38 protein-coding genes, 4 tRNA genes and 1 other RNA gene are annotated in these 43508 nt (G+C 70.0%); 28 read left to right on the top strand and 15 right to left on the bottom strand.

Going from position 1 to position 43508, the window contains the following annotated elements:
• Positions 1 to 562 precede the first annotated feature (562 nt).
• The 4 genes from ACFXC1_RS45045 to ACFXC1_RS45030 form a co-directional block, all read right to left on the bottom strand.
• Complete coding sequence (locus ACFXC1_RS45045) at positions 563 to 2344, bottom strand: tetratricopeptide repeat protein (RefSeq protein ID WP_381254605.1); 1782 nt, start codon at positions 2342 to 2344, stop codon at positions 563 to 565.
• Between the two features lie 35 nt (positions 2345 to 2379).
• Positions 2380 to 2856 (bottom strand): hypothetical protein, encoded by a 477-nt coding sequence (locus ACFXC1_RS45040; RefSeq protein WP_381254602.1) that lies wholly within the window; start codon positions 2854 to 2856, stop codon positions 2380 to 2382.
• Between the two features lie 320 nt (positions 2857 to 3176).
• Positions 3177 to 3854, bottom strand: coding sequence for an AAA family ATPase (locus tag ACFXC1_RS45035; RefSeq protein WP_381254600.1), 678 nt, complete (start codon positions 3852 to 3854; stop codon positions 3177 to 3179).
• On the bottom strand, positions 3851 to 4609 hold the full coding sequence (locus tag ACFXC1_RS45030) for a GntR family transcriptional regulator (protein ID WP_381254598.1): 759 nt from the start codon (positions 4607 to 4609) through the stop codon (positions 3851 to 3853). The genes ACFXC1_RS45035 and ACFXC1_RS45030 overlap by 4 nt, the downstream gene beginning before the upstream one ends.
• A gap of 596 nt (positions 4610 to 5205) precedes the next feature.
• Between ACFXC1_RS45030 and ACFXC1_RS45025 the strand changes: the two genes are divergently transcribed.
• The 8 genes from ACFXC1_RS45025 to ACFXC1_RS44990 all read left to right on the top strand — a co-directional run bounded on the left by ACFXC1_RS45025 (position 5206) and on the right by ACFXC1_RS44990 (position 11672).
• On the top strand, positions 5206 to 5379 hold the full coding sequence (locus ACFXC1_RS45025; RefSeq protein ID WP_381254595.1) for a hypothetical protein: 174 nt from the start codon (positions 5206 to 5208) through the stop codon (positions 5377 to 5379).
• A gap of 117 nt (positions 5380 to 5496) precedes the next feature.
• Positions 5497 to 5766, top strand: a complete 270-nt coding sequence (locus tag ACFXC1_RS45020) for a DUF6284 family protein (RefSeq protein WP_381254592.1) — start codon at positions 5497 to 5499, stop codon at positions 5764 to 5766.
• The gene (locus ACFXC1_RS45015; protein WP_381254590.1) at positions 5763 to 6362 is read left to right on the top strand and encodes a hypothetical protein; all 600 of its coding nucleotides are present in this window, start codon (positions 5763 to 5765) and stop codon (positions 6360 to 6362) included. Before ACFXC1_RS45020 ends, ACFXC1_RS45015 begins: the two co-directional genes overlap by 4 nt.
• Positions 6359 to 7300 (top strand): DUF2637 domain-containing protein, encoded by a 942-nt coding sequence (locus ACFXC1_RS45010; RefSeq protein WP_463294422.1) that lies wholly within the window; start codon positions 6359 to 6361, stop codon positions 7298 to 7300. Before ACFXC1_RS45015 ends, ACFXC1_RS45010 begins: the two co-directional genes overlap by 4 nt.
• 188 nt (positions 7301 to 7488) lie before the next feature.
• Positions 7489 to 7839 carry an RRQRL motif-containing zinc-binding protein gene (locus ACFXC1_RS45005; RefSeq protein ID WP_381254587.1) on the top strand — a complete coding sequence of 117 codons (351 nt, stop codon included), beginning with the start codon at positions 7489 to 7491 and terminating at the stop codon, positions 7837 to 7839.
• 133 nt (positions 7840 to 7972) lie between these two features.
• Entirely contained in the window at positions 7973 to 9100 is a 1128-nt protein-coding gene (locus ACFXC1_RS45000) for a tyrosine-type recombinase/integrase (protein WP_381254584.1), read from the top strand.
• The gene (locus ACFXC1_RS44995; RefSeq protein ID WP_381254581.1) at positions 9097 to 9420 is read left to right on the top strand and encodes a helix-turn-helix domain-containing protein; all 324 of its coding nucleotides are present in this window, start codon (positions 9097 to 9099) and stop codon (positions 9418 to 9420) included. Before ACFXC1_RS45000 ends, ACFXC1_RS44995 begins: the two co-directional genes overlap by 4 nt.
• A gap of 1181 nt (positions 9421 to 10601) precedes the next feature.
• Positions 10602 to 11672: a hypothetical protein gene (locus ACFXC1_RS44990; protein WP_381254579.1), complete on the top strand. Its 1071-nt coding sequence runs from the start codon at positions 10602 to 10604 to the stop codon at positions 11670 to 11672.
• A gap of 227 nt (positions 11673 to 11899) precedes the next feature.
• Here the strand turns inward: ACFXC1_RS44990 and ACFXC1_RS44985 are convergent, their stop codons facing one another.
• Positions 11900 to 12676 carry a hypothetical protein gene (locus ACFXC1_RS44985; RefSeq protein WP_381254576.1) on the bottom strand — a complete coding sequence of 259 codons (777 nt, stop codon included), beginning with the start codon at positions 12674 to 12676 and terminating at the stop codon, positions 11900 to 11902.
• Positions 12677 to 12931: 255 nt separating this feature from the next.
• Here ACFXC1_RS44985 and ACFXC1_RS44980 point away from each other — a divergent pair, with 255 nt between their 5' ends.
• From ACFXC1_RS44980 to ACFXC1_RS44940, 9 genes are all read left to right on the top strand, one after another.
• On the top strand, positions 12932 to 13249 hold the full coding sequence (locus tag ACFXC1_RS44980) for a hypothetical protein (protein WP_381254574.1): 318 nt from the start codon (positions 12932 to 12934) through the stop codon (positions 13247 to 13249).
• 68 nt (positions 13250 to 13317) lie between these two features.
• Positions 13318 to 13554, top strand: coding sequence for a hypothetical protein (locus tag ACFXC1_RS44975; RefSeq protein ID WP_381254572.1), 237 nt, complete (start codon positions 13318 to 13320; stop codon positions 13552 to 13554).
• 58 nt (positions 13555 to 13612) lie between these two features.
• Positions 13613 to 15751, top strand: coding sequence for an FtsK/SpoIIIE domain-containing protein (locus ACFXC1_RS44970; RefSeq protein WP_381254569.1), 2139 nt, complete (start codon positions 13613 to 13615; stop codon positions 15749 to 15751).
• Positions 15752 to 15954: 203 nt separating this feature from the next.
• Positions 15955 to 16419, top strand: a complete 465-nt coding sequence (locus tag ACFXC1_RS44965; protein ID WP_381254566.1) for a hypothetical protein — start codon at positions 15955 to 15957, stop codon at positions 16417 to 16419.
• Between the two features lie 584 nt (positions 16420 to 17003).
• The gene (locus ACFXC1_RS44960; protein ID WP_381254563.1) at positions 17004 to 17693 is read left to right on the top strand and encodes a methyltransferase domain-containing protein; all 690 of its coding nucleotides are present in this window, start codon (positions 17004 to 17006) and stop codon (positions 17691 to 17693) included.
• Positions 17690 to 18538 (top strand): bifunctional DNA primase/polymerase, encoded by an 849-nt coding sequence (locus tag ACFXC1_RS44955; RefSeq protein ID WP_381254560.1) that lies wholly within the window; start codon positions 17690 to 17692, stop codon positions 18536 to 18538. The genes ACFXC1_RS44960 and ACFXC1_RS44955 overlap by 4 nt, the downstream gene beginning before the upstream one ends.
• Position 18539: 1 nt before the next feature.
• Positions 18540 to 20015: an ATP-binding protein gene (locus ACFXC1_RS44950; protein ID WP_381254557.1), complete on the top strand. Its 1476-nt coding sequence runs from the start codon at positions 18540 to 18542 to the stop codon at positions 20013 to 20015.
• Between the two features lie 482 nt (positions 20016 to 20497).
• Positions 20498 to 20713 carry an excisionase family DNA-binding protein gene (locus ACFXC1_RS44945; RefSeq protein WP_381254554.1) on the top strand — a complete coding sequence of 72 codons (216 nt, stop codon included), beginning with the start codon at positions 20498 to 20500 and terminating at the stop codon, positions 20711 to 20713.
• 84 nt (positions 20714 to 20797) lie between these two features.
• A complete protein-coding gene (locus tag ACFXC1_RS44940) occupies positions 20798 to 22084 on the top strand; it encodes a tyrosine-type recombinase/integrase (RefSeq protein ID WP_381254553.1) in 1287 nt (428 codons plus the stop codon).
• 63 nt (positions 22085 to 22147) lie between these two features.
• On the opposite strand, the gene ACFXC1_RS44935 is transcribed toward ACFXC1_RS44940, so the two are convergent.
• A tRNA-Ser gene (locus ACFXC1_RS44935) sits at positions 22148 to 22235 on the bottom strand.
• A 72-nt stretch (positions 22236 to 22307) separates the two neighbouring features.
• Here ACFXC1_RS44935 and ffs point away from each other — a divergent pair.
• The 6 genes from ffs (at position 22308) to ACFXC1_RS44905 (ending at position 31096) form a co-directional block, all read left to right on the top strand.
• Positions 22308 to 22402: signal recognition particle sRNA small type (gene ffs / locus ACFXC1_RS44930), an RNA gene on the top strand.
• A gap of 76 nt (positions 22403 to 22478) precedes the next feature.
• Complete coding sequence (locus ACFXC1_RS44925) at positions 22479 to 24785, top strand: DNA polymerase III subunit gamma and tau (protein ID WP_381254551.1); 2307 nt, start codon at positions 22479 to 22481, stop codon at positions 24783 to 24785.
• Between the two features lie 226 nt (positions 24786 to 25011).
• Positions 25012 to 26265 carry a phosphoribosylamine--glycine ligase gene (purD, locus tag ACFXC1_RS44920; protein WP_381254549.1) on the top strand — a complete coding sequence of 418 codons (1254 nt, stop codon included), beginning with the start codon at positions 25012 to 25014 and terminating at the stop codon, positions 26263 to 26265.
• 292 nt (positions 26266 to 26557) lie between these two features.
• A complete protein-coding gene (locus tag ACFXC1_RS44915; protein ID WP_381254644.1) occupies positions 26558 to 28420 on the top strand; it encodes a M48 family metalloprotease in 1863 nt (620 codons plus the stop codon).
• A 189-nt stretch (positions 28421 to 28609) separates the two neighbouring features.
• Entirely contained in the window at positions 28610 to 30127 is a 1518-nt protein-coding gene (locus ACFXC1_RS44910; protein WP_381254546.1) for a N,N-dimethylformamidase beta subunit family domain-containing protein, read from the top strand.
• 69 nt (positions 30128 to 30196) lie between these two features.
• A complete protein-coding gene (locus tag ACFXC1_RS44905; RefSeq protein WP_381254543.1) occupies positions 30197 to 31096 on the top strand; it encodes a phosphoribosylaminoimidazolesuccinocarboxamide synthase in 900 nt (299 codons plus the stop codon).
• A 53-nt stretch (positions 31097 to 31149) separates the two neighbouring features.
• On the opposite strand, the gene ACFXC1_RS44900 is transcribed toward ACFXC1_RS44905, so the two are convergent.
• The 8 genes from ACFXC1_RS44900 to ACFXC1_RS44865 form a co-directional block, all read right to left on the bottom strand.
• Positions 31150 to 31225, bottom strand: a tRNA-Gly gene (locus ACFXC1_RS44900).
• Between the two features lie 23 nt (positions 31226 to 31248).
• A complete protein-coding gene (locus ACFXC1_RS44895) occupies positions 31249 to 31866 on the bottom strand; it encodes a response regulator (RefSeq protein WP_381254542.1) in 618 nt (205 codons plus the stop codon).
• The gene (locus ACFXC1_RS44890) at positions 31863 to 33194 is read right to left on the bottom strand and encodes a sensor histidine kinase (RefSeq protein WP_381254539.1); all 1332 of its coding nucleotides are present in this window, start codon (positions 33192 to 33194) and stop codon (positions 31863 to 31865) included. The genes ACFXC1_RS44895 and ACFXC1_RS44890 overlap by 4 nt, the downstream gene beginning before the upstream one ends.
• 20 nt (positions 33195 to 33214) lie before the next feature.
• The gene (locus ACFXC1_RS44885) at positions 33215 to 33991 is read right to left on the bottom strand and encodes an ABC transporter permease (RefSeq protein ID WP_381254536.1); all 777 of its coding nucleotides are present in this window, start codon (positions 33989 to 33991) and stop codon (positions 33215 to 33217) included.
• Positions 33988 to 34926, bottom strand: coding sequence for an ABC transporter ATP-binding protein (locus tag ACFXC1_RS44880; RefSeq protein WP_381254533.1), 939 nt, complete (start codon positions 34924 to 34926; stop codon positions 33988 to 33990). The genes ACFXC1_RS44885 and ACFXC1_RS44880 overlap by 4 nt, the downstream gene beginning before the upstream one ends.
• A 146-nt stretch (positions 34927 to 35072) precedes the next feature.
• Positions 35073 to 35145 (bottom strand) — tRNA-Gly (locus ACFXC1_RS44875).
• Between the two features lie 80 nt (positions 35146 to 35225).
• Positions 35226 to 35297: transfer RNA gene (locus ACFXC1_RS44870), tRNA-Gly, on the bottom strand.
• A 135-nt stretch (positions 35298 to 35432) separates the two neighbouring features.
• Positions 35433 to 35750 (bottom strand): histone-like nucleoid-structuring protein Lsr2, encoded by a 318-nt coding sequence (locus tag ACFXC1_RS44865; RefSeq protein ID WP_019073805.1) that lies wholly within the window; start codon positions 35748 to 35750, stop codon positions 35433 to 35435.
• 382 nt (positions 35751 to 36132) lie between these two features.
• On the opposite strand from ACFXC1_RS44865, the gene purS reads away from it, so the two are divergent.
• From purS to purL, 3 genes are read left to right on the top strand one after another with little or no spacing between them, the layout of a single operon-like run.
• Positions 36133 to 36396 carry a phosphoribosylformylglycinamidine synthase subunit PurS gene (purS, locus tag ACFXC1_RS44860; RefSeq protein ID WP_015659417.1) on the top strand — a complete coding sequence of 88 codons (264 nt, stop codon included), beginning with the start codon at positions 36133 to 36135 and terminating at the stop codon, positions 36394 to 36396.
• Positions 36393 to 37073, top strand: coding sequence for a phosphoribosylformylglycinamidine synthase subunit PurQ (gene purQ / locus ACFXC1_RS44855; protein ID WP_381254529.1), 681 nt, complete (start codon positions 36393 to 36395; stop codon positions 37071 to 37073). Before purS ends, purQ begins: the two co-directional genes overlap by 4 nt.
• Positions 37070 to 39328: a phosphoribosylformylglycinamidine synthase subunit PurL gene (gene purL, locus ACFXC1_RS44850; RefSeq protein WP_381254526.1), complete on the top strand. Its 2259-nt coding sequence runs from the start codon at positions 37070 to 37072 to the stop codon at positions 39326 to 39328. Before purQ ends, purL begins: the two co-directional genes overlap by 4 nt.
• 64 nt (positions 39329 to 39392) lie before the next feature.
• Here purL and ACFXC1_RS44845 read toward each other — a convergent pair whose 3' ends face one another.
• On the bottom strand, positions 39393 to 40520 hold the full coding sequence (locus ACFXC1_RS44845; protein WP_381254523.1) for an FAD-dependent oxidoreductase: 1128 nt from the start codon (positions 40518 to 40520) through the stop codon (positions 39393 to 39395).
• Positions 40521 to 40918: 398 nt separating this feature from the next.
• On the opposite strand from ACFXC1_RS44845, the gene ACFXC1_RS44840 reads away from it, so the two are divergent.
• Both ACFXC1_RS44840 and purF read left to right on the top strand, forming a co-directional pair.
• Positions 40919 to 41716, top strand: coding sequence for a maleylpyruvate isomerase family mycothiol-dependent enzyme (locus ACFXC1_RS44840; RefSeq protein ID WP_381254521.1), 798 nt, complete (start codon positions 40919 to 40921; stop codon positions 41714 to 41716).
• A 188-nt stretch (positions 41717 to 41904) separates the two neighbouring features.
• On the top strand, positions 41905 to 43473 hold the full coding sequence (gene purF, locus ACFXC1_RS44835) for an amidophosphoribosyltransferase (RefSeq protein WP_381254519.1): 1569 nt from the start codon (positions 41905 to 41907) through the stop codon (positions 43471 to 43473).
• Positions 43474 to 43508: the final 35 nt, after the last annotated feature.

Genomic DNA, 43508 nt, shown 5'->3' with positions numbered 1-43508 from the left:
CCGGGGCAACCGTGGGGGGGGGGGGGCGGGGGGGGGGCGGCGGGGGCCCTCGCACGGCGCCCCGCCCCCCCCCCCGCGCCGCGCGCCGGCCCGCAGTGCGGGCCGGGGGTGTGTGATCAACGCAGCGACGGTCGAAAGCCAGCAGGGACAGCGCGACCGGATGGCCGAAGGGCCAAGAGCCCCCGCCGTTGCTCCGTGCCGCTACGGGCCTGCGACCCGAGGGGGTTGAGGCTGGAGCCCTGAGGGGCTGTGAAGCATGGGGAAGCTGAGGAACCTCACGGTTGCTGTCGAGTCCTGTTATCCCAAGTGCGCGACGGCTGGAGGCTCCGTCGATGCCGGCGGACCGTGGTGACCGGAACACCCCGTCCCCGCCCAACGGGCGGGGCTTGACGAGGTGGGAAAATTTGTACTGCCCTGGGAGGGCGGCGGTTTTCAAGAGCGTCGCGTCACCACGACTGGCGCCCCATCTGACCTGCGTCTATGGCCCGATGTGGCAGATTCAGGAGAGTGCTGGCCCACATATGGCCCAGAGAGCAGCCTCTGAGTCGTCTTACTGGTCCTGTCAGTCGACAGCACGGGGCTGTTGAAGGTCACCGAGTTCTCGCTGTGTGGTGAGGGTGTTTGGGTGGGTGTCGCCGAGTCTTGTGCGTCGGTGGGCGAGGACGGCCTCGAACTCGCTGCGGGCCTGGTCCAACTCACCCTGATCCCGCAGAACCCCGGCAAGGTTGTGCCGGGTGTGGAGGGTGTCTGGGTGGGTGTCGCCGAGGCTGACACGCTCGTGGGCGAGGACGGCCTCGAACTCGCTGCGGGCCTGGTCCAACTCACCCTGATCCCGCAGAACCCCGGCAAGGTTGTTCCGGGTGGCGAGGGTGTTTGGGTGGGTGTCGCCGAGGCTGACGCGTCGGTGGGCGAGGACGGCCTCGAACTCGCTGCGGGCTTGGTCGTACAGGCCCCTGACCAGCAAATATCGGGCAGCGAAATTGGCCGTGCGCCCGGCACTATGGATTGTCTTATCGGGTAATTCGGTGGCCGTGGCTCGATGGAAGAGGTCTAAGGCATGGGGCTGGAGGAGCCGCCAGTGATCCCAGTAGTCCGGCTCCTCAGGTATCCCTGTCTCACCCGCGAACGCCGCGCTGTGCAGTGCGGTGACGGCTGCACCGAGTGCGGTTTGATCGAGACTTGCGTCGCGGACCAGCGGATGTACACGCAGCGTGGGCAGCACATCGGAGCCCGTAGCGGGTGAGAGGTCGACCAGGCCGAGGCCGGCCAGGGCCGTGAGCAGCCTCCACACGCCAGGCCCGTCGAGATGGGCCAGCTCCCCGGCGGAGGCCAGCGTTTCCGGGGTCAGAAGCAGGGTGTATGGCAGTGGGGCATCAGCGAATGTGGCGATCAGTCGCAGCAGGGGGCGGGCCAAGGGCAGGCCGCGTTGGTCCAGCAGCTTCACGGACATGTCCCAGGCCTGCGCGATGACGTTGCCCCGGTCCACGAGTTTGAGGCCATGGTCCAGCGCGGCCTGGTAGGAACCAAAATCCACGGGCGTGCCCAGCTCACGGTAGGCGGCCGGCACCGTGTTGGCGTCGGCGAGGTAGGTGCCGGCGAGGCGCAGGGCCAGGGGGAGCCCTCCCAGGCGTTGGGCCAGGCGTCGGGCATCATCCGGGGGGCCTGCCATGGTGCCCGCGTGGTCGCGCAGAATCTGTGCAGCGTCCGTAAGGTCGCCGCCGATCAGGGGGCGCACCTCATGCAGCGTGCAGGCGCTGCCCCAGGTGTGTGAGGTGCTGTCGCGGGTGGTGACCAGGACGCTGCCGGCACTATTGGCGGGGAGCCGGATCCAGCCGGTTCCCTCGCTCAGCCTTCCGGCACCGTCCAGCAGTGCCGGCTCGTCCGCGTTGTCCACCACCAGCAGCCAGGGACGCTCGTACCGTGCCAGATAAGACCACAGCACGTCCGCCGCGTCTCCAGCCCGCACCTGCTCGTCGGGCGCGCCGGCCTGCCGGGCCACTGCCCGCAGACCGGCCTCAAGCGTGGTGTCCTGGCGTGCGTCGACCCACCACACCTGCTGTGCGAGGCCCAGCCGCCGGTGAACCAGCTCCAGGGCGATCGATGTCTTCCCGGCACCGCCCATCCCGCACAGCACCTGCATCCGCGGGCTTCCCGGAACGGACAGCGCCGACTCCACCTGCCCGATCAGCGCATCGCGGCCCCGCAGGGGGCGCCGTGGATCGCGCAGGCCCAGCGGCGGCGCCACCGTGACCGCAGCGGGTTCAGAGGCGGACCGGGAATCACCGAAGTAGACGTCGCGGGCTCGGAACTCGCGCGCGGCGAGTGAACCGTTGCTGGCCTGCACGCCCCGTGGTGGGGTGTCTTGCTTGCCGGGTTCGGTCAGGACCGGTCCGTACCCGGCTGCTGAGGGTTTCCCAGCCGCACCCCATCCCGGATGTTGGCCACACCCGCCGCGAAGGAACCTCCCTCCGCCTTCACCGACAGATCACCGCCCACCGCCAACCCGTAGGCGCCGGCCACCACACCGCCCGCCGCCCGCGCGGCCTCTTGGACCGCGGCCACCGCCCCATCCAGCTCCCGCGCGAAACCGGCGTCCCGCTCCGCAGCCCGGGAGACAACGGCCTCGACACGTTGCCGGGTCAGAGCACTCGGCTCGTCCTGGCCGGCCGCTGCCTCCGCCTCCAACCTCTCCAGCTCCGAGTCAGCGCCCAGCCGCCGGGCCACAACGCCGTGCACGCGATCCATCGCCCCGTCGAGAGCCAGATCCACTTCGGCATCGGCCCGCCCCGCCACCCGGCGTGCCTTGCGTACCGCCCACGCGAACACGTAGCCGACCGCGATCTCAACACCCGTCATACCGCCCCCTGTTGCTCATACCGAGCGTAGCGGGACAGCCACAACCGCGGGCGCCGAATCCATCAACCGCTTGCAGCGTGACCAGCGCCTAGTCTCGCGCCACACTTCGCCAACGATCCACGCCCAGCCCCAGAAGCCTTCGGATCCGTAGGTGTGTGCGCACGCAGACCCGCACCATCTGAGGCGCTGGACCGGTTTTCAAGAGCATCGAGGCATCAGGAGCGAAACCGTTCCGACCTGCAGCGGGCTCCATTGGTCGCCTGTGACCTGGCGTTTCTCTGGAAAACGCAACTGCTGGGGGACACCTGGGGGAAACGACCTTACTCGTCGGCCTCTTCCAGCACTGCAATCAGGGTCGCAGGGTCACCATCGAAGGTGATGTGCGGTTCGTCCGACTCGGGTGGCACGAATCGGGTGCGGTAGCGCTGGAGATCGCTCTCTGAGAAGTAGACCGAGTTGGGATCGTGCTCATGGTCCGCGTTGCGCTTGTTGATCCTTGACCAGAGTTCATCGTGGCTTGCTTCGAGGTAGACAAGTACCGGAGTTGCGCCGGCGTCGGTTGCGATGGTTCGCCAACGGGTGCGGTCGTCCGGGGTCCAGAAGCCATGGTCAACTACCACATCGCGCCCCGCCATGAGGTGTTCGCGAAGTTCAACCGCAATGTCCTCAAGCACCGGCCGCTCAAGAGTGGGGAAAGTGCCTCGCGGGAAGTCCACCCCGTACACACCATGGCGTCGGTACATCTCCTCATCCGGGCACAGGCGCACGAACCCGCGATCAGTGAGAACGCGGGCAAGGGTCGTCTTGCCAGAGCCAGGGAGTCCAGCCATCAGGACACAGAACGGTGGGCGCAGGAACATCGGTCTCGTCAGAGTCTGGGAGATGGCGGTCATCTCCGCTTCGGCTTCAGGGGTGAGCCGGCCGTCACGGCGAGCGGCGATCAGGTTCCCCATGCGGTCTTCGAGCACGCTCATGAGCGTGTCGTCCATGGACCTCACTGGGAAACCTCCGATTCCGTCCGCCATGTGCGGCCAGGGCCTCCAAGGTCGACACCGTACTCGACGACGTTCCCCTCGCTGTCGATGAACTTCGCAGTCATGACGACCACGGGTTCCGTCGGCGGGTTTTCAGAGTCCAGCTCCAAGAGCTGAGCGTCCTCCGCGGTCAGCAACCGCGCTGAGGCGCTGTCGATCCGATGACTGATCGGGAGGCCCGTCGCCTCTGCGATGAGCTGGAGAGATGTTCCCCCGGTCAGTCGCTCGCTGTTCGCCAGTTGCGGGATCAGCCTCCCGTACTGAGCGGGAATCCAAGACGTGCTGTGCGCCACGATGCCGTGCCGGTCTCGGTATACCCGGCGCCGGCGGATCACGTCGGATTGAGGGGCGATGCCCAGGGCTTGGGCTACCTCTAGGGGCGCAGGCACCACGGCGGCTTGGTGCGAGTCGGACCTTTCGCCTGACCCCCAACTCGATCCGGTACGGCGACCTCGATCCTGACGCTGAGATCCCGAGGACATCGAAGAGGGCCGGTCAAGGACTTCCGTCCCGATGCCGTGGATACCCCTCACTAGACCCTCGTTCCGCAGCTTGCGCAGCGCCTTCTCAGCCGTTGCGGTGCTCACGCTCCACTCTTCCGCGAGGTTCTTGATGCTCGGCAGGAGCGACCCCGGCGGCAGTTGGCCGGACTCGATCAACTCCGTGTAGTGGGCGGCAATCTTCGCGTACGGCGCTCGATTGTCGGCCTGACCTGCCATGTCGTCAGCTCCCTCATCGCTAGTTCCCTGCGGTTCCCTACCCTACCGCTTGACACCACAGGGAACCCTAGGGAACCTTAGGGATGTGTCCGTCGGCCGGAACGTCGACCGAGGGTCATCGTGCCCGGATATGCCCGCATTCGAGGTAGGTGTACCGGCTCGGAGCATCACGAGCGCGGAGGAAAGCCCCGCAAGGGGCGAGTACGAAGACAGCGTCAGTTGGTTGAGAATTCAATAGGGATTCAAGTTCGACGGGGTTCGAGTCCCCGTCCCCGCGACGGCCCGGGTGATGGCCGTTGGCGGCCACTTCGTGGCGGGTGTACCTGTCCCGCCCTGCGTGTCAGTTCTGGGAAAACGCCTCGGGGATCGGTGGGAACCGACCTCTGGGTGCGCCACCTGGTATGCGCCGCCCTGCTGGCGTCAGAGCAGTGACGATGACGCGCCCGATTCGCCGGCTCGGGACCTGCGCTCCGTGGCAACGGCGCGCAGGTGAAAGCCGTGTCCCTCAACCCCCGCCAGGCCGACATCGGGCCTACGCCTCGAACGCGGGCGGGGGCACGCACCCGATCACCCGACACGGACTTGAAAGGCAGACCATGCGCCGGATCACGAACCCCAAGCACCCCAACGTCGACCAGGTCGGCACGACCGTGGAGTACGAGGGCGAGCCGCACCAGATCACGGACGTGGGCGGCAGCTACTTCGCGGTCGTCCGCATCCGCGACGGATACGGCAAGAACGTCAAGATCCGCGAGATCAACGGCGACTGACCTACCTCCTCCCGCCCACACGCGGGACGGATCTCCACCTCAACGGCGCGCACCCCCGGAGTTGGCCCTCCGGGGGTGCTGTTCGGGCCGTTCCACCTGCTAGGGAGACCACGACCCATGAGCACCATCGTCACTGTTCAAGAGGCTGTTACCGCGTTCGCCGACTGGCGTGAGCCCACCGACGCGGAACTGGACGCGATCGAGCAGGAGATGCCCGTCATCACGGCGGACGTCGACCTCCTCGACGCGCAGATCATCACCCTCGACCGCACCCCGTCCGAGCTGGACTCCCAGCGCATCCGCCGGGCCACGCGTCGCCTGCTCACCGCCCGCCGCGAGCACGCCAACCGCACCCCGGCCGGAACGCTGCCGGAGGTGGGCGCATGAGGACCACCGCTCCCGCCCCCGAGTTCCTGACCGACCACAAGGGCCGACCCCGCGCCGGCTTTCCCGTGCCGCTCTCCTACGAACAGGCCCGGCTGGGCATGGCCTTCCACGAGGCCGGCCACGCGGTCCTGGCCCTGGCCTACGGCATGCGCGTGAACACCAGCGAGGTCATCGTCTGGGAGCGGGAGGAAGGCGGCTGGGGACTGACAGGCAGCACGAACTTCGCGTCGCACGGCACCCCGCCGTGGCACTTCGCCGCGCAGTGCGCGGCCGGCGAGATCGCGCACGTGCAGTACCTGCTCATCCGCGGCCTGTGGACCCCGGACACCGCCGCCGCGTGTGCGGCCGAACACGACCGTGAGTACGCGATCGACATCCTCGCGCAGTTCGGCTACCGGCTGGGCCGCGACCACACCCCGCACGGCGGCAAGTCCTGGTCGACCGTGCAGGGCGTGGCCCGGCGCAAGGTCGGCCACCTGTGGCGCGAGATCCGCACCGTCGCGCACGCCATGGACGAGCACACGATGCTCACCGGGGACAACATCGCCTTCCTGACCGGTCTGGCCAACCCTTCCTTCGAGGGAGGCGACCGGTGAGCCGCTTCGGAAAGGGCCTGCTCGTCACCGCGTTGGTCGTGGTGGTCGGGATGGCGTTCCGTGTCTCGTGGAACGCGCTGAGGGACATCGCCAACGCGATCGGCGCGGACCACACCGCCGCCACCCTCTACCCGTTCGTGGTCGACGGCCTGATGGCCCTCGCCCTGGTCGCCACCCTCGTACTCGCCGGCGACGACCGCAGGTTCGCGCTGCGTGTGCTGGGCACCTACACGGGCGCCTCCCTGGTCCTCAACTACGTCCACGGGCTCGTTCCCGCCCTGCACGGCGCCACGGTCGACTGGGGGCGCCTCGCCGACTGGGACCCCGCCAACTACGCGTTGGTGCTGCTGGCCACGTCGCTTCCGGTCGGGTCGATCTACTTCGGATCCGATCTGGTCGCGAAGGTGCTGCACCACCAGCCCGCCCCGATTCCCACCCCAGCCGCGAATGCGGAGGAATCTACCGAGACCACAATGAAACGGTCTACGGCTGACCTGCCGGAATCGACCCCGGCGCCGATCATCACCCCCACCGTGGTGAACCCGGTACGGACGCCCGATCCGGTCCCGCTCGGCTTCCTGAAGTCGACTCTCCCGCTCAAGCCCCTACCCGCCATCGGATCGACCCCCCTCAACCCGACCCGATCGACCCCGACCGGATCGACTCCCCAGCGCACGGTGGCGGCCACGTCGCCCCGCCCGCGTGCCGCGACCGGTCGGATTCCCAACGCGGCCCGATCGCCCCAACCCAGGCGCACCGCAGCGCAGTTGCTCGATGAGGCCCGTACCGCGACCGCCAACCTGCCGGACGCGAAGGTGACCGCAGAGGGCATCCGCCGGGAGATCCGCACTTCTCCGGCCAACGCCCGGATGCTGCGGGACACGATCCTTGCCGAGCGCGCCGCGACCATCCCCGCCCCGGGAACGGGGTCCATCTGATGGGCCTGTGGCGGGACAAGACCCCGCGCACGGGCGACGAGATCACCCGCCCGGCCCCCGGCCCGGCCAACCCCGCTGGCAAGGCGCCGGGCAGGTTGGGGCACGCGGGGTCCCGGCCTGGTAGTTCCCCGACCGGTCCGTTGGCCACCCCCAGCCGCCGCCGCACGCCGAAAGCGAACTGACCTGTGATGTCGGCTGCCTACGGCAAGTGCTTCGACCCGTCCGGCGCCCGCTACGGCATCCCCACCTTCCCCTGGAAGTACGCCCCCGGTGACGAGCAGTACGCCACCCGCCGGCAGTTACGGGCCCGTGGTCTGCGTCCGGGGGGTCAGCCGATAGCGGCGCAGGTCATGCGCGTCAACCGCCGTACCGGCACAGTCCGGGTCGCCTACCTGTACCGGATCGACCTCGCCAAGCCGGTACGGCCGATGACCTCGCGGAAGTGGGGCGCCCTCGCGCTGGCGATGCTCGCCCGCCAGACCTGCCCTGTCTGCCAGGTCATCTACAGCTACTGCATGCAGGCTGCCGTATTGCATTGAATGCAACACACGTCGCGCCGGGCCAACTCGCTGAGCTGCAGGTGCTGCCCACATTAACGCCGGATCGGTGGCTGGTTGGGACGCGCTGACCAGGCACCCGTTACCGACTCAACGATGATGCGTTAGATGCATCGTGAGTGCTTTCGTTGATATGCCAGGAGCCGCGCACCTGGTCCTCGCCGACGGAGTCGTGCACCTGGACCCCGAACCCGCCGTCCTGGAAGCGATGTTGGAAGGCTGGGCACTGCAGCAGCGCACGCGCTTCTTGAGGGAGTCGACTATCTACCCCCGGATCGCGCTGGTCCGTCGGCTGGCCCGATTTACCAATGAGTACCCGTGGCAATGGGAGCCCGCCGAGGTGGAAGCATTCTTCGACGACCTTCGTATCCGGCGCCCTGGCAGGCCGCTGGCGGTGTCGACCGCACGGAACTACCAGAACGACCTACGGCTGTTCTTCGACTACATCACTGACACCCGCTACGGCTGGCCGTCCACGTGCAACGAGCAATTCGGGCGGGCTCCGGTCCAGCTTCTGCACGAGTGGAACACGATCACCCACACCAGCGAGTACGAAGGAGCTGCCGAACGCCGTCCGCTCACCTACGACGAGGTCCAGACCCTTTTCGACGCCGCCGACGGGCGTGTCGGGGAGATCCGCGCACGACGACGCAAGGGCTCGCTCGCGGCTCTTCGCGACGCCATCGTCTTGAAGACGGTCTACGCTTTCGGCTTGCGGCGCCAGGAAGCGTGCGGCCTGGATCTGTGCGACCTGCGCCGGAATCCCAGGGTCGCCGACTACGGCCGTTTCGGAGCGATCTTTGTCCGTTACGGCAAGGCCTCCAAGGGTGGACCTCCCAAGCGCCGCAGCGTTTTGACCGTCCCGGAGATGGACTGGATCGTCGGCGTTCTCGACCAGTACGTCAGCGAGGTCCGCCCCGCCTTCGTGCCGGGCAAGCACCCGGCGTTCTGGATCACCGAGCGGCGCGACCGGATGTCCCTGCGACGGTTGAACGAGGCATTCGAGACGGCTCGTCGGGCCGCCGACCTGCCGGCGGAGTTGGACCTGCACTCGCTGCGGCACAGCTACGTGACCCATCTGATCGAGTTCGGTTATCCAGAGAAGTTCGTCCAGGACCAGGTCGGCCACGCCTACGCGAGCACCACGGCCATCTACAGCCACGTCTCGGACGAGTACCGAAACCGGCTGCTGCGACGCTCACTGCAAGCCCGGCACGGCGATCTATGGGGGCAGGAAACGTGATCAGGAAGATGGGCATCGACTGGCAGCTACGGATCCGGATGGCGGAGAAGGGCATGTTCCAGACGACGGAACTGGTTCCGCTGCTGGCCGAACGCGGCGTGCATCTGTCACGTGAGCAGGTCTTTCGTCTCGTGACCCAGACACCGCAAAGGCTGTCCATGGACACGCTCGCCGCGCTGTGCGACATCCTCGCGTGTGAGCCCAACGACCTGATCCGGGTGGAAGTCACCGACGCTGAGGTGCGCAAGACTGCTGGCGAGCAGCCTGTGTCCCGGCCGCAGGCGCGTCGCACGACGATCCGGCGCCCTGGCGCGCCATGACCGCTCCCCTCCGCCTCGACGAGGCACATCGACAGGTCGTCGCGTACCTCACCTCCCAGCTCACAGGGATGACCGGCGAGCAGGCCGCGGAGGCACTCAAACGCGGGAAGATCACAGCACGTTCCTGCGTCGGCCTTGCCCGCCACTTCCAGCAGCACCAAGATGCCCTGACGAATCCGGGCCCGACGACTCCGCAGAATCTGGTGAGGCTCGCGCATGCCCTGGCGGCTGCCGGGCACGGCCCGGTCACCCTGCCGACATGCGCCGGCTGCGGAAAGATCTCGCGCGAGCTCACGCATCGACTCCCGGCCGGACACTGCTGTTCGAGCTGCGCCTACCGGGTGCGGCCCCCGAAGACCTGCTCAGGCTGCGGCCGCCAGATGAGGATCAACGGTAGCGGCCCGAACGGCCCGCTCTGCGGCACCTGCTACGGCAAGCAGGTTGCCACCGCATGTGGGCAGTGCGGGCGAGTACGCCGCGCGACCTACCGCATGCCCGACGGCAGTGTCCGCTGTCAGGGGTGCCACCCGCGCCCCGAGCGGACCTGCGTCGGGTGCGGAGTTCAAGCCCCAGTCCAAGCGATCGCGGCGGACGGTCCGGTCTGCCGACGCTGCTATCGACAACCTGAGCGCCGCTGCGGCAGTTGCGGGGAAGTACGCACGGTCGACCGGCGCGGTGGTGACGGCAGGCCCGATCTGTGCTCCCGCTGCTATTACGCTCCGCCGGTCGCCTGCGCCTCCTGCGGCCGGCTCCGGCCCTGCGCGCGCAGGGTGGCGGGCAAGCCGTTTTGTCAGAGCTGCTGTCCCCGCCCCACGGGGCCATGCGCGCGTTGTCTCCACGACCGTCCTGTCCATGCCTACTGGCCGATGGGCCCGGTCTGCAAGCACTGCTACGCAGCAGTGCGCGCACGCCCCGGCGCCTGCGCTCAGTGCGAAGAGCGACGTCCACTCATCGGTTCCACCGAAGCAGGGGCCGGCATCTGCGGACCCTGCGCGGGAGTCGATCTCACCTACGCGTGCCAGCGCTGCGGCACGAGCGACAGGATCCTCCACGAGCAGTTGTGCACCCGTTGCTTCGCCACGAAAGAACTGGCCGAAGCTCTCGGTGGACAAGACGCAACGGTCCCCGCACAGCGGCAGAAATTCCACTCGGCTCTCGCCGCCGCAGGACACCCCCGCCGAGTGGCGCACTGGCTGACCCGCGCCGGAGTACCTGCCCTCCTGTCCCAGCTAGCCACTTCGGATGAGGAGATAACCCACCAACAGCTCGACGACCTCCCCAACACGCCGACCACCCGCTACATCCGCGACGTCCTCGTCGTCGCCGCAGTGCTGCCGCCGCGGGACGAACGATTGGAGGCCCTGCCCCGCTGGGCGGACGCCCTCTTGGCCCAGGCACCCCTCCCCCAGCGGCAGCTCGTCACCCCCTTCACCCATTGGTATCTGCTCCACCGCATCCGCCGGGCCCACCGGCACCGCCCGCTACGCGCCAGCACACAGCACCAGATGCGATCGCGACTGCGCCGGGCCCTGGAACTGCTTGACTGGCTCGACGAGCACGGCAGCGCTCTCGGTGAACTCACACAGCCAGAACTCGAGATGTGGCTGGAGGAAGGGGCGGTAGAACGTCGTGAGGTGCGTGCCTTCGTCACCTGGGCGCGAGGTCGGGGCCTTGTCGGCGAGCTCGTAGTTCCCCGGGCACGCATCGCTGCACCCAGCGTCTTCATGACGGACGAGGAGCAGGCCGAGCAGCTGCACCGGTGTCTCGGCGACGATTCTCTGCCTCTCGATGTTCGTACGGCTGGCGCCCTGACGCTCCTCTTCGGGCTGCAGCACACCAAACTGCTCGAACTCACCGTGCGCGACGTCATCGACGACAACGCGATGGTGGCGCTCAATCTCGCAGGCCACCGTCTTCCGCTGCCGCCCGAAGTCGCCCGGTTGGTCCGTGCGCTACGCGCCCGGTGCCAGGCACGCTGGCAGCTCGATCAGACAGCCAGCACAACACCGTGGCTGTTCCCCGGGCAGGAGCCCGCCCGCCCCCTTGGAGCCACCTACCTCAACTTGAAGCTCCGCCGACACGGCATCGCGCCCCTCGCCGGCCGCAACAATGCCCGTCTCGCACTGGCCACCGACCTGCCGGCGTCCGTCCTCGCCGACTTCACCGGCACCAGCATCAGCAACGCCACCCGCTGGACCGGATACGCCAGACGCGACTGGCTCGACTACATCGCGTCCCGCACACAGACCTGACCGCTTTTGAGAGCAGCGGGCCATTGTCCAGCGGTCTGCCCCGGCCGCATCCTCCACCTCATGGGACGCGATGCTCGGACGTGACCACCGAAGCTTAGGCTGACTGAGATACGGCCGACTCACCGCTGTCCACCGCTGGTGCTCGAACCCTGACGGGAAGGCGGCAACGGCAGCCGCTCGCTCCCTGTCGATCCGGAAGATGCCGCACGAGTCACAGCTCCGGCGGATCATTTTCGGCGGGGCACGGTGAAGTAGTTGTATGCGGAGGAGTCCCAGCGGCCGAGGCTGAGGGTTAGAACGGTGTCATAGCGGGCTCGTGCGGCTGCCACGGTCATCGGGTCCTCTGGAGCGATCGAGCAGCGCCAATAGATCACGGCGGACCCGGTCTCGGGGCATGGAGCGGGCTCCTCAATCCGATTCGGGAGTGGCGGGTCCGGCCGGTCCCAGTCGAGCCGGAGCCCAGGGGCTTCGAGTGTCGGCGCGGGCATCAGGGTGCCGTCCTGGAACTTGCCTCGAGCGCGGTGGTAGTCGAGCGCATAGGTCACGGTGCCAGCCGCGTACGGCATATCCCGCCCCTCGCCGTCCTGCGGTCCCCAGGTCGCGATGCCGGCCGCGCGGATCCGGGACAACACGTCGGTGATCTCTCCCCGGACGCCGAAGTAGGCGTCGGCCCGCATGCTGCACGTGAGGGCGTACGGAGACCGGTTGTTCTCGAATATCGAGCCGTCTTGGGGCCCGTGACAGGAGTCGATAGAGCGGGTGAGCAAGTGCTCCAGGCCTTCGACAGCGGTCAAGCGCGCGATCAGGGCGCGCATCTTCTGCTCTTCCCTTGCCCGGCGAGATTCCGCTTCGGAGGACGTGGCCTGCGTACGCAGTTCCTTGTCCGCAGGCTCGCGGGAGCACGCCGCAGTCAGTCCCACCAGGGCAAATGCCACCAGCAGTCCGCCCGCTTGCGTGCACCGCCTGTAGCCCCGGCGCCACCGGGCCGCCTTGGTCTTCTTCATCTTCGCACCCCTGCCCCACCTTCCGGTGAGGCAGGGCCAGGTGCATGAGTACGCGTACTCAGATCCCAGCCCCAAGGTCTCAGGGCCCCAATTCACTCCCCCATACACAGCAGTTCGGCGAACCATCGCCGGGACCGTGCCCACAGGAATACGACAGCAACGGAACAAGTGCTCTGCGCCAGTACCGCGCTCGCTCGGCTGCTGCGTGCTGTGCGCCTACCCCACCAACACCCCTGCTCCGAAAAGGAGTTGAGCATGTCGAAAGCCGAGATCCGCCGCCTGGACCGCGAGATCCAGCGGACGCAGAACAAGCTGGAAGCGGTACAGCGGGGCGAGTGGTGGCCACTGACCGCCCGCGAACGCCTGGCGATGACACGTGCGCTGGCCAGTGGCGCCCGCAGCGTCCACAAGGGGCGCAGCACGAGCGGTGCCGAGAGCCGGATGGAGTCGATCGACTCCTCGGTCACGGCCCGTCTGAACGCGGAGCTGACCGCCCTGAACGGCGAGAAGCTGCGCCTGCTCAACGAAGCCGCCCGCGCCAAGGCCGCGAAGAAGGCGTCGGGGTGGTGGTGAGCGTGGAGCAGCAGCGTTGCCCCGCCGCTCACCCGCAAGACCCCACCCCCTGTGACGGACCGCCCGCCGTGACCGTACTGGACACGGCGGGCGCCGGCGCGGACGGATGCGAGCACCACGGCGCCCGCATCCTCGCCTCCCTGGACAGGGGCCGCGTCTACCCGCTGCCCGACGCCCCCGCAGGTGCGGCGATCCGGGTGTTCAAGGCCGCCGACACGATCCGCCCGTTCTGCTGGTTCGACGGCCCCCGCAGCGAGCCGTCCCAGCTCAGCCGTGCCGAGAACCGCGCCCGGCACCAGCGCTGACCCCCCGCGCTCTTCCCCGAACTCCCGCCCCGCAAGGGCAGTCAGGAGCAGTTCCCGCATGTCCGAGAACGTCGTACGACTCGTCAAAACCCCGCCCACTAACGCCGAACCGGAGGTCGCTCCCACGGTGCTGACCGTGGTCCCCGACGCCCCGCCCGCGCCCCTGGTCCCCCTGTGGGTGCGCTCCGGACGCGCGGTGAAGCACGCGGTCACCCACGAGAACACCAAGGCGGCTGCCCGTGCGGTCGCCCGGCACAGCCTCTACACGTTCAACGGCGGGCGGATCGTGGCCCGCCGCACCTGGGACGGCAAGACCGGCGCCCGCTACGAACGCATGATCCGCACCGCCGAAGCCGCCGGGAACCTGGAAGCGGCAGAGGAGTGGGAGGACCGGCTCACGCGTTTCCGTGCCGCCCGCCACCACCGACGCATGGACCTCCTGCACTCCCCGGTCGAGGCCGCCAAGGGTGTCGGGGTCGGCGTCGGCATGAGCGTCGGGGCGCTGGTCGCGCTCGGGGTCGTCATGGCGATCAACAACCACGACATCCGCGACGTCATCACCCCGTTGAAGGCCACGGTCGAGTTCATCGCGACCCTGATCCGGATCGTGCAACTCGTCTGGCCCACCGCCATGATCCTCGGTCCGCTGTTCGCCCTGCTCGCCCTCTGGTCAGTCGGGAGCAAGCGGCAGGCCGCCCCGCAGTGGGCCCTTCCCGCCAACGCCCGCAACGGCGAGGGCGAGCCGATCACCCCCTCAATCGTCGTCAAGGCCCTGCGCGACCTGGGGGTACCCGCGCTGCGCAACGCCATCAAGGACATGGGCGACGCCGGCGCCTCGATGCTCGGTCCGATCCGGATCGCCGGGTGCGGCGTCGAGGTCGACGTCACCCTGCCCTCCGGGGTCTCCACGATCGAGGTGCAACAGCGCCGCCGCAAGCTCGCGGAGAACCTCACCAGGCACGAGCACGAGGTGTTCATCACCATCCCGGAAGCGGCCCGCACGGTCCGGCTGTGGGTGGCCGACTCCGGGGCGCTGGACCAGCCGATCGGCCCGTCGCCCCTGGTCACGGACGAGACGATGACCGCCGACTACAGGAAGGGCAAGGCCCCGTGGGGTCAGGACCTGCGCGGGGACGCGGCAGCGCTGTCGCTGTATCAGCGCCACCTCCTGATCACGGGGTTGTCGAACCAGGGCAAGACCGCCTCACTGCGCGCGCTCGCCCTGTGGGCGGCGCTGGACAAGACCGTTGAGTTCCGCCTCGCCGACCTCAAGGGCGGTGACTGGGTCATGATGGACGGCCTGGCCACGGTGCTGATCCAGGGTCCGACCGACGACCACGTCATCCAGACGACCGAGATGGTCGAAGGCGTCGTGGACGAGATGAACCGGCGGATCCAGACGCGTCTGACCGACCCGGCCATGGAGTTCCCGCCGCTGATCTGCATCGTGGACGAAGCGCAGGTGGCGTTCATGTGCCCGGCCGTCGATGACCAGAAGCGCCCCTACGGCGGCTCCAAAGCCACCTCCCGGTACTTCATGGCCGTCCGCACGATCCACAACCAGGGCCGTGCCGTGAACGTGCTGATGTGGCAGGGAACCCAGGACCCCACCGACCAGAACCTCCCCAAGCTCGTACGCGAGGGCGCCCACACCCGCGCCTCCCTCGCGCTGGGCACGGAATCGCAGGCCCGGATGGCTCTCGGGGACAAAGCCGTCGACGGGGGTGCCGCCCCGAACCTGCTGCGCCCCGGCCTCGATCAGGGAACCCTGGTCGTCGCGTCCAGCGGTATCGACATCCCGAAGGGCCAGGCGTCCATCACGGTGCGCACGCACTTCATCGGCCACGACGACGCAACGGCCATCGCCGAGCGGGCCAAGGCCCTGCGGAGCGGGGTCACCACCCTGCGGGTCATCGAGCGGGGCGAGGAGCGCGACCCGCTCGCCGACATCCTGAGCGTGCTCGGCAGCGATGCCCGGGTGCGCACCCAGGAAGTCATCACCCGCCTGTCGGCGCTCGATGTGGACGCCTACGGCAAGTGGACCTTCGCCGACCTCAAGCGCGTCCTGGACTCCGCGTCCGGCGACGGACCGGACATCGCCTACAAGTCCGACGGGGTCATGGTCGTGGGCCGCGACCGCGTCGCCCGCGCGCTCGCCGACCGCGACGACGAGGGTTCCGCTTCCGCTTCCGCGTAGAGGGAGGCAACGCCTCGCGACTCAGGGAGGCAGGGAGAACTCCCTGAACCCCTCCCTGACCCGCCTCCCTGACCCTGACCTGCACGAATGATCGTTCAGGGAGGTAGGGAGGCACCCCAGGTCAGCCCCCTGAAACCCCCTCCGCAACGCCCCCGCACAGGGGTGTCCCTGCCTCCCTGACCCAAGCCCGGAAGGGATTCCGCATGTACCCCGAACCCGCCCGCCACGCGCCCGCCGAACGGGCCCTGGAAGTCCACTACCCGGCCCCCATCGCCCCCGCCGCCACGGCGCCGACACCCCTCGCTCCCGTCCAGCCGGGCAGCATCCCGTCCGTGGCGAGCATCGTCCTGCCGGACGGACGCGTCGTCACCGGCTACGCCATCAACCCCGCCCAGCCCGAACCCCTCGCCGCCAAGCCGCCCGTCTCCCGCGCGGCCGTGAACATCGCCCTCGGAGGTGTCGGGTTCCTCGCCGTGTGCGGCGGACTGATCCTGCTCACCTCGTTCATCGCCGCACTGACCGCGCTCATCACCCAGCTCATCACCCTCGCCGCCGTGATCTTCGGCGGGTGGATCGCCGTGCAGGTCTTCAGCACACGCAGCCACCAGAGCGGGACCACGGTCAACATCCGCAAAGCGATCTTCAAGCGCAACCACTTCCACCACTAGGGCTCAGTGCCGAGGTCAGACCTCATGGCGCTCCGAAGAGACGAATGGACCTCTTTGTAGGCCTGACGCAGGTGCGCGTACTCCTCGCTGTCGTTCGTTACGCCCCCTGCGACCGCAACACACAGATCGCGAAAAGCGTGATGGGCGCTCTCCGCAGCAGCCACAACCACCGACGGCGCCATGATCTCAACTTCATAGCGACGGCTGAGGCAGCTCTCGTAGGCATCCCAGACAGCCTTTGCACGCTCCGTCGCCGACATGTCCCTTGCCCGTGCCAGCACACCGCATTGGTGCCGCGCACTGGACAAAACTGCCAGATACGAGCCGTAGAGAACCCGCCTGTTCTCAGCTCTCTGCTCGACTCTGTGCCGCTTCCAACGCCAGAACTCCAGCGCTCCCGCAGAAAGCGTGGCGATACCGCCGCCCGCAACCGTGCTGACCAGCGCAGTCCATTCCATCCGCCCCGCCCCCGCAAGCCCGCGTTCGTCAAACGAGCCGACCACGCAGGGGCGGCCCCTCTCGCCAAAGACCGGGCCGCCCCCTGTCCAACCTGCCCTCAACAGACCTGTTGGAGGTCACCCAGCATGACCCAACCCACCGACATCCGGCGAGTACGCGGTCACCGGCCGCGCCTGCTGGACCTGTACTGCTGCCAGGGCGGCGCCGCCAAGGGCTACGACGACGCCGGCTTCGACGTGACCGGCGTCGACAAGGACCCCCAGCCCCGCTACCCGTTCCGGTTCGTGCAGGCGGACGCGATCGCGTTCGTCCTCGAACACGGCGCAGAGTTCGACTTCATCCACGCCTCGCCTCCGTGCCAGTTGGACAGCGACTGCCAGCGCCTGCGGGGCAACACCCACCCCGACCTGATCGCACCCACCCGCGCTGCCCTGGAAACGACCGGGCGCCCGTGGGTGATCGAGAACGTCGGCGGCGCCGTGCCCAAGCTCCGCGATCCCGTGCTGCTGTGCGGGCCCATGTTCCACCTGGCCACCTACCGGCACCGGTTCCTGGAAGCCGGCGGAGGCTTCACCCTCCCCCAGCCCTGGCATCCCGAACACACCGTTCCTCAGGCCAAGATGGGCCGCCCGATCCCGCCCGGCCACTACGGGCAGTTCGTCGGCAACTTCTCCGGCGTCGACCACGCCCGCCGCGTGATGGGTGTCCCGTGGATGAACCGCGACGGCATCCGCGAGTGCATCCCGCCCGCCTACACCCGCTGGACCGGCACCCACGCCCGCTACAGCCTGCAAGCCGGGGCGGTGGCCGCATGACCGGCAACGCCCCACTGCTCGACACCGCGCTGACGCTCGCCGCGCGCGGAATTCCGCCGCTGCCGCTGCGGGCAGGGAAGGTCCCGTTCGGCAACTGCCGCACCTGCGCGAAGAACGCGTGCGGCGGCCGGCCGAACATGAAGACCCCCGGCCCCTGCACCTGCCCGCACCCGTGCCACGCGTGGGCCGCCGCCACCACCGACCCGCACGTCCTCAACTCCCCCCAGTGGGCCACCGCGTGGCGCCAGGCGGCGGCGGTCGCCTACCACCCCGGCGGCGCCGGACTGACCGTGGTCGACCTCGACAACGCGGCGGCCATCGCGTGGGCCCGCGAGACGCTGCCCGCGACCCGGACCGTGCTCACCACCCGAGGCGAGCACTGGATCTACGAAGGCACCATGCCCTCCGCCAACGCCGTACGGCCCGGCATCGACATCAAGTCCCTTATGGCGTACGCCCGTTGGCTCGGATGGGGCAGCGGCGCCATGGCCTCTCTCCCGGGCGCTGTGCGTGCTCTGGCACTAGCGGGCCCTCCCGTGGCCCGCAGGGCGCCAAAGGCAGTCTCAGCGCCCTTGGGGGGCCAGAACGGGGTGTGCCGCCACCGCACGCCCGTGTTCCTGGACCGTGGGATCGCCATGGCGGAGCAGCGGATCACCGGCGCCCGTGAGGCGGTGCACGCGACCGTGTACCGGACGTTCCTCGCGGTGCTGTCCACGCACGGGCGGTGCGGCTGCCTCACGGACACGCACGTCGCCCGGCTGTTCACCGCCGCGCAGGCCAAGGGCGAAACGCCCCGGCACTGCACCGACGCGTGGACCAACGCCCTCACCACGTTGGGACTGTGACATGTCCGAGGACGAGAAGAACCCCGCCCGCGAGATCATCGCGGACTACGCGCAATCCCACTTCCGCTACTTCCGCACCGCTGACGGGACCGTGTACGCGCAGCGCAACGGCCACCCCGTGGCCCGCCCGATGCGCTCCCAGGGCACCACCGGCAGCCACCGCCAGGAACTCATCGTCGGCATGTACCGCGACGGGGTCGGCGTGTTCAACGGGACCGCGCTGAAAGAGGCGTTGGACCTGATCGAAGCCCTCGCCCTGTATGAGGACACGCACGCCGTGCACATCCGCGTCGCCCCCGGATTTGACGGGGCGACCTGGCTGGACCTGGGACGCGACGACGGGCAGTCCGTGCGCATCCACCCCACCGGCTGGGAGATCACCGTCCCCGACCCGCAGGAAGTGTGCTGGCGGCGCACCCAGCTCACCGGGGAACTCCCCCTGCCCGCCCGGGACACCAACGGCAAAGGCATCGACCTGCTGATGGGGCTGTGCAACTTCGCCGGCGCGGAGACCGAGTGCCTGGCCATCGCGTGGCTGATCGGCTGCCTCGGACCGTCCGTCCCCGTCCCCGCCCCCTTCCTCACCGGCCCCCAGGGCGCCGGGAAGTCCACCGGCGGACGCATGCTCGTGCGGATCATCGAGGGCATGAGCGGGGACCTGCGCCGGGCCCCCAAAGACGAAGAGAACCTGATCGCGGCAGTCTCGGCGGGATGGATCACCGCGCTGGACAACCTCTCGCACATGTCGCCGGACCTGTCCGACGCGATGTGCTGCATCGTCACCGGAGCCGAGAACGTCAAGCGCGCCCTGTTCACGGACGGGGACGTCTTCCGCGTCGGCTACCGCCGGCCACTACTCCTGACCGGTATCGACGTCGGCGTCATCCGGCCCGACCTCGCCGAACGCCTGCTTCCGCTCCGGTTGGAGCGGCCCCGCGTGCGGCGGACCGAGGCGGAACTGTGGGCGGAATACGCGGAAGTGCTGCCCGTCGTCCTCGGGTCCCTGCTCGACCTCACGGTCAGGGTCCGCGCGGCGCAGGCGGAGACCCCCACCGACCTGCGCATGGCCGACTTCGCCCACCTGTGCGCGCAGTTCGACGCGGCCACCGGGCTCGGAGCACTGCCCGCGTACCGGGCCCGGCTGGACGACCTCAACGACGACGTCATCGAAGGCGACCTCTTGGCACAGACCGTCCTGAGGCACGCCGACACCATCGAGCCGGGCACGGCGCAGCGCATGACGTCCACGGAGTGGCTGTCCTGCCTCAGCCGCCTCTACAGCGGCGACGAACTCCGTGCCGTGCCCAAGGGGTGGCCGACCACCGGCAAGGTGCTCTCCGACCGTCTCAAGCGCCTACAGCCCACCCTCGCCGCACGAGGTGTCCTCATCGACTCTGGCCGCACCAGCCAGGGTCGCTACCTCGAAATGACCCGCCCCGCCCCGACACCCCCGCACGAGCAACAGCGGATGCTCTGACCGCGATCCACACGCTCACGCGGACAAGCAAGAAGAGCACCACCTCCCGAGCCGCGGCGTGCTCCTCTTGCTGTTCGGGGCGCAGCCCCGCCCCAAGGACGCGCCGCGCAGCGGCTCCTTCTTCACGCTCTGAGCGCCACCGCACTACGACAGACACCCCCTCTCTTTGTCTTAAGAGGGAAGACCCTGCGTCATCTGCGTCACGCGAGCCAGAAAGCGGCCCCTGAGCTGCGACTACAGGCATGACGCAGACGGCCGCACCTGCGTCATCCCGCGTCATCTGCGTCATGGACCACGTCACCGATGACGTAGCCCGTGACGCACCCATGACACAGGCCTCGCCACCCGCGTCACCTAAAGCCGCAGGTCAGGAACCTGAATGACGCTGGCGACGCAATGACGCAGAAATCCACACCTAGGACAGGCACGCCACCCTCCGCAAGGCCTCCAAGCCCGCCCCTTGTCGCTAGGGAGATCTCTGAATGGACGTAACCCCCGTCGACGCATTCGACACCACCCTCGTGCTGCTCACCGTCGAAGAGGCGGCTCGTCGCCTCCGTATCGGTCGCACCACGTGCTTCGCACTCATCCGTACCGGCGAACTGGAGTCCATCGACATCGGTCGCCTCCGTCGCGTCCCCGCGGACGCACCCGCTGAATACCTCGCCCGCCGGCGCGCAGCCAAACGAGCTGCGTGACGCCACCCGGGGCGGCGGCCCTTCTGGACACGAAGGGTCCGCCGCCCCGGTCTCCATTTCGACATGACGAACAGGGGTCTGCCGGTGGCAGAGAAAGAGAAGAAGGGCACCCGCCGTGCCAACGGCGAAACGGCCATCTACTTCGGGGCGGACGGTCGGTGGCACGCCCGTGTGCCGATGGGCTACAAGGACAACGGGGAGCCCTACCGCCGACACCTGACCCGCAAGACGCGCGAGGACCTGGTCGCGGAAGTCAAAAAGCTAGAGAAGCAGCGCGACGCGGGCTCAGCGAGCCAACCGGGCAAGCCATGGACGGTTGAGAAGTGGCTTCAGCACTGGGTTGAGAACATCGCCAAGCCAACCGTCAGCGAGAACACCTACGACGGCTACGAGGTGGCCGTTCGCGTTCACCTCGTGCCTGGCATCGGCAAGCACCGCCTTGACCGCTTGCAGCCCGAACACCTGGAGAGCCTGTACCGCCGTATGCAGGCGAACGGGGCGCGCAAGGCGGGTACGGCTCACCAGGCCCACCGCACCGCCCGCACCGCGCTGGGGGAGGCGGTACGGCGCGGCTACACGGCGAAGAATGCCGCCGCGTTGGCGAAGCCGCCACGGATGGAAGAAGACGAATCAGAGGTAGAGCCCTACTCCGTAGACGAAGTGCAGTGCCTGCTACTCGAAGCCAACAGGCGCCGGAACAGTGCCCGTTGGATGCTGGCGCTGGCGCTCGGACTACGGCAGGGCGAGACGCTCGGACTGCGCTGGGCTGACGTCGACCTGGACAACGAGTACCTGAAGCTGCGCCGGAACCGTCTGCGCCCCCGGTACGAGCACGGGTGCCCACAAGCCTCGCCGTGCGGCCGAAAGGCGGGGTACTGCCCCGGCAAAGTGCAGGTCCGGCGCGAGACCAAGAACACCAAGTCCCGGGCCGGCCGCCGTGCAGTGCCCCTGCCCGGCCCGCTGGTCTCGATGCTCCGTGCACACCGCGAGACGCAAGCGCGCGAGCGCAAGGCGGCCGGCGACCTGTGGACCGAGTCGGACTACGTGTTCACCAAGCTGTTGGGTGGCCCTCTCAGCCCCAACACGGACTATCACGACTGGAAGCGGCTACTCGAAGACGCTGGGGTCCGGGACGGCCGGCTGCACGACGCCCGGCACACGGCCGCCACCGTCCTCATGCTGCTCGGTGTCCCAGCCCGGGTCATCGACCAGATCATGGGATGGGAACCGGGAACTTCCGACAGCATGAGGGCGCGGTACCTGCACGTGCCCGACGCGATGCTGAAGGACGTCGCCCGGAAGATTGCCGAAGCCATCTGGGGACCCCCGGAAACACCCGCTGTGGACAAAAACCAGGACAACGGGGCCTGAGGACAACGTCGAAGGGCCCCACCTCGCGGTGGGGCCCTTCGACGTATTGCCCGGTGAGAGCAATGGCGGAGGATACGAGATTCGAACTCGTGAGGGGTTGCCCCCAACACGCTTTCCAAGCGTGCGCCCTAGGCCACTAGGCGAATCCTCCGCGGCAAACAATACAAGACGTTGAGGAGTGCTCGCGAACTCGTTCCCCCCGCTCAGATCCTGTAGCCTGTGCGGAGCCCCTCACGCGGCGCTATCTGACTGAACTCCCCCAGGGCCGGAAGGCAGCAAGGGTAGGTTGGCTCTGGCGGGTGCGTGGGGGGCGCTTGCGTCTCCGGTATCTGTAGCCGTGGCCGAGGCTCGTCACCGGCCCCCGTTGTCAGTGCGCGCCTATAACCTCGTACGCGTGTCGTCTCTCGCGCTGTACCGCCGTTATCGCCCGGAGTCGTTCGCCGAGGTCATCGGGCAGGAGCATGTAACCGACCCGTTGCAGCAGGCGCTGCGGAACAACCGGGTCAATCACGCGTACCTGTTCAGCGGGCCGCGTGGCTGTGGCAAGACGACCAGTGCGCGGATTCTGGCCCGGTGCCTGAACTGCGAGAAGGGCCCCACGCCCACACCCTGCGGCGAGTGCCTGTCCTGCCGTGACCTCGCGCGCAACGGGCCCGGGTCGATCGACGTGATCGAGATCGACGCCGCTTCGCACGGTGGTGTGGACGACGCCCGTGAGCTGCGCGAGAAGGCCTTCTTCGGGCCCGCGAGCAGCCGGTACAAGATCTACATCATCGACGAGGCCCACATGGTCACGTCGGCCGGCTTCAACGCCCTGCTCAAGGTCGTCGAGGAGCCCCCGGAGCACCTCAAGTTCATCTTCGCGACCACCGAGCCCGAGAAGGTCATCGGGACGATTCGGTCGCGGACGCACCACTACCCCTTCCGGCTCGTGCCGCCTGGCACGCTTCGTGACTACCTCGGCGAGGTGTGCGGGCGGGAGAACATCCCCGTCGAGGAGGGCGTGCTGCCGCTCGTCGTGCGCGCGGGCGCCGGTTCCGTGCGTGACTCCATGTCCGTCATGGACCAGCTGCTCGCGGGCGCGAGCACCGACGGTGTGACCTACGCCATGGCGACCTCCCTCCTCGGCTACACGGACGCTTCGCTGCTCGACTCCGTGGTCGAGGCCTTCGCCACCGGTGACGGTGCCGCCGCCTTCGAGGTCGTCGACCACGTCATGGAGGGGGGCAACGACCCCCGCCGTTTCGTCGCCGACCTGCTGGAGCGCCTCCGCGACCTGGTGATCCTCGCCGCCGTGCCCGACGCCCTGGAGAAGGGCCTCATCGACGCCCCGGCCGACGTCCTGGAACGTATGCAGGCCCAGGCCGGCACCTTCGGCGCGGCCGAACTCAGCCGCGCCGCCGACCTCGTCAACACCGGCCTGACCGAGATGCGCGGCGCCACCTCACCCCGCCTCCAGTTGGAGCTCATCTGCGCCCGCGTGCTGCTCCCCGCCACGTACGGCGACGAGCAGTCCGTCATGGCCCGCCTCGACCGGCTCGAACGCGGCGTCAACTTCTCGGGCGGCGGGGGAGCGCCCGCCATGGGGTACGTCCCCGGACCCGACGCCCATGGCGGCCGTCCCCAGCCGCAGGCCCAGGCCCCGACGCAGGCCCAGGCCTACGGAGGAGGCGGCGGTGCCCCAGCCGTCCCGCCGGGCGGCGGTGCCGCTGCCGCCCGGGCTGCCGTACGAGGCCCAGGCGCACCCGGAGCCGCCCCGGCCCCCGCCCCCGCGACGCCATCCGAGCAGCAGACCCCCGCCCCCGCCGCCGCCTACTCCCAGCCCGCCCCGCCGCCCCAGGCACCCCCGCAGCCGCAACCCCAGGCACAACCCGCTGCCTCCGCTCCCGCCCCCGGCGCCTGGCCCACCGCCACCGCCGCAGGCAGCGGTCGCCGCCCGGGAGGCTGGCCCACGGCAACCCCGGCCGGCGGTGGACAATCCCCGTCCGCCCACAGCGCACCCGCACCCCCCGCTCCCGCCCCCGTACCGGCCACCGCACCCCAGGCGCCCGCCGCGGCCCCCGCCCAACCCCCGGCCGGCAGCCTCGACCCCCGCATGCTCTGGCCGAACATCCTGGAAGTGGTGAAGAACCGCCGCCGTTTCACCTGGATCCTGCTCAGCCAGAACGCGCAGGTCACCGGCTTCGACGGCACGACCCTCCAGATCGGCTTCGTCAACGCCGGGGCGCGGGACAACTTCAACAGCAGCGGCAGCGAGGACGTACTGAAGCAGGCGCTGGCCGAGCAGTTCAACGTCCAGTGGAAGATCGAGGCGGTCGTCGACCCGTCGGGCGGCGGCACCCCACCCCCGCAGCCGGGCGGCGGCTCGTACGGCGGAGGCGGCGGCTTCGGTGGTGCCCCGTCCGGCGGCTACGGCAACCCCGGCCCCGCCGCGCCCGCCTCCCGCCCGGCATCCCCGCAGCCCGCCTCCGCCTCCCCGCCCGCACCCACGAACACCACGAACTCGCCCTCGGCACAGGCACCCGCCCAGCCCCAGCCTCCCGTCGCGCCCTCCCCGGCCCCCGTCCACCACACCGTCTCCGCCGAGGACGACACCCCGGAGGACGACGACCCCGACCTGGACGAGTCGGCTCTCTCCGGCCACGAACTGATCGTGCGGGAGCTCGGAGCGACGGTGATGGAGGAGTTCACGAACGAGTAGGCACCGCCCGCGCCTCGCAGTAACGACCCCGGCACGGACCGCACCTCTGAACCCCGCCCCACTCCGATGCCCAGGGACGCGAGGAACTGCGCGACCAGCCCCCACGCACGCGCACCCCGCAATGGACCCGAGCCACCCACCTCCGACCCGGAGGTGACGCAGGGCTCCCCTCGTCCAACCCCCGCCCCGACCCACCACACCCTCCCCGTGTCCTAGGCTGACCCCCGTGAACGTCCTTGTCATCGGTACCGGCGCCCGCGAACACGCCCTGTGCCGTTCTCTGTCCCTCGACCCCGACGTCACCGCGCTGCACTGCGCCCCGGGCAACGCCGGCATCGCCGAGGTCGCCGAGCTGCACCCGGTCGACGCGCTCGACGGCGCCGCCGTGGCCGCGCTGGCCACGGAGCTCGGTGCCGAGCTGGTCGTGGTCGGTCCGGAGGCACCCCTTGTCGCGGGGGTCGCCGACGCCGTGCGCGAGGTCGGCATCCCGGTCTTCGGCCCGTCCGGGGAGGCCGCGCAGCTGGAGGGTTCCAAGGCCTTCGCCAAGGAAGTGATGGCGGCGGCCGGTGTCCCGACCGCCCGTTCCTACGTCTGTACGACGCCGGCGGAGGTCGAGGAGGCCCTCGACGCCTTCGGTGCGCCGTACGTCGTGAAGGACGACGGACTGGCCGCCGGCAAGGGTGTCGTGGTCACCGACGACCTCGACGCGGCGAAGGCGCACGCCAACGCCTGTGAGCGGGTCGTCATCGAGGAGTTCCTCGACGGGCCGGAGGTGTCGCTCTTCGCGATCACAGACGGCGTGACGGTCGTCCCGCTCCAGCCCGCGCAGGACTTCAAGCGCGCGCTCGACGGCGACGAGGGCCCGAACACGGGCGGCATGGGTGCGTACTCCCCGCTGCCGTGGGCCGACCCGAAGCTGGTGGAGGAGGTACTCCAGTCCGTCCTCCAGCCGACCGTCGACGAGCTGCGGCGCCGCGGCACCCCCTTCTCCGGCCTCCTGTACGCCGGTCTCGCGATCACGTCGCGCGGTGTGCGGGTCATCGAGTTCAACGCGCGCTTCGGCGACCCGGAGACCCAGGTGGTCCTGGCCCGGCTGAAGACCCCGCTGGCCGGCGTCCTGCTCGCCGCGGCGAACCGCACGCTCGAAGACCTGGCCCCGCTGCGCTGGAGCGAGGACGCGGCGGTCACCGTCGTCATCGCCTCGCACAACTACCCCGACACCCCGCGCACCGGCGACCCGATCACCGGCCTCGACGAGGTGGCCGCGCAGGACGCCCCGCACGCGTACGTGCTGCACGCCGGGACCAGGCACGACGGTGACGCGGTCGTCAGCGCGGGCGGCCGGGTCCTGTCCGTCACGGCGACCGGCGCGGACCTCACGCAGGCCCGCGAGCGCGCGTACGCGGCCGTGGCCCGGATCCGCCTGGCCGGTTCCCAGCACCGCACGGACATCGCGGCGAAGGCGGCGGCAGGCCAGTAGACAACGGTTGTCGATGAACCCCGCAGGCCCCGATCCCGTCTCAGGGTTCGGGGCCTGAACCTTGCCCTCACCCTTGCCCTCCGTCATCCACCTTTCCCCTGAGCCATTCCATCGAGTGACCGATGCCCCATCCGGCTGACGGGGGCCGGGGCCCCAACTATGGTGCGGCGCAAGCGTTCCGGCACTTGGCCCACCGGCATTGCGATGTCAGTGGCGGGTGCCACAGTGGGGGAGTGAGCAACGCCAGCAGAGCGGGACAGCACGGAGGGGGTGAGGTCCGGTCGTGACCGGTATGGGTGTGGAGGCGGGCGCGCAGGCGGCGCGTTCCCGGGCCTTGGCCGTGCTGCGCATCCGCAGCCGTGCGCTGGCCGTCGCCCTGTTGCCCGCCGCCGTCGCGGTGATCCTGCTCGCCGGCGGTTCCACCAGCCATCTCGTGGGCCCGGGCTGGGACCTCGCCCGCTGGATCATGGGCGTGGCCGCCGTTCTCGTGCTGCTCGCGGCCGGTGCCATCGCGCTGGTCGTCGCCCGCTCCCGCCCGGCCGTGAGCCCTACGGTCGCGATCGCCGAGGAGTCGGCCCCCGACCTGTACCGCATGGTGCGCGACCTGGCCGACCGCCTCGACGTCCCCGCGCCCTCCGCGATAGCCCTCACCCCGGACTGCGACAGCTGGCTGGAGGACCGCACCCACCCGGCCCACGGCCCGCTCCCGCAGGAGGACCGCGACGAGATCACGGGCGTACGCGGCCTCACCCCGGCGCGCTCCCGTCGTACGGCGGCCTCGCCCGTCCTCGTCATCGGCTCCCCGTTCCTGTGGTGGATGCGGGTCGGCGAGCTGCGCGCGGTGCTCGCCCCGGTCGTCGCGGGTACGGGACCCTCCGCGCACCCGGACATAGCCGCGGCCCGCCGTTTCGTACGGGGCCTGGACGCGGCGGTGGCCGTGGCCTCGGCACCCCGTGGCCCCGTGTTCCGCTCGGTGCTCGCCGGGGTCGGCTGGGTGGCCCGGCTGCTGCTGCGCAGTTGCCGGGTGCACGCGGCCGAGATGGAGCGGGGCGTGGCCACCGCTGCCGCCGAGCGTGCACAGGCTGTGGATTACGGACTGCGGATCGTCGCCCAGGAGCAGGTGGGGCTGGCGTACGCGGGCTGGGACCGGCTGCTGACCCGGGTCGCGCTGCCCGCGTGGCGGATGGGCCGCTGGCCGTCCCGGTTGGACGCGGGTGTCGTCGCGGCGCTCACCGAGCTGTCCCGCCGCGACCGGCTGGCGGAGGGCTTCGCCTCCCGGCTCGGCGAGCGTCCCGCCTGTGACCTGCTCGAAGAGCCCGGCACGATCGACGAGGCGACCTCGCTGCTGGCCGCCCGCCTCTTCCACGGCGGCCCGGCCGAGGCCGGTCCCGACTGGGCGCCGGTGGACTGGCAGGAGTACCCGGAGGAGGTCGTCGACCGCACCTGGCGCACCGACGCGGCCCGCCTCCACCGCGTCCTGGACACCCTCGGCGTCCGCCGTTCCCCCGACCCCGTCACCCCGCACCACGACGCCCCGACCCTGGCCCGGGTGGTGGACCACCTGACGGACCCGGCGGCGGACGCCTCCGGCCGGTACGCGGATTCGGACACGGACACGGACGACGAGCGGTACGCGACCGCGCCGACCGCCGCCACTCCCACTCCACCCACGGAACCGGAGACCGCCGCCCAAACCCCCGAGCACTACAAGGCGATGGCCGCCGACGACGACGAAGAGCTCGGCGAAAGGTGCTCCCCGCACAGCGCGGCCCTCGCCGCCGGGCTCACCGCGGAGTTGGCGCGAGAGGAGGCGGCGGCCCCGGCGACCGGTTCGGCGCCGCCCGGGCAGGGGCCCGACTCCGCGCTGTGGGACGACGGCTCGCTGCCTCTCTTCCCGCTCCAACCGCCGCGCAGCGGGAGGGAGTTGCTCGCCGATCACGTCACGGCGATGGTGTGCTGCGCCGCGATGGACACGGCCGGCGCGACTCCCGGCCTGGACTGGCTCGACGGCCCCACCCTGCTCGTCAACGGCACGAGAGCGGCCGACCTCGCCCCGAGGGTCCTCAGCCTCGTGGAGGACGGCGACCCGGCCCCGCTGCGGGCATGGCTCATCGACCTGGGCATACGCCCGGAGAAGCCGGTACGCCTCGTCTGACACCCGGGTCCCCTCGACGGAACCTGTGCTTCCACTTTCGGTCAATTCGCAACGACCAGTGACAGAGTGCGTGCTTAATGTGATGTGCTGGGGCCGATCCCGTATGCCGTCCGGTATCTGGCAAAGGCTTGCGGCATACGACAGTTGGGCGAAGCAGCACCGCGGGGGCGCACGAGGGAGGGGAGCGACATGGGGTCGGAGCAGATCCGCCGCTGGGAGTCGGGAGCGCTGGCGCACGCCGTGACGGACCCCTTCGGACAGGGCCCCGTCCCCTGGCTCCGCGGCAGCGAGACCTACTTCGACGACACCGGTCACGTGGTCCCCTGGTACGTGGACCCGGCCCCCGCCCAGCCCCCGGCGCACGCCCCCGGCAGGAACACCCCCAAGGTCCCCGCCCCGCGCGCCTCCGCGTCCGGCGGCGGCCCGCGCTCCGCCGACGACGTGCGCCGCCAGATCAAGGGATTCACCAACGCGAGCGCGGTCGCACCCGGCGAGGCCCTCGACTTCCACGTCACCGTCGACCCGCCTCAGGAATTCGGCGTCGACATCTACCGCATCGGCCACTACGGCGGTGACGGCGCCGCCAAGATCACCACCAGCCCCCGCCTCTCGGGCATCGTCCAGCCCCCGCCGCTCACCGCAGACCGTACGGTCTCCTGCCACCACTGGTGGCTGTCCTGGCGGCTGCAGATCCCGAGCTACTGGAGCATCGGCGCCTATGTCGCCGTCCTCACCACCGCCGACGGCTACCGCTCCCACATCCCCTTCACGGTCCGCGACAACCACCCCGCCGACCTGCTCCTCCTGCTGCCGGATATCACCTGGCAGGCGTACAACCTCTACCCGGAGGACGGCCACACCGGCGCTAGCCTCTACCACGCCTGGGACGACGACGGCCGGCTGCTCGGCGAGTCCGAGGCCGCGACGACGGTCTCCTTCGACCGCCCGTACGCGGGCGCCGGCCTGCCCCTGCACGTGGGCCACGCCTACGACTTCATCCGCTGGGCAGAGCGCTACGGCTACGACCTCGCCTACGCCGACCACCGCGATCTGCACGCGGGCCGTGTCGACCCCACCCGCTACCGGGGGCTGGTCTTCCCGGGCCACGACGAGTACTGGTCGACCCCCATGCGCCGTACCGTCGAACTGGCCCGCGAGCACGGCACGTCACTCGTCTTCCTCTCCGCCAACACCATGTACTGGCAAGTGGAGTTGGCGCCTTCCCCGTCCGGTGTCCCCGACCGGCTGCTCACCTGCCGCAAGCGCCGGGGCCCGGGCCGCCCGGTGCTGTGGCGCGAAGTCGACCGCCCCGAGCAGCAGTTGGTGGGGATCCAGTACGCGGGCCGGGTCCCCGAACCGCACCCACTGATCGTGCGCAACGCCGACCACTGGCTGTGGGAGGCGACCGGCACCGCCGAGGGCGAGGGCATCGAGGGCCTGGTCGCGGGCGAGGCCGACCGATACTTCCCGCGCACCCAGCTCCCCCCGCACGAGGAGCGCATCCTGCTCGCCCACTCCCCGTACACGGACAACGAGGGCGCCCTCCGCCACCAGGAGACCTCCCTCTACCGCGCGCCGTCCGGCTCCCTCGTCTTCGCCTCCGGCACCTTCGCCTGGTCACCGGCCCTGGACCGCCCCGGCCACGTCGACGCCCGCGTCCAGCGCGCCACCGCCAACCTCCTGGACCGCATCTGCAAGCACGACTGACCCCGTGACCGGAGGCCGGCCGCGCATACGGGACAATCGAGCCAGTTGGAGAGACCCACTGGAGGAACCGTGTCCGGATTCGTAGAAAAGCCCGAGCCGCTCCAGGTCCCGGGCCTGACGCACCTCCACACCGGCAAGGTGCGCGAGCTGTACCAGAACGAGGCGGGCGAGCTCGTGATGGTCGCCAGCGACCGCATCTCCGCGTTCGACTGGGTGCTGCCGACGGAGATCCCCGACAAGGGCCGAGTCCTCACGCAACTGTCTCTCTGGTGGTTCGACCAGCTCGCCGACCTGATCCCCAACCACGTCCTGGGCACCGAACTCCCGCCCGGCGCCCCCGCCGACTGGGCGGGCCGCACCCTGATCTGCAAGTCCCTCAGCATGGTCCCGGTGGAGTGCGTGGCCCGCGGCTACCTCACCGGCTCCGGCCTGCTGGAGTACAACGCGTCCCGCACGGTCTGCGGCCTCGCCCTCCCCGAGGGCCTGTCCGACGGCAGCGAACTCCCCGCCCCGATCTTCACCCCGGCCACCAAGGCCGCCGTAGGGGAGCACGACGAGAACGTGTCGTACGAGGAGGTCGCCCGCCAGGTCGGCGCCGACACCGCCGCGCAGCTGCGCCAGGCGACCCTGGCGGTCTACGGTCGGGCCCGGGACATCGCCCGCGAGCGGGGCATCATTCTCGCGGACACCAAGTTCGAGTTCGGCTACGAGGGCGAGACACTGATCGCCGCCGACGAGGTCCTCACCCCGGACTCCTCCCGGTTCTGGCCGGCCGAGACCTGGGAGCCGGGGCGCGCGCAGCCGTCGTACGACAAGCAGTTCGTGCGCGACTGGCTGACCGGGCCGGAGTCCGGCTGGGACCGCAAGAGCGAGCAGCCCCCGCCGCCGCTGCCGCAGCAGGTCGTGGACGCGACCCGCGCGAAGTACATCGAGGCGTACGAGCGCCTGACGGGCCAGAGCTGGAGCTAGGGCGGGCAGCGGATACGCAAAAACCCCGGTCCACCCGGACCGGGGTTTTTACTTGGAGCGGACGACCAGGTTCGAACTGGCGACCTCAACCTTGGCAAGGTTGCGCTCTACCAACTGAGCTACGTCCGCGCTGCGCCGTGGCGCGAGAGCAACTATACCCAACCTCGCTCGCGTGCGAGACGCACTGCCGTATGACGGTTCTCGGCACCGAGTTTCGAGGCGGCCGAGGAGAGATAGTTCCGTACGGTCCCCTGGGACAGCGCGGCCCGTTCGGCGATCTCCGCGACCGGCGCCCCGTCGGCGGCCAGTTCCAGGACCTCGGCCTCGCGCGCGGTCAGCGGGGAGTCCCCGGCGGAGATGGCGTCGGCGGCCAACTCAGGGTCGACGTACCGCTGTCCGGCATGCACCGTGCGGATGATCTCCGCGAGCCGCTGCGCGCTCACCGTCTTCGGGACGAACCCCCGCACACCCGCCGCGAGCGCCCGCTTCAGATGCCCGGGCCGACCGTGTCCGGTCACGATCAGGATCTGACAGTCGGGCAGTTCGCCCCGCAGAGATGTGGCGACCTTCACACCGTCCGCCCCCGGCATCTGCAGATCCAGTACGGCCACATCGGGCCGATGCGCCCTCGCCATCGCCAGCGCCTCGGGCCCGGTCGCCGCCTCCGCGACCACCAGCAGATCGTCCTCGAGCCCGAGCAACGCGGCCAGCGCCCCCCGGATCAGATGCTCGTCATCGGCGAGCAGCAGCCGTACGACGGGGGCGGTCACGACGCGGCACCCCCCGCCACCGCCGGCAGCGGCACAGTCGCCCTCACCCGGAAACGGTCCTCGTCCACAGCCCCCGCCTCCAGCTCCCCGCCCACGGCGCTCAGCCTCTCCCGCAGCCCGACGAGCCCCGCCCCACCGCCGCCGGAGCGGATACCCCCGCCGCCGGAACCGGTACCCCCGCCACTGCCCCCGCTCCCCCCGTCGACAGCCTTCGCCCCGTCGTTCTCCACCGTCAGCACCACGCTCCCCTCCGTAACCCGGACCGCGACCGCGCAGCGCCCCGCGTTGCCGTGGCGCAGGACGTTGGTCGTCGCCTCGCGGACCACCCAGCCGAGTGCGGACTGCACCTCGGCGGGCAGTCCCGCCGCCTCCCCGGTCACCTCGCACTCGATGCCCGCGGCGGTCAACACGCCCTGCGCACCGGCGAGTTCGACGTCGAGTGCGGCTTCGCGATAGCCCCGTACGACATCGCGCACCTCCCGCTGCGACTCGCGCGCGATCCGCTGCACCTCGATCATCTGCTCCACGGCCTCGGGCCGCCCGCGCCGTGCCAGCTGTACGGCGAGTTCGCTCTTCAGCGCGATCACCGACAGGTTGCGGCCCATCACGTCGTGCAGGTCGCGGCCGAAGCGGAGGCGTTCCTCGGCGACGGCGAGCCGGGCCCGGGTCTCGCGGGCCTCGTCGAGTTCGTAGACGGCGTCGAGGAGCCAGACGGAGAAGACGGCGGTGAAGGCGAGACCACCGCCCGCGACGAGGACGATGAACGCGGTGACGAGCGCGGCCGGGGCGGCCACCCCGAGCGCGAGCTGGAGGACCAGCGTTCCGCCGACCACGCCCGCCACCACCGCGAGGACCTGCCGCAGACCGCGCACCCCGAGCGTCAGGGTGCCGGTGCCGAAACTCAGCACGCCCACCAGGAGCGTGGTCGCGGCGGCCTGCGCCTGGTCGTCGCCGGGACTCCGTTCCCCGAGGACGACCGCGACGACGGCGATCAGCGCGGTCACCGCCCCGAGGAACCACAGCAGCCGTACCGGCTGTGCCCGCCGGCCGCGCGTCCAGTCGAGCGCCCGGGAGGCGGTGGCGGAACAGAGCAGCGCGTGCAGGGTCACCAGCACCGCCATCCAGCCCGCGACATCCGCCCCGACCTGTGAGAACAGCGGCAGCCCGACCGCCGCGACCTCGACCAGCGCGAAGAAGTGGAACGACCACCGGGTGTACGCCTCGACCTTCCCGGGCGTGGTCTTCCGCCCCCACCAGCCGCCGGAGCCCCCCGCGCCCCCCGCGCCCCCCGCACCGCCTTCGTCGCCGAAGCCTCCAGGTGTCCCCATGATCCGGTGCTCCCCGTACGTCAGCGCCGCGGTTCCCAGCGGAACCACCGCCGTACAGCAAACACCGCGAGGACGGTCCAGGCCAGCGCGGTCAGGACGGCGCCCAGTGCGTCGTAGGCGGAAAGGTCGCCGTTCCAGCCGCCGCTGATCAGCCGGATCGCGGGGGAGAGGGGGAGGAACCGGCAGACGTCGGCGACCCGGTCGGACAGGAGCTGGAGCGGGACGATGATCCCGGATCCCATCATGGACACCAGGACCACCGGCAGCGCGGTCACCTGCGCGCTCTCCGCCGTCCTGGTCACGCTCGCCGTGAGGGCGGCCAGCGCGGCGCACAGGAAGAGGCCGAACAGCAGCCCCAGGAAGGCGAGTTGGGGCGTCTTGGGGGCCCCGGCGTCGAGCAGCAGCACACAGGCCGCGGCCAGCAGCACGGACTGCACGAACCCGAGGCACACGGCAGGCAGCGCGGTCCCGGCGAGGATCTCGGAGTCGCCGAGCTCCCCGGTGCGCAGCCGCTTGAGGACGAGCTCCTCGCGGCGCGCGACGAAGGCGCTGACGAGGGACGAGTACACGGCGAAGAGCAGTGAGAAGCCGATCGCGGCGGTCAGCATCACCGAGCCGACCGACAGTCCCTCCCCCTTCAGATTCATCTGGTCGATCGCGGGCCGCACGCTGAACGGCAGCGCCAGCGGCACGAACAGCGCCGTGACCACCGCGTTCCGGTTCCGCCCGAGCAGACTCAGCTCGGCCCGCCCCAGGGCCCGCATCCGCCCGGCGGGAGTAGTTGCCACGCCACTCATACGGCCACCTCCTGCTCCCGCGCGATCCCCAGGAACGCCTCTTCCAGCGAGGCCGACCGCATCTCCAGCCGCCGCAGCTCGATCCGCGCCCGTTCCGCCCACACCAGCAGCCCGGTCGCCGCCCGCTGCAGTTCATGCGTCTCCAGCCGTACGACCGTCCCGGCCACCTCGTGCCCGACGACCCCCAGTTCGCCGAGCGGCGGCAGGTCCCCCACGAAGTAGCCCGCGGGCAGTTCGAAGGAGATCCGCGAGGGCCGCCCCGCCGTCACCTCGGCCGGAGTGCCGGTGACCGCGATCCGCCCTTCGCTCATGATCGCGAGCCGGTCGGCGAGGCCCTCGGCCTCCTCCAGGTAGTGCGTGGTCAGCAGCACGGTCGTCCCGCCGTCGCGCAGTGCCCGCACCAACTCCCAGGTGTCCCGGCGCCCTTCGGCGTCAAGCCCGGTCGTCGGCTCGTCGAGGAACAGCACCTCGGGCTCCCCGAGCAGCGCGAGCGCGAGATCGAGCCGCCGCCGCTCACCCCCGGACAACTGCTTCACCCGTACGGCGGCCCGCCGCTCAAGACCGACCAGCGCGAGCGCCTCCGGCACCGGCCGCGCCCCGCTCGTGCAGCCGGCCCACATCCGCGCGGTCTCGGCGACGGTCAGCTCGGACGGGAAGCCGCCCTCCTGGAGCATCACGCCAGTGCGCGGCCGTACGGCGGCCCGCTCGGTGTGGGGATCGTGGCCGAGGACCCGCACCCGGCCGCCGGACGGCGCCGCCAGCCCCTCCAGCACCTCGACGGTCGAGGTCTTGCCGGCGCCGTTGGTGCCGAGCAGCGCGAAGACCTCGCCGCGCCGCACGGAGAATGTGATCCCCCGCACAGCCTCGAACCCGCCCCCGTAGACACGGTGTAGGTCGGTGACCTCAATCACGTGTTCGTGTTCGTTGGTGTCCATGGCTCCAGCGTCCCGGCGGCGGGGGCGCGGCAGCAGTGCGCGGTGTCATCACTCGGCATGACAAATGTCAGACGGGCGCCCGGCACCCGACGGGCGTCGGGGCACACGAAAAGACCCCGGTCCAGTGGACCGGGGTCTTGTTCCCGAGCGGACGACCAGGTTCGAACTGGCGACCTCAACCTTGGCAAGGTTGCGCTCTACCAACTGAGCTACGTCCGCATTGCCTCCGACCGGCTCTCACCGATCGGCGCGAGCACCAGCCTACCCGATCCACCAGAGTGGTCCGGACGGTGATGCAGAGCGGGTGACAGGAATTGCACACTGCGCCTTCCCCCTGGAAGGGGGATGTTCTGCTACTGAACTACACCCGCATGTACTCCGTGAGCTGGGCCTTTCGGCCTCGCCCCTCGGCGTGCTCCGAACTCTAGCTGACCAGGAGGGGTGCTGCGCAAGTCGGTTCCCCCGAGGGCCCGGTGACCGGTCGTCGGGGGAACCGCGCGGTCCGGCTACTGCGCGGCGGCGAACGCCTCGTAGACCTTCTTGGGGATGCGTCCGCGGGCCGGTACGTCCATCTTGTTCGCCTGTGCCCAGGCCCGGACGGCCGCCGGGTCCGGAGCGACCTCGGTCTGGCGGTAGGCCTTGCCCGACCTCGACCGCTTGCGACCTGCGTCCACGTACGGCGCGAGCGCCTTACGCAGTTTCTTGGCATTGGCTTGATTCAGGTCGATCTCGTACGACTTGCCGTCGAGTCCGAAGGCGATCGTCTCCGCCGCTTCCGAGCCGTCGATGTCGTCAAAGAGAGTGACCACGACCTTCTGCGCCACGAATATCGGTCCCTTCGTGCGACACCTGAAACCGCACTATCCGCGAGGGCGCACGGAGACGCCACGGAGGTGCGGAGATGTCGACTGTCCGCCTGTTAATGGGCAAAGTATCGGCTATTGCCAATTCATTTGTACAGTGCCCGGCAATGCAATGTGAAGCCCGACTAAATCTTCCCGCGTGTCTCCGCGCAATAGTGAACGGGGATCGATCCGGGATCTTTCCCTGAACTTTTCGTGAAGACCCCCACCCGATGCCGGATCGTGACGGTCCTCACGTAGATTCCTACAACTCTACCCGCGTAGAAATTTTGTGCGGGTAGTCTGAAGACACCTGTCGAAGACCCGCAGGAACACGCTCAGCACCACAACACCGGGAGTGCCAGTGGCACGCGTCGTAGTCGACGTCATGCTCAAGCCGGAGATCCTCGACCCCCAGGGCCAGGCGGTCCAGCGTGCGCTGCCGCGCCTGGGTTTCGAAGGCATCTCCGACGTACGTCAGGGAAAGCGATTCGAACTGGAAGTTGACGGCCCGGTCGACGAGGCCGCGCTCGCCCGCATCCACGATCTTGCGGAATCCTTCCTCGCCAACACCGTGATCGAGGACTTCACCGTCAAGGTGGAGGAAGTCGCGGAGGCCGCGAAGTGACCGCTCGTATTGGCGTCGTCACTTTCCCGGGCAGCCTCGACGACCGGGACACCCAGCGCGCGATCCGCCTCGCCGGCGCCGAACCGGTCGCCCTCTGGCACAAGGACAAGAACCTCCACCAGGTGGACGCGGTAGTCCTCCCGGGCGGTTTTTCCTACGGCGACTATCTGCGCGCGGGGGCGATCTCCCGCTTCTCGCCGGTGATGGGGACGGTCATCGAGCAGGCGAAGTCGGGACTCCCCGTCCTCGGTATCTGCAACGGCTTCCAGATCCTCACCGAGGCGCACCTCCTCCCCGGCGCGATGCTCGGCAACAACCACCTGCACTTCATCTGCCGTGACCAGAAACTGCGGGTGGAGAACGCGGACACGTCCTGGACCGGTGACTACACCGCGGGCCAGGAGATCCACATCCCGCTGAAGAACATGGACGGCCGCTACGTCGCCGACGAGCACACGCTCGACGAGCTGGAGGCCGAGGGCCGGGTCGTCTTCCGCTACCTCGACATGAACCCGAACGGCTCGCTGCGCGACATCGCCGGCATCACGAACGCCGCCGGGAACGTCGTAGGCCTCATGCCGCACCCCGAGCACGCGGTCGAGCCGCTGATCGGGTCCGGCCGCACCGACGGCCTTCCCTTCTTCACCTCGATCCTCAAGAAGCTGGTCAACGCATGAGCCGGACGCCTCTGGACACGGTCGAGCACGCGGCCGAGACCCCCGACGTCGAGCTGCCCTGGGCCGAACTCGGCCTGAAGAAGGACGAGTACGAGCGGGTCGTGGAGATCCTCGGCCGCCGGCCCACCGGTGCCGAGCTCGCCATGTACTCCGTCATGTGGTCCGAGCACTGCTCGTACAAGTCCTCCAAGGTCCACCTCCGCCAGTTCGGCGAGAAGGCCCCCCAGTCCGACGCCCTGCTCGTCGGCATCGGCGAGAACGCGGGCGTGGTCGACGTCGGCCAGGGCTACGCGGTCACCTTCAAGGTGGAGTCGCACAACCACCCGTCCTACGTCGAGCCCTACCAGGGCGCGGCCACGGGCGTCGGCGGCATCGTGCGCGACATCATCGCGATGGGCGCCCGCCCGGTGGCCGTGGTGGACCCCCTCCGCTTCGGCGCGGCCGACCACCCCGACACCAAGCGCGTCCTCCCGGGCGTCGTCGCGGGCATCGGCGGCTACGGCAACTGCCTGGGCCTGCCCAACATCGGCGGCGAGGTCGTCTTCGACGCCTGCTACCAGGGCAACCCGCTGGTCAACGCCGGTGCCATCGGCGTCATGCGGCACGAGGACATCCACCTCGCGAAGGCCTCCGGCGCCGGCAACAAGGTCATCCTCTACGGCGCCCGCACGGGCGGCGACGGCATCGGCGGCGCGTCGATCCTGGCGAGCGAGACCTTCGACGACGCGAAGCCGTCGAAGCGGCCGGCTGTCCAGGTGGGTGACCCCTTCCAGGAGAAGCTGCTGATCGAGTGCACGCTCGAGGCATTCGCCGAGAAGCTGGTCGTCGGCATCCAGGACCTCGGCGCGGCCGGACTCTCCTGCGCCACAAGCGAGTTGGCGTCCAACGGCTCCGGCGGCATGACGGTCACCCTGGACGACGTACCGCTGCGCGACTCCACGCTCTCGCCCGAGGAGATCCTCATGAGCGAGTCGCAGGAGCGCATGTGCGCGGTGGTCGAACCCTCGAAGGTCGACCGCTTCCTGGAGATCTGCGAGAAGTGGGACGTCATCGCCACGGTCATCGGCGAGGTGACGGACGGCGACCGGCTGGAGATCTTCTGGCACGGCGGCAAGATCGTGGACGTCGACCCGCGCACGGTCGCGCACGACGGCCCGGTCTACGAGCGCCCGTACGCCCGCCCGTCCTGGCAGGACGCGCTTCAGGCGGACGACGCCAACAAGCTTGCCCGGCCCGGCACTTCGGAGGAACTGAAGGCCCAGGTCCTGGCCCTGGTGTCGTCCCCGAACCAGGCGTCGAAGAAGTGGATCACCTCGCAGTACGACCACTTCGTGCAGGGCAACACTGTGCTGGCGCAGCCCGAGGACTCGGGCATGATCCGCATCGACGAGGAGACCGGCCTCGGGGTCGCCATCGCGACGGACGGCAACGGCCGCTACGCGAAGCTGGACCCGTACGCGGGCGCGCAGTTGGCGCTCTCTGAGGCCTACCGCAACGTGGCGACGACGGGCGCGAAGCCCCTCGCGGTCTCCGACTGCCTGAACTTCGGTTCGCCCGAAGACCCGGCGGTCATGTGGCAGTTCGCGGAGGCCATCCGTGGACTGGCCGACGCCTGCCAGCAGTTGGGCACGCCGGTCACGGGCGGCAACGTCTCGCTCTACAACCAGACGGGCGAGGTGGCCATCCACCCGACCCCGGTGGTCGCGGTGTTGGGCGTGATCGACGACGTGGCGCGCCGCACGCCGGTCGCCTTCCAGGAGGAAGGGCAGCTGCTCTACCTCCTCGGCGACACCCGCGAGGAGTTCGGTGGTTCGGCCTGGTCGCAGGTCGTCCACGACCACCTCGGCGGACTGCCCCCGAAGGTCGACCTGGAGCGGGAGCGGCTGCTCGCCGAGATCCTGATCTCCGCGTCCCGCGACGGCATGATCGACTCGGCGCACGACCTGTCCGACGGCGGTCTGATCCAAGCGGTAGTGGAATCAGCCCTGTTGGGCGAGAAGGGCGCGCGCCTGATCGTCCCGGACGGCCTGGACGCGTTCACCTTCCTCTTCTCGGAGTCGGCGGGCCGCGCGGTCGTCGCCGTCCCGCGCTCGGAGGAACTCCGCTTCAACGACATGTGCGGCGCACGGGGCCTGCCGGTCACGCGCATCGGTGTCGTGGACGGTGACTCGGTGGATGTTCAGGGCGAGTTCGCGCTCTCCCTGGAGGAGCTGCGCGAGGCGCACGAGGCAACGATCCCCGCGCTGCTGGCGTAGCGCACGGGTGGGAAAAGCGTCCGTGGAACGGTCACCCTGACCGCTCCACGGACGCTTTCGCTTGTCAGGCCCCGTGCTGGTCCTGGTCGAAGAAGGCGAACGGGTCCTGGCCGATGGCCTCGTTGGTGGCCAAGGCCTCGGCGGCGGCTTTGGCGCTACGGGGGAACAGTGCCTCCTCGTACGCGATGAGCGCCCGCTCGATGTCGTCCGGGTACGCGGCGATGGCGAGGGCGAGTTCGGCGCCGTCCTGCATGGCGAGGTTGGCGCCCTCGCCGTCCGGCGGCGCGAGGTGGGCGGCGTCGCCGACCAGGGTCACTCCCGGTGCTCGTTCCCAACGGTGGCCGATCGGCAGCGAGTTGAGGGGGCGCAGCACCGGGTCGGTGTCGCTGTCGGTGATCAGGGCGGTGATCTCGGGGGCCCAGCCCTCGAACTCCGTGGCGATCCGCGCGGTGGCCGCCGCGGCATCGGTGAAGTCGATGCGGTCGAACCACTCCAGCGGCCTGGCCAGCGTCACATAGGCGTGCAGTGTCTCGCCGCTCTCCCGGTGTGCCGCGATCCACTTCCCGTTCGTGGTCTTGTCGAACACGAACAGCGATCCGCCGCCGACCGCCTTCGCGGCGGCGGGATGCCGGGTCCCGGCGTCGTACAGGTAGGTCTCGACGAAGGTCCGGCCGAAGTACTCCGGGGTGGCGTCGGACAGCAGCGGCCGTACGCGGGACCAGGCGCCGTCCGCGCCGACGAGCAGACCGGTGGTGACGGTGCCGCCGTCCGCGAAGGTCACCTCGTGCCGGCCCTCGCCGAGACCGCGCACCCCGGTGAGCTTGTGGCCCCAGCGCACGGTGCCGGCCGGGAGCGAGTCGAGCAGGATCTGCCGCAGCTCGCCGCGCTGCACCTCGGGGCGGCTGCCCGTGCCGTCGTCGGGCTCGTCGAGCAGGACGGTGCCGTCCGGCGCGAGGACACGGGTCGCCTGCCGCCCCGGCAGGACGATGGCGCGGAACTCGTCCAGCAAGTCGGCCTCCTCCAGGGCGAGTTGGCCGTTGTAGTCGTGGATGTCGAGCATCCCGCCCTGCAGCCGGGCCATCGGTGAGGCCTCCGCCTCGTAGACCGTGGCGGGTATGCCGTGGACGTGCAGGACACGGGCGAGGGTCAGTCCGCCGAGTCCGGCGCCGATGATCGTGACGTGCGTGGTCATGACGATTCCTTGGGTGTGACGGGCCCACCGGACGGCTGCCCGACGGGATCCCCGCCAGGTTTCAACGCGGCGCCGACAGCCCGCCGACGTACCGCCGACACCCCCGACAGACCGCCGATACGGCGCCCTCCCGTCGGCTCACCCGCGGCGCGGTGGCCCCCGGTGACGGAACCGCCTTTGCCCGCCCCGGACTTGGGCAACCGCCAGGGCGGCACCGCAGCCACGCCCATCAATCCGGCCCCGCCCCGGAACACCACCTGCGTCGGGCCAGTAGCGTGCGAACGCCGCCGCCCCCGAACGAGCCGAGCGCGCCTTGGCGTCGGTGGAGAACTGGCTCGGCGACCACACGCGAAAAACCACCGTGAGACCGCCCCCCGGCAACCACTAGGCTCCCCGCCATGCCCACCGCCAAGAAGCGCGCCCGCACCTACGACCCGGCGAAGACCCGCACCGCGGTGCTCGCCCAGTTCGGGAACGTACGGGAGGCGGTGGCGGGCCTCGGCCCCGAGCAGCTCGCGCTGCCGACCCGGCTCGGGGAGTGGACCGTGCGGGAACTCGTCGCGCACATCGGCATGGCGGTCACCGCCGTCCACCGCGCCCTCGACCGGCCGGCCCCGCCCGCGCAGGACGCCGTGCTCCTCGACTGGCCCTTCGCCACCGCGGCGAGCTCCTCCGCCATCGCGGACTTCACACGGACGCTCGCCGAGCAGCACCCCGACCTCGGCGCCTACCTCGCCGACATCGAGCAGACCCTCACCGGGCACCTCGACGCCCACCCCGGCACCCGGCTGCTCGAAACCAACGCGGGCGCCATGCCCCTGGCCGACTACCTCGTCACCCGCACCGTCGAACTCGTCGTCCACACCGACGACCTGAACGCCGCGGTTCCCGGCCTCGCGATCCCCTACGACCGTCAGGCCCTCGCCGCCTGCACCCGGCTGCTGGCCGACGCGCTGGCCGTGAAGGCGCCCGGCGGTTCGACGGAGGTGCGGATCCCGCCGTACGCGGTCGTGCAGTGCGTGGAAGGGCCCCGGCACACCCGCGGCACCCCGCCCAACTTCGTGGAGACCGACCCGCTGACCTGGATCCGGCTCGCGACCGGGCGGACGTCGTGGAAGGACGCCGTGGAGGAGGCGAAGGTCCGTGCGAGCGGGGAGCGGGCCGACCTCGGGGGGCTGTTGCCGATCATGTCCTGAGGGCGGTTCGGGGCCGGTCGGGGCGCGGCAGGATGTGCGACCGCTCACCTCGTAGGGCGGGCGACGGGGACGCCGTAGCGTCGCTTTCCGCGTTTTCGCTGGTGAGGGCGGTGGCGTCGGGGAGTGATCCATTGCAGGCGTGTATCCCGAATTCGGACCAGTGGTCGATCTCGCCTACACTCGGTGCCGTGCCACGTGGTGACGGTCGACTCAGTCATGATCTGCTCCCCGGCGAGAAAGGACCCCAGGACGCTTGTGGCGTCTTCGGAGTCTGGGCTCCCGGTGAAGAGGTCGCCAAGCTCACTTACTTCGGGCTCTACGCCCTCCAGCATCGAGGCCAGGAATCCGCGGGAATCGCGGTCAGCAACGGCTCCCAGATCCTCGTCTTCAAGGACATGGGCCTCGTTTCGCAGGTCTTCGACGAGACCTCGCTCGGTTCGCTCCAGGGTCATATCGCGGTCGGTCACGCCCGCTACTCGACCACCGGCGCCTCCGTGTGGGAGAACGCCCAGCCGACGTTCCGCGCCACCGCGCACGGTTCGATCGCGCTCGGCCACAACGGCAACCTGGTCAACACCGCCCAGCTCGCGGAGATGGTCGCCGACCTCCCCAAGAAGGAGGGCGGCCGCACCCCGCGAGTGGCCGCGACCAACGACACCGACCTCCTGACGGCGCTGCTCGCCGCCCAGGAGGACCTCGACGGCAAGCCCCTGACCATCGAGGAGGCCGCCCACGCGGTCCTCCCGCAGGTCCAGGGCGCCTTCTCGCTCGTCTTCATGGACGAGCACACCCTCTACGCGGCCCGCGACCCCCAGGGCATCCGCCCGCTGGTCCTCGGCCGGCTGGAGCGCGGCTGGGTAGTCGCCTCCGAGTCCGCAGCCCTCGACATCTGCGGCGCCGCCTACGTCCGCGAGATCGAGCCGGGCGAGTTCGTCGCCATCGACGAGAACGGCCTGCGCACCTCCCGATTCGCGGAAGCGAAGCCCAAGGGCTGTGTCTTCGAGTACGTCTATCTGGCCCGCCCCGACACCGACATCGCCGGGCGGAACGTGTACCTCTCCCGTGTGGAGATGGGCCGGAAACTCGCCAAAGAAGCTCCCGTCGAGGCCGATCTGGTCATAGCGACTCCGGAGTCCGGCACCCCGGCCGCGATCGGCTACGCGGAGGCCTCGGGCATCCCGTTCGGCGCCGGCCTGGTGAAGAACGCCTACGTCGGCCGTACGTTCATCCAGCCCTCGCAGACCATCCGGCAGCTCGGCATCCGCCTGAAGCTGAACCCGCTGAAGGAAGTCATCAAGGGCAAGCGCCTGGTCGTCGTCGACGACTCGATCGTGCGCGGCAACACCCAGCGGGCGCTGGTGCGCATGCTCCGCGAGGCCGGGGCCGCCGAGGTCCACATCCGGATCTCCTCGCCGCCCGTGAAGTGGCCCTGCTTCTTCGGCATCGACTTCGCCACCCGCGCGGAACTCATCGCCAACGGCATGACCATCGACGAGATCGGCACCTCGCTGGGCGCCGACTCCCTGTCGTACATCTCCCTCGACGGCATGATCGAGGCGACCACCATCGCCAAGCCGAACCTCTGCCGCGCCTGCTTCGACGGCGAGTACCCGATGGACCTCCCGGACCCCGAGCTGCTCGGCAAGCAGCTCCTGGAGACCGAGCTGGCGGCCGGTCCGGCCGCCACGGCCGCGGGGGGGGCCGGGCGGCGGCCCGCCCCCGCGCCCCCGCGCACCCCGCCAACCTCCAGCGCGTAGCTAGAACGTGAGAAGTAAGTAGATACAAACAAAAG

Origin of the sequence: Streptomyces hokutonensis (genome assembly GCF_042751305.1) — a bacterium.
Taxonomy (GTDB): Bacteria; Actinomycetota; Actinomycetes; order Streptomycetales; family Streptomycetaceae; genus Streptomyces; species Streptomyces hokutonensis_A.
This window is presented reverse-complemented; position numbering and strand designations above follow the sequence as displayed.

Excerpts from the sequence above, each read along its gene's own strand:
- ACFXC1_RS45040 (WP_381254602.1), bottom strand. The coding sequence starts at position 2,856 with ATGACGGGTGTTGAGATCGCGGTCGGCTACGTGTTCGCGTGGGCGGTA.
- ACFXC1_RS45030 (WP_381254598.1), bottom strand. The coding sequence starts at position 4,609 with ATGGCAGGTCAGGCCGACAATCGAGCGCCGTACGCGAAGATTGCCGCC.
- ACFXC1_RS45025 (WP_381254595.1), top strand. The coding sequence starts at position 5,206 with ATGCGCCGGATCACGAACCCCAAGCACCCCAACGTCGACCAGGTCGGC.
- ACFXC1_RS45020 (WP_381254592.1), top strand. The coding sequence starts at position 5,497 with ATGAGCACCATCGTCACTGTTCAAGAGGCTGTTACCGCGTTCGCCGAC.
- ACFXC1_RS45015 (WP_381254590.1), top strand. The coding sequence starts at position 5,763 with ATGAGGACCACCGCTCCCGCCCCCGAGTTCCTGACCGACCACAAGGGC.
- ACFXC1_RS45005 (WP_381254587.1), top strand. The coding sequence starts at position 7,489 with ATGTCGGCTGCCTACGGCAAGTGCTTCGACCCGTCCGGCGCCCGCTAC.
- ACFXC1_RS44985 (WP_381254576.1), bottom strand. The coding sequence starts at position 12,676 with ATGAAGAAGACCAAGGCGGCCCGGTGGCGCCGGGGCTACAGGCGGTGC.
- ACFXC1_RS44980 (WP_381254574.1), top strand. The coding sequence starts at position 12,932 with ATGTCGAAAGCCGAGATCCGCCGCCTGGACCGCGAGATCCAGCGGACG.
- ACFXC1_RS44970 (WP_381254569.1), top strand. The coding sequence starts at position 13,613 with ATGTCCGAGAACGTCGTACGACTCGTCAAAACCCCGCCCACTAACGCC.
- ACFXC1_RS44965 (WP_381254566.1), top strand. The coding sequence starts at position 15,955 with ATGTACCCCGAACCCGCCCGCCACGCGCCCGCCGAACGGGCCCTGGAA.
- ACFXC1_RS44960 (WP_381254563.1), top strand. The coding sequence starts at position 17,004 with ATGACCCAACCCACCGACATCCGGCGAGTACGCGGTCACCGGCCGCGC.
- ACFXC1_RS44955 (WP_381254560.1), top strand. The coding sequence starts at position 17,690 with ATGACCGGCAACGCCCCACTGCTCGACACCGCGCTGACGCTCGCCGCG.
- ACFXC1_RS44950 (WP_381254557.1), top strand. The coding sequence starts at position 18,540 with ATGTCCGAGGACGAGAAGAACCCCGCCCGCGAGATCATCGCGGACTAC.
- ACFXC1_RS44945 (WP_381254554.1), top strand. The coding sequence starts at position 20,498 with ATGGACGTAACCCCCGTCGACGCATTCGACACCACCCTCGTGCTGCTC.
- ACFXC1_RS44915 (WP_381254644.1), top strand. The coding sequence starts at position 26,558 with ATGGGTGTGGAGGCGGGCGCGCAGGCGGCGCGTTCCCGGGCCTTGGCC.
- ACFXC1_RS44910 (WP_381254546.1), top strand. The coding sequence starts at position 28,610 with ATGGGGTCGGAGCAGATCCGCCGCTGGGAGTCGGGAGCGCTGGCGCAC.
- ACFXC1_RS44890 (WP_381254539.1), bottom strand. The coding sequence starts at position 33,194 with ATGGGGACACCTGGAGGCTTCGGCGACGAAGGCGGTGCGGGGGGCGCG.
- ACFXC1_RS44885 (WP_381254536.1), bottom strand. The coding sequence starts at position 33,991 with ATGAGTGGCGTGGCAACTACTCCCGCCGGGCGGATGCGGGCCCTGGGG.
- ACFXC1_RS44880 (WP_381254533.1), bottom strand. The coding sequence starts at position 34,926 with ATGGACACCAACGAACACGAACACGTGATTGAGGTCACCGACCTACAC.
- purL (WP_381254526.1), top strand. The coding sequence starts at position 37,070 with ATGAGCCGGACGCCTCTGGACACGGTCGAGCACGCGGCCGAGACCCCC.
- ACFXC1_RS44845 (WP_381254523.1), bottom strand. The coding sequence starts at position 40,520 with ATGACCACGCACGTCACGATCATCGGCGCCGGACTCGGCGGACTGACC.
- ACFXC1_RS44840 (WP_381254521.1), top strand. The coding sequence starts at position 40,919 with ATGCCCACCGCCAAGAAGCGCGCCCGCACCTACGACCCGGCGAAGACC.